General features: G+C 33.5%; 52 protein-coding genes, 1 tRNA gene and 2 pseudogenes (2 of these 55 running past the window's edge). 7 read left to right on the forward strand and 48 right to left on the reverse strand.

Annotation, left to right across the window (positions count from 1 at the left end; translation table 11 throughout):
- The 12 genes from clpX to QNH69_RS00610 form a co-directional block, all read right to left on the reverse strand.
- Window positions 1–945, reverse strand: the 5' portion of a protein-coding gene (gene clpX / locus QNH69_RS00555) for an ATP-dependent Clp protease ATP-binding subunit ClpX (RefSeq protein ID WP_282928702.1). It extends 276 nt beyond the left edge of the window; 945 of the gene's 1,221 nt are visible here — the first part of the coding sequence; it begins with the start codon at window positions 943–945; the stop codon falls past the left edge of the window.
- On the reverse strand, window positions 945–1,544 hold the full coding sequence (clpP, locus tag QNH69_RS00560; RefSeq protein WP_044567399.1) for an ATP-dependent Clp endopeptidase proteolytic subunit ClpP: 600 nt from the start codon (window positions 1,542–1,544) through the stop codon (window positions 945–947). The genes clpX and clpP overlap by 1 nt, the downstream gene beginning before the upstream one ends.
- A 36-nt stretch (window positions 1,545–1,580) precedes the next feature.
- Window positions 1,581–2,951 carry a trigger factor gene (gene tig / locus QNH69_RS00565; protein ID WP_282928703.1) on the reverse strand — a complete coding sequence of 457 codons (1,371 nt, stop codon included), beginning with the start codon at window positions 2,949–2,951 and terminating at the stop codon, window positions 1,581–1,583.
- A 54-nt stretch (window positions 2,952–3,005) separates the two neighbouring features.
- On the reverse strand, window positions 3,006–4,316 hold the full coding sequence (locus QNH69_RS00570; RefSeq protein WP_282928704.1) for an HD domain-containing protein: 1,311 nt from the start codon (window positions 4,314–4,316) through the stop codon (window positions 3,006–3,008).
- Entirely contained in the window at window positions 4,306–5,277 is a 972-nt protein-coding gene (locus QNH69_RS00575; RefSeq protein WP_282928705.1) for a CdaR family protein, read from the reverse strand. Before QNH69_RS00575 ends, QNH69_RS00570 begins: the two co-directional genes overlap by 11 nt.
- On the reverse strand, window positions 5,264–6,082 hold the full coding sequence (gene cdaA, locus QNH69_RS00580) for a diadenylate cyclase CdaA (protein ID WP_282928706.1): 819 nt from the start codon (window positions 6,080–6,082) through the stop codon (window positions 5,264–5,266). Before cdaA ends, QNH69_RS00575 begins: the two co-directional genes overlap by 14 nt.
- A 104-nt stretch (window positions 6,083–6,186) precedes the next feature.
- Window positions 6,187–6,978 carry a ZIP family metal transporter gene (locus QNH69_RS00585; protein WP_282928707.1) on the reverse strand — a complete coding sequence of 264 codons (792 nt, stop codon included), beginning with the start codon at window positions 6,976–6,978 and terminating at the stop codon, window positions 6,187–6,189.
- Window positions 6,979–6,988: 10 nt separating this feature from the next.
- Window positions 6,989–9,376, reverse strand: a complete 2,388-nt coding sequence (locus QNH69_RS00590) for a glycogen/starch/alpha-glucan phosphorylase (protein ID WP_282928708.1) — start codon at window positions 9,374–9,376, stop codon at window positions 6,989–6,991.
- Window positions 9,369–10,877: a 4-alpha-glucanotransferase gene (gene malQ / locus QNH69_RS00595; protein ID WP_282928709.1), complete on the reverse strand. Its 1,509-nt coding sequence runs from the start codon at window positions 10,875–10,877 to the stop codon at window positions 9,369–9,371. Before malQ ends, QNH69_RS00590 begins: the two co-directional genes overlap by 8 nt.
- Window positions 10,878–10,886: 9 nt before the next feature.
- Window positions 10,887–11,198, reverse strand: a complete 312-nt coding sequence (locus QNH69_RS00600; RefSeq protein WP_282928710.1) for a hypothetical protein — start codon at window positions 11,196–11,198, stop codon at window positions 10,887–10,889.
- The gene (locus QNH69_RS00605; protein ID WP_282928711.1) at window positions 11,185–11,808 is read right to left on the reverse strand and encodes a hypothetical protein; all 624 of its coding nucleotides are present in this window, start codon (window positions 11,806–11,808) and stop codon (window positions 11,185–11,187) included. Before QNH69_RS00605 ends, QNH69_RS00600 begins: the two co-directional genes overlap by 14 nt.
- Window positions 11,792–12,997, reverse strand: a complete 1,206-nt coding sequence (locus QNH69_RS00610) for an AI-2E family transporter (protein ID WP_282928712.1) — start codon at window positions 12,995–12,997, stop codon at window positions 11,792–11,794. Before QNH69_RS00610 ends, QNH69_RS00605 begins: the two co-directional genes overlap by 17 nt.
- A 104-nt stretch (window positions 12,998–13,101) precedes the next feature.
- On the opposite strand from QNH69_RS00610, the gene QNH69_RS00615 reads away from it, so the two are divergent.
- On the forward strand, window positions 13,102–13,710 hold the full coding sequence (locus QNH69_RS00615) for a thiamine diphosphokinase (RefSeq protein ID WP_282928713.1): 609 nt from the start codon (window positions 13,102–13,104) through the stop codon (window positions 13,708–13,710).
- Between the two features lie 6 nt (window positions 13,711–13,716).
- Here QNH69_RS00615 and QNH69_RS00620 read toward each other — a convergent pair whose 3' ends face one another.
- From QNH69_RS00620 to QNH69_RS00645, 6 genes are all read right to left on the reverse strand, one after another.
- Complete coding sequence (locus tag QNH69_RS00620) at window positions 13,717–14,967, reverse strand: AI-2E family transporter (protein WP_282928714.1); 1,251 nt, start codon at window positions 14,965–14,967, stop codon at window positions 13,717–13,719.
- Window positions 14,968–14,992: 25 nt separating this feature from the next.
- Window positions 14,993–16,918 carry a ribosomal protection-like ABC-F family protein gene (gene abc-f, locus QNH69_RS00625; RefSeq protein WP_282928715.1) on the reverse strand — a complete coding sequence of 642 codons (1,926 nt, stop codon included), beginning with the start codon at window positions 16,916–16,918 and terminating at the stop codon, window positions 14,993–14,995.
- The gene (locus QNH69_RS00630) at window positions 16,918–17,556 is read right to left on the reverse strand and encodes a redox-sensing transcriptional repressor Rex (protein ID WP_282928716.1); all 639 of its coding nucleotides are present in this window, start codon (window positions 17,554–17,556) and stop codon (window positions 16,918–16,920) included. The genes abc-f and QNH69_RS00630 overlap by 1 nt, the downstream gene beginning before the upstream one ends.
- On the reverse strand, window positions 17,549–18,235 hold the full coding sequence (locus QNH69_RS00635) for a hypothetical protein (protein WP_282928717.1): 687 nt from the start codon (window positions 18,233–18,235) through the stop codon (window positions 17,549–17,551). Before QNH69_RS00635 ends, QNH69_RS00630 begins: the two co-directional genes overlap by 8 nt.
- 8 nt (window positions 18,236–18,243) lie before the next feature.
- Window positions 18,244–20,064 carry a translational GTPase TypA gene (gene typA, locus QNH69_RS00640; RefSeq protein WP_282928718.1) on the reverse strand — a complete coding sequence of 607 codons (1,821 nt, stop codon included), beginning with the start codon at window positions 20,062–20,064 and terminating at the stop codon, window positions 18,244–18,246.
- A gap of 121 nt (window positions 20,065–20,185) precedes the next feature.
- Complete coding sequence (locus QNH69_RS00645; RefSeq protein WP_282928719.1) at window positions 20,186–20,560, reverse strand: ATP-binding protein; 375 nt, start codon at window positions 20,558–20,560, stop codon at window positions 20,186–20,188.
- 153 nt (window positions 20,561–20,713) lie between these two features.
- Here QNH69_RS00645 and rd point away from each other — a divergent pair, with 153 nt between their 5' ends.
- Window positions 20,714–20,872 (forward strand): rubredoxin, encoded by a 159-nt coding sequence (gene rd, locus QNH69_RS00650; protein ID WP_019190929.1) that lies wholly within the window; start codon window positions 20,714–20,716, stop codon window positions 20,870–20,872.
- A gap of 67 nt (window positions 20,873–20,939) precedes the next feature.
- Here the strand turns inward: rd and QNH69_RS00655 are convergent, their stop codons facing one another.
- The 10 genes from QNH69_RS00655 to QNH69_RS00700 all read right to left on the reverse strand — a co-directional run bounded on the left by QNH69_RS00655 (window position 20,940) and on the right by QNH69_RS00700 (window position 28,281).
- A complete protein-coding gene (locus QNH69_RS00655) occupies window positions 20,940–22,004 on the reverse strand; it encodes a hypothetical protein (RefSeq protein ID WP_282928720.1) in 1,065 nt (354 codons plus the stop codon).
- A gap of 67 nt (window positions 22,005–22,071) precedes the next feature.
- Window positions 22,072–22,893 (reverse strand): glycosyltransferase family 8 protein, encoded by an 822-nt coding sequence (locus tag QNH69_RS00660; RefSeq protein WP_282928721.1) that lies wholly within the window; start codon window positions 22,891–22,893, stop codon window positions 22,072–22,074.
- Window positions 22,894–22,904: 11 nt separating this feature from the next.
- Window positions 22,905–23,864 (reverse strand): YitT family protein, encoded by a 960-nt coding sequence (locus QNH69_RS00665; RefSeq protein ID WP_282928722.1) that lies wholly within the window; start codon window positions 23,862–23,864, stop codon window positions 22,905–22,907.
- A 14-nt stretch (window positions 23,865–23,878) separates the two neighbouring features.
- On the reverse strand, window positions 23,879–25,060 hold the full coding sequence (locus QNH69_RS00670; protein WP_282928723.1) for a coenzyme F420-0:L-glutamate ligase: 1,182 nt from the start codon (window positions 25,058–25,060) through the stop codon (window positions 23,879–23,881).
- Between the two features lie 58 nt (window positions 25,061–25,118).
- Complete coding sequence (locus QNH69_RS00675) at window positions 25,119–25,502, reverse strand: hypothetical protein (protein WP_282928724.1); 384 nt, start codon at window positions 25,500–25,502, stop codon at window positions 25,119–25,121.
- Window positions 25,495–26,235: an NAD-dependent protein deacylase gene (locus QNH69_RS00680; protein ID WP_282928725.1), complete on the reverse strand. Its 741-nt coding sequence runs from the start codon at window positions 26,233–26,235 to the stop codon at window positions 25,495–25,497. The genes QNH69_RS00675 and QNH69_RS00680 overlap by 8 nt, the downstream gene beginning before the upstream one ends.
- A 12-nt stretch (window positions 26,236–26,247) precedes the next feature.
- The gene (locus QNH69_RS00685) at window positions 26,248–26,979 is read right to left on the reverse strand and encodes a hypothetical protein (protein WP_282928726.1); all 732 of its coding nucleotides are present in this window, start codon (window positions 26,977–26,979) and stop codon (window positions 26,248–26,250) included.
- 4 nt (window positions 26,980–26,983) lie between these two features.
- Window positions 26,984–27,682, reverse strand: coding sequence for an ABC transporter ATP-binding protein (locus QNH69_RS00690; RefSeq protein WP_282928727.1), 699 nt, complete (start codon window positions 27,680–27,682; stop codon window positions 26,984–26,986).
- Window positions 27,675–28,025, reverse strand: coding sequence for a GntR family transcriptional regulator (locus tag QNH69_RS00695; protein ID WP_282928728.1), 351 nt, complete (start codon window positions 28,023–28,025; stop codon window positions 27,675–27,677). Before QNH69_RS00695 ends, QNH69_RS00690 begins: the two co-directional genes overlap by 8 nt.
- 1 nt (window position 28,026) lies before the next feature.
- Window positions 28,027–28,281 carry a barstar family protein gene (locus QNH69_RS00700; RefSeq protein WP_282928729.1) on the reverse strand — a complete coding sequence of 85 codons (255 nt, stop codon included), beginning with the start codon at window positions 28,279–28,281 and terminating at the stop codon, window positions 28,027–28,029.
- 160 nt (window positions 28,282–28,441) lie between these two features.
- On the opposite strand from QNH69_RS00700, the gene QNH69_RS00705 reads away from it, so the two are divergent.
- A tRNA-Pro gene (locus QNH69_RS00705) sits at window positions 28,442–28,518 on the forward strand.
- 704 nt (window positions 28,519–29,222) lie between these two features.
- On the opposite strand, the gene QNH69_RS00710 is transcribed toward QNH69_RS00705, so the two are convergent.
- The 9 genes and pseudogenes from QNH69_RS00710 to QNH69_RS00750 form a co-directional block, all read right to left on the reverse strand.
- Window positions 29,223–31,631 (reverse strand): zinc ribbon domain-containing protein, encoded by a 2,409-nt coding sequence (locus tag QNH69_RS00710; RefSeq protein WP_282928730.1) that lies wholly within the window; start codon window positions 31,629–31,631, stop codon window positions 29,223–29,225.
- A gap of 88 nt (window positions 31,632–31,719) precedes the next feature.
- Window positions 31,720–32,655 (reverse strand): ABC transporter permease, encoded by a 936-nt coding sequence (locus tag QNH69_RS00715; protein WP_282928731.1) that lies wholly within the window; start codon window positions 32,653–32,655, stop codon window positions 31,720–31,722.
- Window positions 32,656–32,880: 225 nt separating this feature from the next.
- Window positions 32,881–33,990 (reverse strand): annotated as a pseudogene (locus tag QNH69_RS00720) (ABC transporter permease); the annotation flags it as partial.
- The gene (locus tag QNH69_RS00725; protein WP_282928732.1) at window positions 33,987–35,510 is read right to left on the reverse strand and encodes an ABC transporter ATP-binding protein; all 1,524 of its coding nucleotides are present in this window, start codon (window positions 35,508–35,510) and stop codon (window positions 33,987–33,989) included. The pseudogene QNH69_RS00720 and the gene QNH69_RS00725, both read right to left, overlap by 4 nt.
- Window positions 35,511–35,673: 163 nt before the next feature.
- Entirely contained in the window at window positions 35,674–36,858 is a 1,185-nt protein-coding gene (locus QNH69_RS00730) for a BMP family ABC transporter substrate-binding protein (protein WP_282928733.1), read from the reverse strand.
- 98 nt (window positions 36,859–36,956) lie between these two features.
- Window positions 36,957–38,255: a TRAP transporter large permease gene (locus QNH69_RS00735; RefSeq protein WP_282928734.1), complete on the reverse strand. Its 1,299-nt coding sequence runs from the start codon at window positions 38,253–38,255 to the stop codon at window positions 36,957–36,959.
- Window positions 38,256–38,264: 9 nt separating this feature from the next.
- The gene (locus QNH69_RS00740) at window positions 38,265–38,879 is read right to left on the reverse strand and encodes a TRAP transporter small permease (RefSeq protein ID WP_282928735.1); all 615 of its coding nucleotides are present in this window, start codon (window positions 38,877–38,879) and stop codon (window positions 38,265–38,267) included.
- The gene (locus QNH69_RS00745; protein ID WP_282928736.1) at window positions 38,879–39,883 is read right to left on the reverse strand and encodes a TRAP transporter substrate-binding protein; all 1,005 of its coding nucleotides are present in this window, start codon (window positions 39,881–39,883) and stop codon (window positions 38,879–38,881) included. Before QNH69_RS00745 ends, QNH69_RS00740 begins: the two co-directional genes overlap by 1 nt.
- On the reverse strand, window positions 39,884–42,388 hold the full coding sequence (locus QNH69_RS00750) for a TIM-barrel domain-containing protein (protein WP_282928737.1): 2,505 nt from the start codon (window positions 42,386–42,388) through the stop codon (window positions 39,884–39,886).
- 124 nt (window positions 42,389–42,512) lie between these two features.
- On the opposite strand from QNH69_RS00750, the gene QNH69_RS00755 reads away from it, so the two are divergent.
- The 3 genes from QNH69_RS00755 (at window position 42,513) to QNH69_RS00765 (ending at window position 45,785) form a co-directional block, all read left to right on the forward strand.
- Window positions 42,513–43,331 carry an AraC family transcriptional regulator gene (locus QNH69_RS00755; protein ID WP_282928738.1) on the forward strand — a complete coding sequence of 273 codons (819 nt, stop codon included), beginning with the start codon at window positions 42,513–42,515 and terminating at the stop codon, window positions 43,329–43,331.
- Between the two features lie 142 nt (window positions 43,332–43,473).
- Window positions 43,474–44,193, forward strand: coding sequence for an MIP/aquaporin family protein (locus tag QNH69_RS00760; protein WP_282928739.1), 720 nt, complete (start codon window positions 43,474–43,476; stop codon window positions 44,191–44,193).
- 83 nt (window positions 44,194–44,276) lie between these two features.
- A complete protein-coding gene (locus tag QNH69_RS00765; RefSeq protein ID WP_282928740.1) occupies window positions 44,277–45,785 on the forward strand; it encodes an NAD(P)/FAD-dependent oxidoreductase in 1,509 nt (502 codons plus the stop codon).
- A 107-nt stretch (window positions 45,786–45,892) separates the two neighbouring features.
- Here the strand turns inward: QNH69_RS00765 and QNH69_RS00770 are convergent, their stop codons facing one another.
- From QNH69_RS00770 to QNH69_RS00805, 8 genes are read right to left on the reverse strand one after another with little or no spacing between them, the layout of a single operon-like run.
- Entirely contained in the window at window positions 45,893–46,999 is a 1,107-nt protein-coding gene (locus QNH69_RS00770) for an ROK family protein (protein ID WP_282928741.1), read from the reverse strand.
- Window positions 47,000–47,027: 28 nt separating this feature from the next.
- Entirely contained in the window at window positions 47,028–47,723 is a 696-nt protein-coding gene (locus tag QNH69_RS00775; RefSeq protein WP_282928742.1) for a TSUP family transporter, read from the reverse strand.
- A gap of 1 nt (window position 47,724) precedes the next feature.
- Window positions 47,725–49,725, reverse strand: a complete 2,001-nt coding sequence (locus tag QNH69_RS00780; RefSeq protein ID WP_282928743.1) for an alpha-glucosidase — start codon at window positions 49,723–49,725, stop codon at window positions 47,725–47,727.
- Window positions 49,703–51,463: a solute:sodium symporter family transporter gene (locus QNH69_RS00785; RefSeq protein ID WP_282928744.1), complete on the reverse strand. Its 1,761-nt coding sequence runs from the start codon at window positions 51,461–51,463 to the stop codon at window positions 49,703–49,705. Before QNH69_RS00785 ends, QNH69_RS00780 begins: the two co-directional genes overlap by 23 nt.
- Before the next feature lie 2 nt (window positions 51,464–51,465).
- Window positions 51,466–52,101, reverse strand: a complete 636-nt coding sequence (locus QNH69_RS00790; RefSeq protein ID WP_282928745.1) for a DUF4867 family protein — start codon at window positions 52,099–52,101, stop codon at window positions 51,466–51,468.
- A complete protein-coding gene (locus tag QNH69_RS00795) occupies window positions 52,101–52,958 on the reverse strand; it encodes an NAD(P)-dependent oxidoreductase (RefSeq protein ID WP_282928746.1) in 858 nt (285 codons plus the stop codon). Before QNH69_RS00795 ends, QNH69_RS00790 begins: the two co-directional genes overlap by 1 nt.
- Window positions 52,955–53,656: a transaldolase family protein gene (locus QNH69_RS00800; RefSeq protein WP_282928747.1), complete on the reverse strand. Its 702-nt coding sequence runs from the start codon at window positions 53,654–53,656 to the stop codon at window positions 52,955–52,957. The genes QNH69_RS00795 and QNH69_RS00800 overlap by 4 nt, the downstream gene beginning before the upstream one ends.
- 9 nt (window positions 53,657–53,665) lie before the next feature.
- A complete protein-coding gene (locus tag QNH69_RS00805) occupies window positions 53,666–54,994 on the reverse strand; it encodes a hypothetical protein (protein ID WP_282928748.1) in 1,329 nt (442 codons plus the stop codon).
- A gap of 274 nt (window positions 54,995–55,268) precedes the next feature.
- Here QNH69_RS00805 and QNH69_RS00810 point away from each other — a divergent pair.
- A pseudogene (locus QNH69_RS00810) lies at window positions 55,269–55,585 on the forward strand ((2Fe-2S)-binding protein); the annotation flags it as partial.
- Between the two features lie 77 nt (window positions 55,586–55,662).
- Here QNH69_RS00810 and QNH69_RS00815 read toward each other — a convergent pair.
- The 3 genes in view from QNH69_RS00815 to QNH69_RS00825 are tightly spaced (at most 4 nt apart) and all read right to left on the reverse strand, a layout consistent with a single transcriptional unit that may run on beyond the window.
- Window positions 55,663–56,400, reverse strand: a complete 738-nt coding sequence (locus tag QNH69_RS00815; RefSeq protein WP_282928749.1) for an ABC transporter ATP-binding protein — start codon at window positions 56,398–56,400, stop codon at window positions 55,663–55,665.
- Complete coding sequence (locus tag QNH69_RS00820; RefSeq protein ID WP_282928750.1) at window positions 56,397–57,473, reverse strand: ABC transporter substrate-binding protein; 1,077 nt, start codon at window positions 57,471–57,473, stop codon at window positions 56,397–56,399. Before QNH69_RS00820 ends, QNH69_RS00815 begins: the two co-directional genes overlap by 4 nt.
- 4 nt (window positions 57,474–57,477) lie before the next feature.
- Window positions 57,478–57,671, reverse strand: the end of a protein-coding gene (locus QNH69_RS00825) for an ABC transporter permease (protein WP_282928751.1). 580 nt of this gene lie beyond the right edge of the window; only the last 194 of its 774 coding nucleotides appear in the window; the start codon falls outside the window, past its right edge; the stop codon is at window positions 57,478–57,480.

Here is a 57,671-nt window from a genome sequence, read left to right on the forward strand (position 1 = left end):
AACTAGGGCATCACAATCTAGGTTATCAAGTGTTACTATTATTGGAACCCTACCAATGAATTCAGGTATCAAACCAAATTTTAATAAGTCTTCGGTATTAACATCAGCTAAATTTGCTTTGTGGTCTACTGATTTGATCTCCGCACCAAAACCTATAGTCTTTTGAGCTTGTCTGCGATTGATGATATCTTCTATACCGTCAAAGGCACCACCAAGGATAAACAAAATATTCGATGTATCTACTTGGATATACTCTTGGCTTGGGTGCTTTCTTCCACCTTGTGGTGGAACGTTGGCAACAGTGCCCTCTATTAGTTTTAGCAAGGCTTGTTGGACTCCCTCACCTGATACATCACGTGTTATGGATGGATTTTCGCTCTTACGAGTGATTTTATCTATCTCATCTACATAAATTATCCCGTGCTCAGCTCTTTCTATGTCATAGTCTGCTGCTTGAATTAGCTTTAATATTATGTTTTCTACATCCTCACCAACATAACCTGCTTCTGTAAGACTTGTCGCATCTGCTATAGCAAATGGAACATTGAGCTTACGAGCAAGTGTTTGGGCTAGGAGTGTCTTACCAGAACCTGTGGGTCCTAGCATCAAAATATTTGACTTAGTAAGCTCGACCTCATCGTCTATGTTATTGGAACTAATGCGTTTGTAGTGGTTATATACAGCTACTGCCAAGGTCTTTTTTGCCTTATCTTGGCCTATAACATAGTCATTTAAAAAATCATTGATTTCTGCAGGTGTTGATAGTTCAAGTTCATAGTCTTCGCCTTCCTCAGTAAATCCAACTTCATTGTTAATGATTTCGGAACAAAGATCTATACATTCATTACAAATGTATGCATTTGGTCCAGCGATTATTCTTTTTACTTGGCTAGAATCCTTGCCACAAAATGAGCATCTTATATCATCGTTTTCAATATTTGCCATTAATCTAACTTACTTTCAATTACTTGGTCAATTAGTCCATATTCTAGGGCTTCTTGAGCTGTCATAGCAAAGTCCCTGTCGGTGTCTTTTACGATTTTTTCTAGTTTTTGACCAGTATTATCAGCCAAAATCTTGTTTAATCTTTCTTTGATTTTGATTATTTGTTCAGCTTGGATTACTATGTCTGAGGCTTGACCTTGGGCACCACCAGATGGTTGGTGGATCATTATATTTGAATTTGGTAGAGAGTATCTCTTGCCCTTTGCTCCAGATGATAGTAATACTGCACCCATTGAAGCAGCCTGACCTATACAGATAGTTGAAACATCAGGTTTGATGTAATTCATTGTATCGTAAATTGCAAGTCCACTTGTTACAACTCCACCTGGGGAGTTGATATAAAATTGGATGTCCTTATCTGGGTCTTCGCTTTCCAAAAATAAGAGTTGGGCGATGATTATATCGCTCATTTGATCGTTGACTTCTCCAGATAGGAAAATAATCCTATCTTTTAGAAGTCTTGAGTATATATCATAAGCTCTTTCGCCCTTGTTCGTTTGTTCTACTACCGTTGGAACTAGGTAATTTTTAGTATTCATTACAAATCTCCTTATATATTAAGGGTTTGTGATATCTTATTTATCTTCGCTTTCTTTAGAATCTTCTTCGTGGCTGTGGTCGTGGTCTTCACCTACTGCTTTGTGATATTCTTCGTGAGGTAGAGCTTTAGCTTTTTCTACTAAGAATTCAACAGCCTTACGTCTTCTTATATTTTCTTTTACTGTATCGTCAGATACATTTTTGCTAAAGATTTCTTTGAATTTTTCGATATCATCAACCCCATACATCTTAGCTGATTCGTTGATTTCAGCTTCGATTTCTTCATCACTAACTTCAAAGCCTTCTTTTAGAGCAACTTCGTCGATTACAAGGTTAGCTTTTACTCTAGCTTCAGCTTGTTCTTTGTATTGGTTTCTGATTTCATTGATATCCATTTGTGTCATTTCAACATATTGAGCTAAAGAAATACCCATTTGTTGTAATCTTTGGTCAAGATTTTGCATCTCGATATCAATCTCACTATTTACCATAGATTCTGGTGCACTTACTTCGCTTGCCTTTACTAGGGCATCGATAGCTTGGTTTTGCATCATATTTGTTCTATAGTTTTCTTTTTCTTCTTTTAGTTTTTCTTTAAGGTCCGCTTTTAATTCATCTAGAGTTTCAAACTCTGAGATATCCATAGCAAATTCATCGTCAATTTCTGGTAGTTCTTTTTCTGTAATAGAGTTGATTTCTACCTCAAATTTAGCATCTTTGCCTTGGAATTCTTTTGCTTGGTAATCTTTAGGGAATGTTACATTTACATCAAATTTGTCGCCAACTTTGTGACCTGCAACTTGGTCTTCAAAACCTTCGATAAATGTCTTTGAACCTAATACTAGATCGTAGTCTTCAGCTTTGCCGCCTTCAAATCTTTCCCCATCTAGGTAACCATCAAAGTCGATATTTACTGTATCACCTTCTTTAGCTTCTCTATCTTCAACTGGGATTAATCTAGCATTTTCTTCTTGTTGTTTCTTTAATTCGTTTTCGATATCAGCATCAGTAACTTCAGCTTCAACTTCTTCTATGATTATATTGTCATAGTCGCCTAATACTGGATGTGGTTTTGTTTCAACATCAACTTTGAAAGTAATGTCTTTACCTTTTTCGATATCGTCAAGGTCAACATTTGGTTGATCAATTGGTTCAAGTTCAAGTTCTTCGATTGCTTTTTCATAAGGTTCTGGGAATACTAGTTGGATAGCTTCATCGTAGAAGATTTCTGGGCCGTACATTTTTTCTAGAACTCTTCTAGGTACGTGACCAGCTCTAAAGCCATCTAGTGTATATCTTTTTTTATTTCTGTTATAAACCTTGTTTATAGCTTTTTCAAAGTCGTCATATTTTACATCAAATTCAAATTTTGCAATATTATTTTCATGAGATTTTAATTCTGTCATTTATTCCTCCTGCTTGATAGCTACTCATTTTGTTAATATACTTCAATTTAGCTATCAATCAACAATATCAAGGCTTTCTTTAAGGTAATTTATAATATCTTTTTTATTGTTGATTAGTTTCTCTTCGTAAATTAAGTTTTCTATTTCTCTTAGGGTATCCCCTAGTACTTTGCCTTCTTTAAAACCCAAGTCTTTTAGATCATTGCCACCTATTTTAATTTCATTGCGATTCTTGGGTATATCATCATCTTTTACCTCAGCTAGTAGGCTAATGCCCAAGTCAATATTAGAATCATCAGCATGCTTAGTTGATAAGACATCCGCCCTTTGGAGGGCAAATAAATTTATTAAGTTTTCTTCGCCAATGTTTCTAAGAAGTTTTCTAATAGATTTTTTGCTGTAGGTATTGGTATTATCCATGTGTCGTTTTACTAAAATAGATGTGTTTTCTATAAATTTTTTGGAATACTTAAGTTCCTTAAGACGTTTTATTAAAAGTTCTTCTGAAAGATTCTGGTGACCAAAAAATCTTCCTTCACCATTTTCATCTATAAAAAATGTGTCGATTTTGCCCACATCATGATATAAGGCTGCAATCCTTACTTCCAAGATTGGTGGGGTCTTATCAAGGACACTTAGAGTGTGGTTAAATACGTCATCGGCATGATGGCTTGAATGTTGGTCAAAGCCTACAGTTTTTTTGACTTCTGGAAATATAGATTCCAACAAATTCAATTCATCCAAAAGCCTTATGCCCCTTGATGGCCTTGCTGCCAACAAGATCTTGTTTACCTCATCTTGGATGCGCTCTTTTGATATGTCATCTATGGATTGGCTTTTTATAGCTACTTTTAAATCATGGTCAATATCAAAATCAAGGACCGTAGCAAATCGACAAGCTCTCAAAGACCTTAGCCTATCCTCACTTATCCTAGCATAAGGATTGCCAACAGCCCTAATAATCTTCTTTTTTAGGTCATCTTTACCATTAAAGGGATCTATGATACATCCCTTTCTCTTTGCCATGGCATTTATGGTAAAATCACGTCTTTTCAAATCTTCATAGATATCGTCAGTATAATAAACCAGGCTAGGATGTCTCTTGTCATCGTAGGCATTTTCTGTTCTCATGGTCGTTATTTCGTACTCACTTGACTTTAGAATAACTTTTATTGTTCCAAATTTTTTCCCTATATCGATAGTCTTATAGTCTTTGAATACCTCAAGAATTTCATCAGGCCTAGCTTGGCTTGTGATGTCTATGTCAAAATTATCTCGAGACAGAAGTTCATCTCTTACACAGCCACCAACAAGATAAGTTTCAAATCCAGCATCTTCAAGTTTATCTACGATTTCATTGGTCATCTTCGTCTTCAGTCTTTATATCTACGCCAGCTCTTACTTTTCTTTGAACTTCTATTTTGTAAGTTACTACATCATCTCCATCGTATACTTCAACAGATTCTGGTAGTTTTAGTTTTACTTCTCCACTTTTTCCTGTCTTTAGGTTAAATAGATTGATAGGTTCTGTTAAAACTTCATCAATTTCTTTGATGATTGATTCTGGTCCTTTGATTACTATAGAATCTGGAGCAGTGTATGCCTCTGTCATCTCATAAGATGGGTTTATAGAGCCATTGGCATCAATCTTTATTGGCACTCTTTTTGTTTCAAAAACCCTAAAGGATATGTTGGCATCCTCGTCAGAGGTATCAAGATTGGCAATTTTTTTGCCAGAACGATCTAGGATGTTTATATTGACATTGTGGACTTGCCCATCTATAAGGCTTGGATCGTCAATCTTTACTTCTGCTCTGTCAACCTTGTTTATAAGGCTGGCAGGTCCTTTTACAGTTATCTCTTTTGGATTTATTTCGTTAAGTTCTACTATTTTACCATCTTTTATTTGATCAGATATGACATAGTTTACAGGTAGTTTTTTCTCTATTACTTTTTGTATATTTAAGGTAATCTGGCTAGGATCGGCGTCTTCCACATTTATGCCAGATGGTATGTCCACCTTTATATTTAAGGATTGGACTCCTTCTTTTAGGTCAGATATGTCTACTGATGCATAAATATTTTCAGGCCTTAAGTCTATAAGCTTTTCTCTGCTTCCCTTTAGTTTTAATGTGGTTGTGATGTTATCATTATTTCCTATTATGGTGTAGCCATTTCTTTCAAGGTCATCTTGATTTTTTATGACAACAGGAACTCCCCTGTAAACTTTATTTACATTGGGATTTGTTGAATTAGTAACATAAGTCCACATAAAAATAGCTAGTAGAACTGAAAGGATTTTTAATTTGTTATCAGTCGTTTTCATCATTATCATCCTTTTTTTCTTGGTCAGTTGGTTGGTAAAATAAGTCTTTTTTTAGTCTGATGCTAAGCGAATCGTCATCAAAATACCTATCTATCCTACCACCTTCTACAACAGAAATATTTCCAGTCTCCTCAGATACTACAAGGACTATGCAATCAGATCTTTCCGATATACCAATGGCCGCCCTATGCCTGGTACCTAGTTCCTTGGAAATTGTATTTGAATTGGACAAAGGCAAATAACAAGCTGCTGCTATTATTTCATTCTCATTTATTATTACTGCACCATCGTGTAGGGGAGTATTGGGAATAAATATATTTATTAGTAGTTCACTTGATACATCGGCATGAAGCTCTGTTCCGCTTTCTACTATATCATTTAGGCCAACCTCTCTTTGGATCACAACTAGAGCCCCAATCTTTTGGCGGGATAGGGAGCTTGCTGCCCTGACTAGCTCATCTATTGTGTTTTCGTTTCTTTTTACCCTATCGCGGGTTAAAATTGTTCTACCACGGCCTATCCTCTCAAGGGCTGATCTTAGCTCTGGTTGGAAGACCACTATTATGAATACTAAAGCCACAGTCAAAAATTGGTTCATAACCCAACTTACTGTGTTTAAGTTTAATATGTCTGCTAAAGAAGCAATAATCAGCACAATAACAAGTCCATTTAAAACTTGCTCTGCCCTGGTATTTCTTAGTAGTGAAAAAAGCTTATAGACAGCAAAGGCTATGATTGCAATGTCTATAATATCTGTAATTCTAATTAACAGTATAGAATTAATAAAATTTGTAAGATAGTTCATAATTCCCCTCTTTGTTCTTCTATTAATATGTTACTATTATTTGCTTATAAAGGGTAGTAATTGGCCAATAAAAAAGACCCCAAAATCCTCTAGGGACTAAGGGGTTAGCCAAGCATGACATCTAGTATCATCATTATTGCAAAACCTGCAGAAAAACCAAGAGTTCCTATGTTAGTATGAGTCTCTCCTTCGCCTGTGGCTTCAGGGATTAGCTCTTCTACTACTACATAGAACATAGCTCCTGCAGCAAATGACAATAGATATGGCAGTATTGGAATCATTATTTGTGATAACAAGATGGTAACTATAGCTGCAATAGGTTCAACAACGCCTGATCCTACTCCAGCCAAGAAAGATTTTTTCTTATCAAAGCCAGCTGACCTCAGTGGCATAGATATAATCGCTCCCTCTGGGAAGTTTTGTATGGCTATACCAAGTGATAAGGCCAAGGCTTGGGCTAGGCTTACAGAACCCTTGCCATATATTGCACCAGCATAGGCAACACCAACTGCCATTCCTTCAGGAATGTTGTGGATTACTACAGCTAGTACCATCATTGTCGTTGATCTTAAATTGTTTTTTGGTCCTTCAGGTTGGTCTGAATCAATGTGTTGGTGGGGAATGGAATTATCCAAAAATAACAAGAAGAATATTCCTATCAAAAAACCAACGGTTGCTGGTATCCAGCTAAATTTGTCCATTTTGACTTCAACCATATCCATGGCTGGTATCAAAAGTGACCAGATACTTGCAGCAACCATAACTCCTGCTGCAAAACCTGATAGACCTTTTTGAACTTTTGGGTTTATCTGATCTCTCATAACAAATACTAGGGCCGAACCCAAGGATGTACCGATTAAGGGAATCATTACCCCCCAAAAAACTTGTGAATTCATAAGCTACTACCTAATAATTTGGAGAATCTATCTTCCAAATGTCATCTGCATAGTCAATAATAGTTCTATCCGATGAGAAATATCCAGCATTAGCAATATTTATCAGACATTTTCTTGACCAAGCTAATTTGTCTCTGTAGTCAATATTTATTTGCTCATGGGCTTTTTTGTAAGACTCAAAGTCTTCTAAGATGAAGTACCTATCTCCACGAGATCCATCCTGCGGATTGATCAATTCATTGTAAATATCAAGGAACATGTAGGAGTTATTGTCATCAAGCTCACCATTTACTAGGGCATCAACCGCATCTTTAATATCCATATCTGTTTGGTAAAGCTTTCTAGGATTGTAGGTTTTCTCAATTTCCATTAGTTCTTCTACGCTTGCACCAAATCTGTAGTTGTTTTCTTCTCCAGCTGCTTCAAATATTTCAATATTTGCCCCGTCAAAAGTTCCAAGAGTTGGAGCCCCGTTTAGCATAAATTTCATATTTCCAGTACCAGATGCTTCCTTACCAGCTGTTGATATTTGTTCACTGACATCTGCTGCTGGATATATCTTTTCTCCATAAGAAACTCTAAAGTTTTCTACAAAGACAACCTTCATCTTGTCATTTACTTCTGGGTCATTATTTACAACCCTTGCTACTTCATTGGCAAGCTTTATTATCCCCTTGGCTCTGAAATATCCTGGAGCTGCCTTTCCACCAAAGATAAAGGTTGTTGGGTAAAAGTCCTTGTCAGGATTTTTCTTAAGCTGGTGATATAAATATATTATGTGAAGTATATTTAAGTGTTGGCGTTTGTATTCGTGGATTCTCTTTACTTGAATATCAAAAATTGATTCTGGGTCAATTTTGATTCCTTCGTGTTCAAGAATATAAGAAGCCAGACGTTTTTTATTTTTTTGTTTTATATCCCATAGCTCTTTTAACGTTGCTTCATCATCAGCAAATTTTTCTAAGCCTTTTAGTTCTTCTAGGTTGTAGATCCAATTATCATTGCCAAGTTTTTCTGTAATAAAGCTTGATAATAGACGGTTGGAATACACTAACCATCTTCTTGGTGTTATACCATTTGTCTTATTATTAAATTTATCTGGGAATATCTTATACCAATGCTTGAATGTATCAGCCTTTAGTATTTCTGTGTGAAGTGCTGCAACACCATTAACAGAAAATCCTACATATATGGCTAGATTTGCCATATGAACTTGGTCATTTATAACAATCCTATATGGGTCAATGTCAAAATCAGATAGCCCCTCTTCTTTGAAATGTTTTACCAAGGCATCGTTGATTTGATAGATGATTTCTAGACATCTTGGGGATACTTCCTCTACTATGTCTATTGGCCATTTTTCAATAGCTTCTTGAAGAACTGTATGGTTAGTAAAGGCAAAGACTTTCTTTGAAATTTCAAGTGCTTGGTCAAAGCTAAGGCCATTTTCGTCCACCAAAACTCTGATCAACTCGGCTATTGCTATATTTGGGTGGGTATCGTTTAGTTGGATGACATGATATTTGTGGAAGTTCTTAAAACGCATATCATCTGAGAAATATCTCTTGTATTTTTCTACTAAGTCTTGGATGGAAGCAGATACAAAGAAATATTGTTGTTTAAGTCTTAGGACTTTACCCGCTCTTTGCATGTCGTTTGGATATAAAACTCTTGTTATATCTTCTGCCCTGTTCTTTTTGGCAACTGCCGCATCGTACTCAAAATTGTTGAATTTATCGAATTCAAATTCTTCAAATGGTTCTGCCTGCCATAGTCTTAGAGTATTTACTTTACCATTTTTGTATCCTACAACTGGCATATCAAATGGAACAGCCTTTACCTGTTGGTCCTTGAAATTGACAATTCTTGAGTCTGAATCAACTCTAATGGACCAGCCATCTCCATCTTTTATCCAGCTGTCACCGTGTTCTTTTTGAAATCCATTTTCAAATGTTTGTTTGAAAATCCCCTCACGGTAGCGAACTCCATAGCCGTACATATTAATATCTTGGGTTGCTGCAGAATCCATAAAACAAGCCGCAAGTCTGCCTAGGCCACCATTACCCAAAGCGGCATCATCTTCATAATCCTCTATGGCTTCAAAGTCTATGTCTATTTCATCTAATAATTCTTTTACTTCATCATAAATACCTAGGTTAATAAGGTTATTTCCTAAAGACTTACCCACCAAAAATTCTGCTGAAAAATAATAGGCACTTTTCTCATAGCGAGAATTTGCCTTACTTTGCCTCCAACTTTGGTTTATACGTTCCATTATTGTATCGCAAAGGGCATCGTATTTATCTTTTTCACTTGTTTCATCAAAACTTTTAAGAGTAATCCTCTGTAAGTTTTCTACATAATTTTCTATAAATTTATTTTTTTCTATTTTATCCATTGTATCTCCCATATAATCTGGACATTTCTTTGATTTTTAGTGCCAGACTGTCAGTAAAATCTTCTTTTTTTGCTCTCCACTTCCAATTATCACCCAAAGTTCCTGGACTATTGATTTGTGAAGTGTTATCCAATTCCAAGAAATCTTGGATTTCAAACATGGCCAAATCAGAAACTGAGGCCATAAGATTTCTGATGATCCTCCATTGATAATCATCTCCATCCTTAAGACCAAAGTATCTTTCTACTAATTCTAAGTCTTCCTCATCCATAGTTTCAAGCCAACCCTTTAGGGTTGATGAATCGTGGGTTGATGAGTAAACTACTGAGTTTCTCAAGTAATTGTGAGGCAAGTAATTGCTATCAAAGTTCTCTCCAAAGGCAAATTGAATCACATTCATACCTGGAAAACCGTAAGTATCCTTTAGGTCATCGACCTCTTTAGTTATATAACCTAAATCTTCTGCTATAAATTGCTTGTCTGGGAACTTCTTTCTAATATGATCAAAAAAGTCATAGCCGCCACCTTCTATCCAATCACCAAATTTAGCATTTTCATCGCTTGCAGGTATAGCATAGAACTTTTCAAAGCCCCTAAAATGATCAAGCCTTAGCAGGTCATAAGTCCTAAAGGCCATCTCAATTCTTTTTTCCCAAAAGCTATAAGAATCTTTTTTCATCTTGTCCCAATCATACACAGGATTGCCCCATAGCTGGCCATCTTCAGAATAGGCATCTGGTGGAGCTCCTCCAACTGTGATAGCTTCTTTGCTTTCTGGATCTAACTTCAATATATCAGAATTTACCCAAGCATCGCAAGAATCATAAGCCACATATATTGGCAAGTCTCCAATGATTTGGATATTTCTCCTGTTGGCGTATTGTTTTAGTTCATTCCATTGTTTAAAAAATTCATACTGGATGAAAATATAAAAATCTATATCTTCTTGGTGTTTTTCTTTAAATTCTTTTAGAGCGATTTTGTCCCTATCACGTAATTTCTCGTCCCATTCAATCCAACTAATGTCAAGAGAGTCACGTTTTATAGCCATAAATAAAGCATAATCTTCAATCCAAAACGCTTCTTCTTTCCTAAACTTTTTGATTTCCTTATCAAGTTTGCCCTTGGAATTTTCATAGGCTTTTTCTAATATCCTATATCTTAGATTGTACTGGATAGCATAGTCAACATACCTATCGTTGTCTCCAAAGTTTAAAGACTCTAAGTATTCTTTTTCCAAAAGCCCATCTTCTATTAGCATATCCAAGTCTACAAAGTATGGATTTCCAGCAAAAGATGAGAATGATTGGTAGGGACTATCACCATATGAAGTTTGTCCCAATGGCAAAATTTGCCAATACCTAATAGAAGCATCAGATATAAAATCCACTACATTATAGGCTTCTTTGCCAAATGTTCCTATTCCATAAGATGATGGTATAGAAAATATAGGCATTATAAGGCCATTTCCTCTTTGTAATCTGTCTTGTACTTTCTTCATCAAATCTCCTTAGACTAGTTTCATAAAATTAATTACAGGAACTTCATAAGGATGGTTTTCTTTTATAATCATAAAAACTCTGTCCTTATCAACTTCTTTTATCCTAAATTCTAACTTTGCTTCATTTACAGTAGTGTGCTCTCCTATATTGCCTATGTCGGGATTTGAACCTTCTAGAGGTGTAAAATGACCTATCACAGGACTTTCTGCAAAGACTGAATCATACCCATCATCATATAAAAATCCTTCTTTGTTTAGTGCCTCTATTAGATTCCACTTATCTTCATCAGGTATATAAAGCTCACATTTAAGATATTCCATAATCTTTCCTTTCAAAATATATAAGTCCACTATAAGTTCTACTTTGTCTTTCAAACTGGTCAAAATCGACCCTGTATGGCCTGCCCCAGCTTGATATAAGAAGCTCGTGGTGATCTCCCATATCGTTACATTCGGTAATCGTCACCCCATGATGGCTCATAACTTTGACCTCAGGGCTTAGCCAATTGATAAAGATTACAGGCAAGTCCCTATACAAAGCTTCATTGATAAAGTCAATCTTTTGGGTCTTGCTTTTCTTCTTAAACATAAAGTCTTCAATAAGATGACTATTAAGTTTAAGATTCCTATCAGCAATTATTCTCTTGCTCCTTCGATCAAGGGCAAGGACTGTTGGCACTCCATTGGCATGGGGCCTGAGCTTTTTAAAAAATTCATAATGATAGGCATTATATTCTTCAAGGGTAAAGATTTCGTCTCTATGGTAGAGATAAAGATAGGTGTTGGTAAATGCTGTCACCACACAAGACCTGTCTCTATAAAATTTGTTTACCCCCATGTGCATGAGAGAATTTTGAAAACCACCATAGTAAATACCCTGAGGGACTCTTATTGGCACAAACTTACCTACTTGGCTATTTTTTAGTTTCATCTTTGTATCCTTCAATAAAATTCTTCTTCTGCTTATCCATAATATCTTTTTGATTGAAACCTTTCTTCATAAGTCTTTGTTCAACCTTCTCATGGGCTAGAGTGTATAAAACAGAAGCAACCGGGATACTAACAAGCATACCCACAATACCAAAAAGCGAACCACCTATAGTTACTGAAGCCAAGACCCAAACGGCAGGTAGACCCACTTGGGCATCGGCAATGGCAGGATAGATTACATTTTCTTGAACTTGTTGCATAATCACATCGTATATCAAAAATATAAGGGCCTTGATCGGAGATTCAATAAATATAATTACTGCAGATATTCCAGCTCCAGCTATAGGTCCAAAGATTGGAATCAAATCTGATAGGCCCACCAATATTGAAATCATTGGAGCATTTGGTATAGAAAAAATCACCATACCTATATAAGTTAGGACAATGAGCAAGGCCACTGATATCATCCTAGAATAAATGTAGTCTTTAAAGGTGTGGTAGGATAAAGAAAAAACTTTATTTACATAGTCCGCATCTTTTTCATCTAAAAAAGCATACAAAAGCTTATTTCCATTTAATTTTAGCATATCCTTATAAATAAGTACAAAGATTGAAAAAACAACCACAGTAAATATAGTAATGGCACTTGAACCAATTGAATTTATTATACTTGAAGTCATAGTAAGCAATGATTTGCTGTTGGTGTTTATATATTTAAAAATAGGTCCATTCATACTTAGCCAATTTACATCCTCGGTTATTTCCCTAAAATCATTAGCATAGTTTTCTGTTAGGGAATTATTCTTCAAAATTTTATAGGTTTCATCTACAAAAACTGGCCATTTGCGGCTTAAGGTTAAGGCAGATTTGATAATTTGTGGAATAAAGATATTTAATAGCAAGGTTAAAAATAGCAATACGCATATCCAGGATAAAACTAAAGATACGCCACGAATTGCCTTCTCTTGCTTTGGGTCCTTGTAATTTTCTCTAATCAACCTATAGAAAAAGTTCATAGGTATATTTATGATGTAGGCTAACATAAATCCTATGATGAAGGGTTGGATTATCCTTATAAATTTGCCTAGAAAATCCAAAATTTCCCTAAGGTACCAGAAGGTAAAAAATACCCCAAGTCCTATCAATATTATTTTGAGTATGTTTTTTGATCTTTCATCTAAATTGTGCATTTATTTTCTCCTAGTAATTTACAATAATTTTACCCCTAATGATATTTTTTCTCTAAAATAAATTTTGGGATATAATCTATATAAGAAATCCAAAGGAGGATATTTTGAGTAAATGTTATATTATAGCAGGTGGAGAATTTGATGGTTTTTATGACCAAATCAAAGAAGATGACCTGGTAATTGCTGCTGATAAGGGCTACGAATATGTAAAAGAGGAGGGCCTTAAAGCAGATTTTATTGTAGGAGACTTTGATTCAACTAGCCTACCTGATGATGAAAATGTCATTAAATTAAGCCCAATTAAAGATGATACCGACACAAAGTCAGCCATGAAAATCGCCCAAGATAAGGGCTATAAGGAAATAATAATTTATGGAGGCTTGGGAGGACGTGAGTCCCATACCATATCAAATATAAGAAATGCTCTCGAATTTAAGAAGATGGGCATAGATGTAAGACTTAAGGCAAAGGATAAGGAATTAATAATAATAGAAGACGAATTATTCCAAAAATATGAAGATGATTATTATGTTTCAATATTTGCCCTATCTGAAGTTGCAAAAGGCCTTACAATAAAAGGACTTTACTATGAACTCGATAATTATGATATGGAGATTTCCGATAGTCTTGGAGTTTCAAATGAAACTTGTGGCAGAGGTTTTACTATTAATATCAAGGATGGTTATATTTTAATTATATTTGAAAAAAAGTAGGGCAAATTACATTATTTGCTCTACTTCTTCTTTAGTAAAATCTTCTTCTAATCTTTCTTTGCGCATTTGCTCAAAGCTTTTATTGGCTTTTTCTCCTAGACTTTTTTCATCGATTTCTTTTTCTTTTAGTTTTTTTATAGTTCTATCTTCTTTTAAGGTATAAAAGACTGTTGCAAGAGGCATAAATAAAATCATGCCCATGATGCCAAATAATCTACCACCCAAAAATACAGAAACAAATATCCATATAGCAGGAAGTCCAGAATGTTTGCCAATAACTAAGGGGTAGAAAATATTTTCTTGGACTTGTTGGAGGACTACCAAAAATATTATAAATACTAAGGATTGGAATGGTGATTGGATAAAAATCATAAGCATTCCAAAGGCAGCCGCAATAATTGGCCCAAAATATGGAATAATATCAAGAGCTCCAACCAAGATTGAAATCATTCCTGCATATGGCAATTGCAAGATTTTCATGCCAATGTAGTTTAAAGTTCCTAGAACAAAACAAGACAAAAACCTTGTATCCAAAAATTTGGCAAAGGCATCATAAGTTAGTTTTGAAATATAATTTATAGTATCTGCCCTATCCTCAGCAAAGTTAGCATACAAGAACTTATTGGCGTTTATTTTTAAGTTCTTCTTATTGATGCTGACATAAATTGAAAATATGAAACCCATTGCAATAGCAATCAGAGTCGAACTTACTGATGATAAAATGCTTTGAGCACGGTTAAGGACGTTTGATCCCTCACCACTTAGGTAGCTAGTTATTTTGTCGGATATGTTGTTTAGATCAAAACTTTCAAATTGGTTTCTAATATCAACCATAGCTTTATTCAAAGCTGGTATTTTTTCTGTATATTTTATAAGTGCATCAGCAAAGGCTGGAATGTTTTTTATAGCAGTCTGAGATGCATTGATGGTCTCTGGTATTATTACTAATAAAATCAAGGTGACTGCCCCAAAGAATATGAGCCAGCTAAATATCAAAGATAAGATTAGTATAAGTTTTCTATGCTTTTTGGGGTCAAATAGCCTGCCAAAAACTTTATCTTGAAAAAAGTTCATAGGTAAGTTTATGACAAAAGCTATAGCAAAGCCCAACAAAATTGGTCTTATGACAGCATAAATGCTTACCAAAAAAGAGCTAACTGGCTCTACATACCATAAGGTAAAAAAAGCCAGTAACAAGATAAGACCAACTCTCAAATTATTTTTGGATTTTCTATCCAAGTTGTTGGTAATCTTCATTATTTTCCTTCCTATTATTTAAAGTCTATCCTTCCAAGGATAAGTTAAGTTCAAACCACGTTTCGTCCAAGTTTTCTTTTTCTTCTTCCAAAGATTTAATCTGGGCAAAGATATCTTTTACCAAGTCTTGGTCTTGATAGAAATCAGCTGATAAAGTGAGCTCATTTAGTTCTCCTAATCTTTCTTCAACTTCATCCATCCTCTGTTCGATTTTTTTAATATCATTTTTTATTTTTTTTATCTCGTTGCGTTTAAGATTTTGCTTCTTTTTTTCTTTGTTTAGCTGAGTTTTTGAAATAGTCTGACTTTCTTCATCCTTAGCCATCATTTCTTTTTGCTTTTCAACATAATAATCATAGTTACCAAGGTATTCGCTCATGCCATCATCTTGCATTTCGAGGATTTTGACGGCGATTTTGTTTAAGAAATACCTGTCGTGGCTTATGATTAGAACCGTTCCCTCATAGTCAAGGATAGCATCTTCTAGGATTTCCTTTGAATCAATGTCTAAGTGGTTGGTTGGCTCATCCATTAGGATAAAGTTGGTGTCAGATATCATTAGTTTTAAAAGCGATATTCTGGCACGCTCACCACCTGATAGTTTAGATATTTCTCTATCCACATCATCATTATAGAACATAAACTTGGCTAGATATGATCTGATTTCAAAGTTAGTTAGCATTGGATAAGTTGCTGATATTTCTTCAAAAATTGTGTTGGACAAATTCAAAGATTTTTGTTCCTGATCAAAGTAGCCAATATTTACACTTTGACCAATTTTTATTTTGCCTGAGGATGGGATTTCTTCAGCCAAAATGATTTTAAAGAGAGTTGTTTTTCCAACTCCATTTTCACCAATAATAGCTGTCCTCTCGTTTCTGAAAATATCAAAGCTAATATTTTTAAAAATTTCTTTGTCATCATAAGATTTAGAAAGTTTATTTACCTTTAGAACATCTTCCCCACTTTGGATTCTCGGGGTGAATTTTAATTTCATTGCATTGGCTATTTGATCTGGAGCCTCGATTCTTTCCATCTTGTCAAGAAGTTTTTGCCTAGACCTTGATTGGGAAATGCCTCTTTTTCTTTTGGAACCGCCTAGGTTTTTTAGCCTATCAATAATTTCTTCTTGTCTGGCGATTTCCTTCTGCTGGCTCTTGTACTGGTGTAGCCTTACTTCTAAATCTTTCTTTCTTTTTTGCATAAAGCTAGTGTAGTTGCCCGCATAGATATTTAAAGACCCATTTTCCATAAGAAAAACCTTATTTACAGTCGCATCCAAAAAATACCTATCGTGGGAAATCACCACAACAGATCCTTCATAATTTTTGATGAAATTCTCCAAAAATCTGATGGCGTTGATATCCAAGTGGTTGGTAGGTTCATCTAGTAAAATCAAGTCTGGCTTTTCTAACAAGAGATAAGCAAGCTCAACTCTTGCCTTTTGTCCACCTGATAGAGTCCTTATACTCTTATCAAAGTCCTCGCTCTCAAAGCCCATAGCCTTTAAGGTTCCCTCAAGTTCAGACTTTATAGAGTAGCCGTTGTTTTTTTCAAATTTTTCAAATAATCTATTATGTTCCTCCAAAAGTTTTTGCATCCCTTCTTCAGAAAGGTCAGTTCTTGTAAGTTCTTTTTCAATTGACCTCAGTTCTTTTTCTATGCCGATAAGATTTGAAAAAACTCCCATACAATGATCATAGATACTTTGGTCGGTGTCAGTAGATAGTTGTTGTTTTAAATAGCCGATTTTTAGGCCGTTTGGTATATAGATTTCTCCACTATCCTTAGATAGTTCTCCTACTATAATTTTAAAAAGGGTGGATTTGCCAGCCCCATTGTTACCAATAAGACCAACCTTATCACCCTTTTCTATTATAAAGCTAATATCAGTAAATATATCCCTAGTAGGATAAGATTTACTTAAATTGCTTGCCGATAATATATTCATTAAAAATTATAGTCCTGTGGAGAATTGATGAAATATGTAAGTGTAAACAATGATTCATCTAAGTGTACGTTTTCTAACACTACTCCATTTTTAGTTTTTAAATCTACTGGAGAAAAATTCCATATACCCTTTACATCTCCATCGCAAAGTATATCGCAAATTTCTTGGCTTGCTTCTTTTGGAGTTGCAATTATTCCTATATCTACCTTGTTGTTTTCAAGATACGTAGCAAGATTGTCAATATCTTCTATTTTTAAGTCAGAAGGTGCATTTTTATTAGGCTCTTTATCAAAAACTGCACTAAATTTGTAGCCTAAGGTTTTAAAAGATTCGTATTGATAAAGGGCATGGCCAATATTACCATAACCGATTAGTACCATTTTGTATTCTTTATCAACGCCGATTATCTTTGATAATTCATCCATAAGATCTCTTACATTGTAGCCATAGCCTTGTTGACCAAAGCAACCATAGTGGTTTAGGTCTTGTCTGATTTGGCTGGCTGTAAGGCCAGTGATCTCAGAAAGTTCTTTTGATGATACTCTTACAATCCCCTTGTCATTGATACTTTCTAAATATCTGTAGTACTTTGGTAATCTTTTAATTACTGATAGAGATACTCCGTTGTCTTTAACCATTATTTCCCTCGCCTTCTTTATTGATTAAATCTTCATCTGTTAAATCTTCTACAAAAATCACTTTTTCAGTATTATACTCTATTTTTTCATCATTGTTAGATTCAAAGACAATTTTTTCACCAATTTTTAGGTCTTCACTAGAAATATTAGTATTTTCTAGGGTAATTTCTTCATTTTCAGCCTTAAGATTATCATCAAATAAATTATTATCTGATGTATCTTCATAGTCATAAGCTAGACTTTCTTCTGATAAATCTTTATTTTTGCTCATAAATCTTTTAAGTTTTAGCGAGTTTATTAGGTGAAAAACATACAAAACTATAAGGCTTGTGTATAAAATCATTTGACTATTTTGGTTTAGTAACTGATTAGCAAAACTTATCGTTGATGGCATCTGTGGTACAAACCTTGATAGGACAAGTATAGCTGGTATGCTAAGTAGTCCAAAGGCTAGGGCAGTAAGTATGGCCGTTAGTATAGAAAAACCAAAGGCATCTTTTTGTAAAAGTATGTGGAGGGCAAAAACTAGCATCAAAATCCAGGCAAGTAAAAAAGCAAAGGCCCAGATATATGTGACAAGCCAAATTGGAGATTTCATAGAGATTATTGTAGTCACAAATATTATTAGGATTATAATGCTTATTGTTTGACTTAGGACTTTTTCAAATCTTTTGTTCATATTTCCACCTACTTATTTTTCTTTGATTTGTATCTTAGGTTTGAATCTAGTATTCTCTTTCTAATTCTTAGGTTATTTGGTGTTATTTCAATTAATTCGTCATCTTCAACGAATTCCATCATTTCTTCTACACTCATTTTTTTGGCTGGTGTTAGCATGATGGCATCGTCAGAACCGCTCGCACGAGTATTTGTTAGTTTCTTTTGCTTACATACGTTGACATCTATATCTAGGCCCTTTGGGTTCATGCCAACTACAAGACCTTCGTAAACCTCATCTCCAGCTTCTACGAACAATAATCCCCTAGATTGGGCAGCGTTTAGGCCGTAGGCACGAGCTATACCTTGTTCGCTAGCTATAAGAGATCCGTCTTGGCGAGTTTCAATCTCTCCCTTATAAGGAGCATATCCTTCAAATTCTGAGTTTAGGATACCTGTACCCTTAGTATCAGTTAGAAATTCTGTTCTATAGCCTATTAGACCCCTTGCAGGTATTCTAAAAATCATTCTGGTATAGCCAGAAGATGTTGGAGTCATATCAATTAGTTCGCCTTTTCTGCGTCCCAATTTTTCTATGACAGAACCTGTGTGTTCTTGATCTACATCTATTGTGGCGATTTCTATAGGTTCATTTTTCTTACCATCTATTTCTTTATACATTACTTCTGGTTTAGAAACTTGGAATTCATAACTTTCACGTCTTAAATTCTCGATTAGAACTGAAAGGTGAAGCTCTCCACGACCTGAAACCTTAAAGCTTTCTGTAGAATCTGTGTTTTCTACTTTTAGTGAAACATCTGTTTCTTTTTCTTTAAATAACCTATCCCTTATATGTCTACTTGTAACATATTTTCCATCGCGACCAGCAAATGGTGAATCATTTACTGAGAAAGTCATAGAAAGTGTTGGTTCTGATATTTTGGTAAACTCAATTGGTTCGTGGTCTGCTTCTGTTCCAATAGTATCCCCAATTGAGATATCTTCCATACCAGAAAGGGCTACTATTGATCCAAATTTAGCTTCCCCGACTTCCACTCTATTTAGGCCATCAAATTCATAGATAGTTACGATTTTTGACTTTATTTTCCTATCTTCTTCGTTGTAGTTTGTGATTATTGCATCTGCATTTTTCTTGATAACACCTTGCTCAACCTTGCCTATGGCAATTGAACCAAGGTAGTCATTGTAGTCTGTAGTTGATACAAGAACTTTAAATGGTGCATCTTCCTCTGCTTCAAAGGCAGGAGTGTAGTCTATTATTGTATCCAAAAGGTCAGACATATCGTCCTTTATTTGACCCTTTTCTAGGCTTGCCCAGCCATTTTTTGCTGAAGCATATACAAATGGACTTTCTAAGTATGATTCATCTGCATCTAGTGATATAAATAAGTCTAGGATTTCATCCTCTACTTCATCAATTCTTTGGTCAGGCCTATCAACCTTATTTATACAGATAATTGCTGGAAGTCCCAATTCTATAGCTTTTCTAAGGACAAACTTAGTTTGTGGCATAGGTCCTTCGTGGCTGTCTACAACTAGGACTACTGACTCAGCCATATTTAGTACACGCTCTACCTCACCACCAAAGTCAGCGTGTCCTGGGGTATCGATTATGTTTATTTTCTTGTCTTTATAATGGATTGCAGTATTCTTAGAAAGGATAGTAATCCCTCTTTCTTTTTCTATAGAATTTGAATCCATTACTCTTTCATTTACCGCTTGATTTTCACGAAATGTTCCTGCAGTTCTTAAAAGTCCATCAACAAGGGTAGTTTTACCGTGGTCAACGTGGGCTATGATTGCAACATTTCTTACATCTTCTCTTCTCATAATTCCTTCTTTCAAACTTATAAATTCTATCAATATATTATATCTTAGACTATATCATTATCAATTAAACACATAAAAAATCACCTAGAATTAAAAATGCTAGGTGTATTTATAGCATGCTTTAGAGGTGGACAAAGGCTGCTACCATGTTATCTTTGACTATCAAATTATCAGATAAAGTATTTACTATCTGTATTCCCCTGCCGTGATGAGATAGTAAGTTTCTATCCTTGCCATAATTTATACCTTCACCTTCATCTTTAACCTTTATCATACAATAATCTTTATCAATTAGGATTATGACTTCTATAATCTTATCAAAATCTTTTGCATTGCCATGTTTATAAGAATTTACTATAAGCTCATCTAGAATAAGCCTAAGTTTAAAAATCATATCTTCATTAAGATTTAGATTTTCGAGAAATTCAGTTGTATCATCTCTAAATTCTTTGATAAGTAAAAGATCGGAGTGAAGCAAATTTCTAATAATTTCCATAATAAGCTCCTCTTAACTTATTAACTTTATACCCAAAGAATTCTAAATAACATTGACAAAATCAATAATTTAATAATTTTCTGTCAAAATATGATAGAAAAACAAAATGTGTGGTATAATATATATGTAATAACAATGAAAGGAGACATTGGTATGAAATACGTATGTACAGCATGTGGATACATCTATGATCCAGCTGAAGGCGATGTTGATAACGGAATCGAAGCTGGAACAGAATTTGACCAACTTCCAGAAGATTGGGTTTGCCCAGTTTGTGGAGTAGGCAAAGATATGTTTGAACCACAAGAATAATTAAACAATTAGAAGAGGCCGTTGGCCTCTTTTTCTTTTAAAAAAATCCAAAATCTAAGCAAGTTACCTAGTTTTTGGATCTAATCTTTTTATTTTCTCTAACCTTTAGGGCTAGGCTTAAGGCAACTGATATGCCTATCACTAGTATTATCCCTAGGATAATAGGTAGAGTGGACTTTTTACTATCTTTCTTATTGCTTAATTTGGGCGACCTAGATAAAGATGAGGATTCACTTCTTATCAAATCTTTTTCATCTAAATCTTTAGCTTCATCATTTGAATTCTTATCATCTTCATCAGAGCCTGGTGCATCAATTTCTAAAACTAGAGTTTCATTTTTTTGATCAAACAAGGTCACTTCATCATCTTCTTTATTGATATAATCATAAGCTTCTTTTGATGCCATTTTCACATTTTTATTAATCTTATCTATGGCTTCTTGGGCAAGCTCTTGTTTTCTTGCATCAGATTTGGCCGCTTCAATTTTTTTGTTATATTCTTTGACTATATCTTTTGTAGTCTTGGCAATTTTTTCTGATTCTTCCTTGCTTATCTTCTTAGAAACTACTACATCGCTTACTTTTTCAACAGTTTTTGTTATGTCGTCATTTTTTTTAGAACTGTCAGCACTATTTTTTCTACTTTGCTCCCTTTCTTTATTTTTTTTCAAAAACGTTTTAATCTCTGCCATCAGCTGATCTACATCCTTGTTTGATGATGTTTGCTTGCTAATGTTATTGGGATTTGGGCTAATATCAAGAGTAGATGATGTACTATTTTCTTTCGATTCCTTGGAGTTTTCAGTAGAACTTGGATTTTTTAAAGGCTTTGATGTCGTTACGCTATTTGTAGAACTTTTATCTACTTTTTTCCCAGGGTCATCCTTACTCTCACCTGAAGGTTTTTCTCCTGCTTCTACTTTATCTTGATTTCCTTCTGTACTTTCGTTTAGATCTTTGATCACATTGTCTACGTCAGTATCGGGCTCTGTTAAAATTATATTTTCTCCCGTTTTAAGATCTGAACTAGTCGTCTTGCCATTAACCTCTTCTGCTTGGTTTGCATAAGATTTAGGAGAAAAACACAAAGCCATGGAAAGGAAAATTAGACTTAATTTACTAATTGACTTCATATATCCTCCTTAACTTGGTCTCTACTTATATTTTACACTTATTTCCTACACAATTCAAAGCAAATCTTTATTTTTCTATAGCTTGATGCCAGAAAAATTTGTACAAGCTATCAAATTTTCCTATATAATTTTTAAGCCATGGTTTTCTCTTGCCACAAAAATGGAGGATAGCTGTATTTTCCATGACATCGTCTAGATTGTAATCATACATGACCTTGTATGTTGTAAATCTTCTAGCGTCGTAATTGTATTTTAATTCTGGAATTTCCATAATTTCATTTCTAAAAACTACATTGAGCAAATCCTGGTCGGGCATCATAAGCCCTGCTTTTCTAGTGTTATTGGCATAGTCCAGGATTTTTTGCTGATAGATATCGCCTCTGGCCTTTTTTAAATTTATCATAAGTATGCCAGAATTGTAGTATCTAGAAATATCAGTTTTTTCGCTAGTTATCTTAAGTCTAGCCTTATTTGCAGATTGAACTGTAGGCATGGTATGTATAGCAGCCATAAATAGATTGTCTGCAAAATCTTCATTGTATAAATCTTCTAGTGAATTTAAAATTAAAATATCTGGATCTAGATATAAAATCCTATCCATATCTTCTGGAAGGTACTTGTAGGCAACTAACCTATAGTACATTTCACTTGTGTAATAAAAAGTAGTTAGGGCAGACGAAAATTCATCATCTACCCTAACATTGTTCAAACTTGCTTTATTATTTGATTTTTCTTTTATAAAGTCTCTTAAATCCTCAATACTTCTATCGTCAATAGACTTGTGCATGAGGTAGATGTTAATGTCACTCTCATTAGTTAAAAAAAGTGAATATAACATCGTCTTTAGTGGCTTAAGATAGTTTTGATCACAACTTACTAATATATTCAATTAAATCTCCCCTATTCCGAATCGCTAGTTAGGTAAAATCCCTTACCAATGATTTTTGATGTATTTAATATTGTTATGAAGGCATATGGATCTATATTTTTTAGAAATGCTCTTGTCCTAGGTGCTTCCTTTGGTGATAAGACCAAGAAGAATATAGATCTTTTGACCCCCTTGTATAAACCCATCCCATCAAGGACAGTGGCTGAACGGTTCAAATCATCTCTGATGAAGCTACCAATTTCCTTAGGCTTTGTAGTAATTATTATGAAAAATTTATCTGTATTAAAGGACTGGATGATTACATCTACGAAAATCCCTTTTAACAAAAGACCTAAAACAGAGAGTAGACCAATCTCAACGTCAAAAATCCAAATAGAAGCAATAGTAAAGATACCATCTACCGCTAGAAGGGCCTTGCCTACTTCAAGTGATGAGAATTTCTTCAAAATCATAGCAATTATATCAGTTCCCCCAGAACTTGCTGCAAGGTTAAAAAGTATTGCAGAGCCAAAGGCTGATATGATTAGTGTGTACACTAGCTCTAGCATTTTGTTGCCTGTAAGCGATCCTTCGATTGGACAAATGTAGTCAAGGGCAAGAGCTGTTAGTGAGTTTAGTATAGCAACATAACCTGTCCTTAGGGTGAAATGCTTGCCAAGGATAAAGAAAGCTATGACTAACAAAGCTATGTTTATAATTAGGGTTAATTGAGGACGTGTAAGAGGAATGAAGGTTGAAGCGATGATACTCATTCCCTCAACCCCACCAATTACAAATGAATTTGGATATTTAAAAAAGTGTGTGCCACAAGCCATTAGTATTGCGGCAAAAGCCATGAGCAAATACCTAGTCAACTCATCCATAGGGTCGTGATTGTATTTGGCCATAGCCCTTCTTTCCAAGTAATTATTTATAAAATGTCTTCCAAAAATCTCATTATTCCTTTTCTCATCGGAACATTCTTTATCCACCATTATCTCCTTAATTAGTTGTCTGAATAATTATCAAAATAGCCTTGGACTAAAACAATTGGTGTTCCCTTATCTCCAGAACCTGATGTTAGGTCAGCTAGAGATCCTAGCAAATCAGTGATTTGTCTAGGTGTAGTACCTAGGGTTTCGTTTTTGCCTACTAGTTCTTTTTCTTTTTTTGAAATCCTATCAACCATAGCATTTGTCCTATCTTCTATAGACAAATCAGCAAATTCATTATCTGCTATATATTTGATTTTGATCTCGCTTGGAGTACCCATTAGCCCCTTTGTAAAGGCAGGAGATACAACAGGGTCTGCTAGCTCCCAAATTTTGCCTACTGGATCTTTGAATGCTCCATCACCATAGATCATAACTTCGATTTTTTTGCCAAATTCTTTTATTAATTTTTCTTGAAGCTTACTTACAAATACTTCTCCATCCCTTGGGAAGAGTTTTACCATATTTTCTGTAGATAGGTTTGAACCCAATAGACCATATTGGCTGTTGTAACCTGAACCATCTATAGATTCTGTCATAATATCGTCTAAGGATAGAATGCTTTCTCCGCCAGCTTCTTTTAGTTGTCTTTTTACAATATTTCTTGTGTGTATTGAGCAAACTAGTACATTCTTTGAAAACTTAAGTGAATCAACTGGATTGTTCAAAAAGTGAATCTCAGAATTTGCTGCCATTTCAGTGTAAAGTGATGGATAGTCAATACCAGTAAATGTGTGTTTGTACTCACCAGCGACTTTTCTAAATTCATCTAGGTCAAGTACGTCTTTGTAAGGATTGATGTCACTATTAAATAGGTCCATTTCATCCATAAGGTAATTTCCTACCTCATCTTGTGGATAAGATAGACAAATATGTAGTTTCTTGCCTGATTTTGCTATAGCCTTTAGTAGAATTGAAAATCTATTTCTTGAAAGAATCGGAAATAAAACTACCAATTCATCACCGTCAAATTTATTGTTGATGTCCTTTGCTATTTGATCTATAGAAGCGTAGTTACCTTGAGCTCTTGCTACTAGAGATTCTGTGACGCATACAACGTCCTTGTCGTTAATTTCTATATTGTGGGTCTCGCTTGCATCTTTTACGCTTTTAGAGACGATTTCTACTAAATCATCACCTTTTTCTATAATTGGTGCACGAAGTCCAAATGTTCTTGTTCCTATATATCTTTTCATTATAATCCCCTTTCTAAAAAATTATACTTTCATATTTCCAATATAAAAGATGCTAAAATTAACTTCTAGCATCAAATTTTGATCCACATTTTGGACATTTTACTTTTATCTTTCCTTTTTTCTTTGGAATTCTAAGTTTTTGCCCACAAATTGGACAAGTAATGTACTTGTGATCTTTGTCATTTCTTTTTGATTTTATATCACCTTTAAACCCACCCAAGGATTTTTTAATCGGATTTAGGAACTTATCCTTAAAATAATTATTTTCAAGCCTTCTCTTTTCAATATTTTTAGAAAAGGCTCTAAAAATAGCATAGGCAAAAAACACAAATCCCAAAGTATACAAAAAAGATGATTTGGCAAAATATGAGATTAGGGATGTGATTATCCCAGCCCATAGTAAAAATATTCCAAATTCGTCTGTATTTATTTTATTATTCATCAATTCCCTCAACTAATTCTTCTAAAATTTTGCTGATATCTCCTTGGATGAGATAATCAGCCCTAGAATCCCTGCCAGTAGGGTCCATATTTATTAATACTAATTTATTTCCCCTATAAAAATCTATAAGACCTGCTGCAGGATATACGGCAAGAGATGTCCCTCCGATTATTAGTACGTCAGCATTGCTTATAAGATTTATAGCATAGGAAATATTATTCTGGTCAAGACCTTCGCCATATAAAACTATGTCTGGCCTTACAATACCACCACAGGCGTCGCATTTCACTAAGCCATTAAATTTTTTTGTATAGGAAAGATCAAAATTCTTCCCACACTTGGTACAATAAAAATCAACTAAGTTGCCGTGAAGCTCTATGACGTTTTTGCTTCCTGCATCCTGGTGAAGACCGTCAATATTTTGGGTAATGATTCCCTTAAGCTTGCCCATTTTCTCAAGCTTGGTCAAAGCATAGTGGCAGGCATTTGGTTTTATACCCTCTATCATTAGATTTTCTCTGCAATAGGTCATAAATTCATCTGGATGATTTATAAAAAACTCATGGCTTAGCATATATTCTGGAGAGTAATTTGAATTGTTTTCTTTGTTATAAAGGCCTGTAGCAGACCTAAAATCAGGCAGACCTGATGCAGTAGAAACTCCTGCTCCTCCAAAAAACACAATATTATTAGAATCTCTGATTATCTGTTTTACCTTATCAAAATTTTCCATAATAACTCCATTCTATAAATCTAAGTTCTCCTCTAGATTACCAGTATTTAAAGTCCACATTCCTATCAAAACTATTATATAGTATATCAGTGTTGTTAGATTCTTATATATGCCCAATTTTCCTATAGCAAAAGGATATATGAAGGCATAATTCATAGGCAAGGCGTGCTGGATACCAGATCCTACTAAAACTAAGGAATAATTCTTACATATGAAAAATCCTAGTATTAGGATGAGTCCTATCATAAGTATTATTATTGCATTGCCATGATTTTTCTTAGTAAATCTATTTCTTGCTTGGCCATAAAAACTTATGGCAAAAAATATCAAAAACCATATAAGTCCTAGGAAAAAGTAATAAAGCAAATCACTTGTGATCTGATAGTTTAATAATTTCAACAAAATTAATGTGAAAATCAAATTGTAAATATATACTAAGACTAGCAATAATAATTTGCTTGTAAAATACTTAGATCTTCCCATAGGCAAAGAAAAAATAATAGTTGATGAACTTGTAAACAAGTCTTTTCTTATAAGGCCAATCGCAAAGCTTACTATAGCAAAGGCAAATATTATTAATATCACATTGAAGACCATCTTGTAGGATAAGATGCTATCAAGGGATAGAAAATTAATTGGTGCAAATTCTAAGGCCAGGCCAAAGACTATAAGTAAGGCAAAGAGAATACTTACATTCCTAAAATATCTTTTATTTCTAATTAAATCAAATTTCAAAAAATTCATAATCTCAACCTAAATAAATATTGTCATAAAATTCACTTATACCAACTTCTTCTTTTTTGCCAATATTTATAGGAGTATCTCTATAGTGAGTCTTTCCATTTTCAAGGAAAATCACTTCGTTGATGAGATTTTCCACTAATTCTAGTTGCTGAGAGGCAATAAGGAAAGTTTTATTTCCATCAATTCTATCAATCAAAAGATCCATAGCTTTACTAGTAGATATTGGGTCTAGGCCATCAAAAACTTCATCCAAAAGGAAAATCTCAGCATTGCTAGCCAGGGCCAGGGCAAGATTTAACTTTTGTCTTTGGCCCTTGGATAAACCCATAGCCATTCTTTTTTCATCAAGACCAAGGAATTCTAGGATTTCTTTTGACTCATCTGATGAAAAATCAGGATAAAAATGTTCATATAAACTGATTAAATCGATTATCCTAAGCTTTTCCTCAATAATTAAGTCATCAGCCTTATAAATAATATTTTTCTTTATATCAGGGCTAAGCTTTTCACCCAAGATATTAAAAGATCCAGAATCCGCCTTAACAAGACCAGTCAAAATCTTAATAAGTGTAGATTTGCCCGATCCACTTGGTCCAAGCAGGCCAACCACCTTTCCTTTTTCAACGTCAAAAGATATGTCATCAAGGGCTGGGTTATTATTATATTTTTTACTTATATTATTAACTTCAATAGCCTTATCCATTTGCCAGACTCCTAAGTTTCAAAATCTCTATAACATCATCGAGGCTCAAACCGATTTTATTGAGATTGGCTGAGAAATCATTGATATATCGGTTTAGATATTGATTTTTTAACAAGCCAATCTTTTGATTATCAAAAATATAATAATATCCATCAGATCTTTCTTCGATAATATTTTCTCTCTTTAGAACTTCCACCAATTCCAAATAATAATGCGGATTTATTTTAAACTTACTGGTGAAAAACTTTCTATCCTTTAATTTATCGCCACTTTTTATCTTTCCGCTTAATATATCAATAATGATATAATCTTTGATTTCGTCTAATTTGCTAGTATATGTCATATCAATTAATCAAACTTACCTTACTATCATAATCTTTTACAGAATCAACAAAAACTTGGATGACCCTTTGGCCATATTCGCCCAAATTTTCAAATATCATATGAAAATTTATTATCTCAATCTCATTGTCCTTGACAACTAATTCATCGTAAAGGGCATCGAGATTTTCTACGTAATAATCAAAAATACATTTTTCATTTAATAATTTGTAAAAAGTTTCTCTATCTTTAAAATCATTGGCATCAAATCTAATCATAATATTCCTTTATTTTACTTTTTACTTACTTATGGTATTATTATAACAGACTTTGGAAAAAAGCTCTAAATTTCATAGCTTTAAAATTTTTTAAAAAATTATAATAAAGGCTTGACAAGATAATTTATTTATCGTATACTAAATAAGTAATCGTTAATAGCGGGGTGTGGCGCAGCTTGGTAGCGCGCGTGTTTTGGGAACATGAGGTCGAAGGTTCGAATCCTTTCACCCCGACCATATTTATTAGTCAGTAGATTTTATCTACTGATATTTTTGTTTATAAATTTTTTACTACTATCTTTTGATAACTCTAGGTTTTGAGAAGGTGAGGCTCGAAGGTTCGAATCCTTTCACCCCGACCACATATTTATTAGTCAGTAGAATTTTCTACTGATTTTTTTGTTTATAATTTTATTTTCTAATATCTTTTGATAACTCTTGGCTTTGAGAAGGTGAGGCTCGAAGGTTCGAATCCTTTCACCCCGACCATATATTTATTAGTCAGTAGAATTTTCTACTGATTTTTTTGTACCTATTTTTAAAATTACCACTGTCATATTGAGCTATAGCGAAATATCTCCTAGCTAATGGTGCTTTAGGGGATCCTTCGCTCCCTTTGGTCGCTCAAGGATGACAGTACTGCTTGATTTCCATGATCAATATAACAAACTCACCCGTCATATTGAGCGAATGCGAAACATCTCCTAGTTAATTGTACTTTGGGAGATCCTTTGCTCCCTTTGGTCGCTCCAAGATGACAGGACTGCTTGATTTCCATGATCAATATAACAAACTCACCCGTCATATTGAGCGGATGCGAAATATCTCCTTCATAGTGATTCTTTTAGGAGATTTTTTAATCATTTTCTCCAAAACAAGAGTTGTGTCGATCCTTTATTACACTAAAAAACCTGCAATCTCTCATGATTGCAGGTTTCTTTCTAAAATGCTTGCATTTTATTAAATGTTTGGCCGCTCATTTCGCCTTGTTCACTTACCTTTAATGTTCCATTTTCAAATGTCGCATTTATTGGAGTATCTACGTTTACTCCTTGTATTGTTAGGCTTATTTCGTTTCCGTTTTCTTGCCATGTTCCTTGGTGAACTCTGTTATCTTTTTGATATTTCAAAGTACCATCTTCTCTTAGGCTTAGTCTTGTTCCATTGCCTTGGTATTCGTTTGCTACTCCATCTGTCTTAGTGAAGTAGTTTGATTGGTCAACAGCTATGGAATCATCTATTGTTAGTCCTGACAATGAGTTATTTATTCTAGCTATGACTTCTTCTAGGAATCCAAATCCATAGTATGGGATTTCATAGTAGGTATAATCGTCCGCAACAAAGAATTTGTGGAAGATTTCATTATCTGTTGTTAGTGGACCTTGGCTATAGAATTTGCCATCTTGGTCCTTTTCACCTTTTACATTTTGATATTCTACAAATGAATAATAGGTGTATTGATTTTTGTAGAGTCCCTCATAGTCTTCATTTGCCTTGATTTCATAAACTAGCATCACCCTGTTTTTGAGATCTTCACTATTTGAATCTGTTCCTGTGATTGCACCAAGATAGTTCATTGATTCAATTTGTGTGAATGTTCTTTCGTTAAATGTTTCTTTTATCAAGGTTCCAGCGTTTGTTTTTAGTATATTTAGTAAGTCTTCACTTAGATTGTCCACTGAGCTTATATATCCATCGCTGGATTCGCTAGCTTCCTTGTCATCTTCTTCATCGCTTTGGTCGCTAGGCTCTCCTGGAACAGTGATGGTTTTATCAAGTGGGCTTAGCCTTACTTGGTAGTTGTTAAATATTTCTTCTTCATTTAAGTTGATTGTAATATTTACTTCTTCTCCAGCTTTTAATTCGCTAGTCTTACTTGGCATTATCTCAATCTGACTCATGTATTCTGGTGCATCTTCTGTTAGACTTGTTGTTAGACTTATGTTTGGATCTTCTCCTTGGAAGTTTATATCAATATAGTTAAATGGATCGATAGACTCTTCTACATTTAGTCCATCCACTATTACAGACTTCATAGTGCTTGCAAATAATACGTTGTAATCATCTGCAAGGCTTGGGTCTGACACATTAGCCACAACCGTTATCTCTTCACCATTTGAAAGATTAGAATCTTTTGAGAATTGGAAGGTCGTTGCACTAGCTAATTCTTCTACAAATTGGTTGGCAGCTGATCCGTATTGGTCATTCTTCCTATCTTTGTTTATATATTGAATTTGGCTAGCAAAATCATTTAGAAGTTTTGTAGTGTCAAGAGATGCGCTTGGACTTGCACTTGCATTGTCACCAGTATAGGTCACATTGATATAATCGCTTAAATCTACTTCTACATCTTTTGGTTTTCTATTCATAAATAAATAACCAATAACAATGGCAAGAGCTAATAATAAGATTGGCAATAGATAAATAGGCTTGAATTTAAATCCTTGCTTATCGTCAGTTTCTTCTTTATCGCTTTTGACTTCTTGGCTTTCATTTAAGCTAGACTGATAAACTTCTTGGTTTTCTGGAATACTTTGAACGTTATTTTGATTATAAGTCTCTTGATAAGTATTATTTTGAGAATAAGTCTTTTGATAAGCATCGTTAGAACTTTGATGACTTCTAATCAAGGCTGCAAGGTTACCAGAGCTAGCCGCTTTCTTGTCAGAATCTTCAGAGCTTTTCTTTAGAAGATTTGCAATCCTGGCTTCTACATATTCACTTGGTATGTTGTCAACTTCTGGTGAATTTCCTATAGTAGGATTTTCATGAATATTATCAAAACTTGCTAAGCTTTCCTTATTTGAAGCAACCGGTTCCTTTGAACTTTCAAAACTTCTTTGGCTTAGGACTTTTCCAGAATCCCAGCTATTTGCTTCCCCTGTAGATTTTCTTCTCTTGTCCTTGCTTTTCCTATCATCAGTTGGATTGTATCCATAGTAAGCTGGAGGGATTTCTTCTTCGAATTCCACTCTTTGCTCCAAGGATTCTTCCGGACTATTATTTCTAAATTCTGCTTGGCCAGATTCAAGATTTATAGGAGCTTCTTCAAGAGATTTTTCATCTTGAACGGATTTTTCCTCTGATACCTTGTTTTTGCCTTTAAAAGCAGAGAATATTTCCTTAAACTTGTTTGACTTAACTTCGCTATTATCTTCTTGATTTTTTATTAAATTTTCATTAGTATTTAGGGATTCGTAGGTTGATTTGCCTATTAGATTGTCTTCTTTAGATTGTTCGATCTCTTTTTCTTTAGGATTATCTATAGGGATTTTGTCAAGTTTATTGCCGCAAACAGGACAAAATCTAGCACTGTCATCAACCTTTGCCCCACAATTAGAACAAAACATTGATTCTCCTCAATAAATGTATATATATTATAATATACATCATAAACAAAAAAATATAAACCCTTGAGAGAGTTTATATTTTGAAATTCTAAATATTATCAAGATTTAGATATGGTTTACCAGAAGCTTTTGGAGCTTTTGACTTCCTTTGGAAGATAATTAGTATCAATAAAGTTGCAATATATGGAATCATAGAAATAAATTCTATTGGAACGCTTAGATTTGATCCACCAAGATATGTTGCTATTGATTCTGCAAGTCCAAAAAATAGTGAACCAACTAGTACACCTTGTGGCTTCCAGTTACCAAATATAACTGTTACAAGAGCTATATATCCTTGACCTGCTATTAGGGTTGGTGAGAAAGAACTTACTACTGCAAGTGACATACTTGCACCACCCAAGCCTGCCATAAATCCAGAAAATATTACTGCTAAGTATCTAGTTTTCTTTACAGGAATATTTAAAGTTTCTGCTGCTTTTGGATGTTCACCAACAGCTATAAGTCTAATACCCCATTTTGTCTTGTACAAAAATAGGTAAAGAACTACAACCATCAATATAGCTATATAAACAGTTGCATATTGGCCGAATATATTTATGAAAATTTGATTTTTACTTAGTGATCTAAATAATCTAGGAATCTTATTTTCTAGTGGAATTGAAGGTGTTTGTGTAGCACCATCAAAAAACAATCTTGCCAAAAATAGGGACAAACCAGGACCTAGGGTATTGATAGCTATACCTGATATAGTTTGATCTCCTGCAAAACTAACTGAAACAATAGCATGGATTAGTCCAAATACTGCCCCAGCAAGTCCGCCAGCTATAAAGGCAATCCAAGGATTTCCCACGTTATAGCCGACAGTTGCTCCGACAAGAGCTCCTATTGTCATCATTCCTTCAAGACCGATGTTTACAACACCAGATTTTTCACTCATCATGCCACCAAGGCCAGTCAAAAGCACAGGAGCAGCATTTGAAAATGTATTTCCCAATATGAGTGCTAACATTACTAAATTCATTTACTCCTCCTCACTTTCTACTTTTCTAACCTTAATCTCTTCCCCAGTTTCGTTTATAATATTTGGATTATAATTACTTTCATTATTATCAAAATCCTCATTAGGATCTTTTACAGGAATTTTGTCCGTCTCATCTTCCTTTACTAGATTTTTTTCTTCTATTTGACTTGCTTTTTTAGTTTCATTATTTGTTTTTTCTTCAACAAATTTATCACTTTCAAGCTTAGCATTTTTTTCTGCTTTTTTCATTTTTCTTCTAGCTTTTATAATTCTAAAGATAAGTGGAACAGCTGTAAATAGGATAATAGTACCTATGATAATGTTGATTAATTCTGTTGGAACTCCAAGAACTCTTTGCAAATTGCTACCTGCATATTTTAAAGATCCAAAGAATAAACCTGAAAATATTACAGCAATTGGATTGTTGCTTGCAAGAAGTGCTACAGCAAGTCCATCAAAACCGTAGTTATCCATAGCAGATAAAACTGATAAGCAGTAAGTGTATCCAAGAACTTGGCAAACACCTGCAAGAGCACATATTGCCCCAGATATAGCCATGGATTGGATAATTTTATTGCCAGAGTTTATTCCACCGTATTCACTTGCTTCCCTATTTAGACCTACAGCCTTTAGCTCATAGCCTAATACAGTCTTGTTTAGGATATACCAAACAAGGATTACTGCAAGAATGCCAAGTATTATTCCAAGGTGTACTGGTGCTTTGAAAAATTTGCTGAAAAATGGTCCAAAGTTTTTGTATGAATCCTTAAACAATGTAACTTTCGCACTATCTTGGATATCAAAGGTAGAAAATGCATTTGGTTTTTGGTATTTGTAGGCTATGAAATTTTGAAAATAAAATGCTATCCAGTTTAACATGATTGTAGAAATTACTTCATGGATGCCAAATTTCGCCTTTATAAAACCTGCTATAGCTCCATACAAAGCGCCTGCAGCCATTGCCAAAATAATAGCTACTATTGGATGGATGATTGGAGGAAGTGGCAAAGCATAAGCAACCATAAATCCTACAATAGTTCCTACAATGTATTGACCCTCAGCCCCCATATTGAAAAGGCCTGTCTTAAAGGCAAAGCATACACCAAGACCTGTAAGTATTATTGGAGTAGAATATACTACCGCCCAGCCAATATTTCTAGGTGTCTTTATAACACCAGAAACAAGGGCGCCATAGGCTTCAAGTGGGTTATAACCAGATATGCCTATTACTATTGCTCCTATCAAAAGTCCCATAAATATGGAAACTAGAGTAAACAAAATTTTTGAATTATTTAAGGCAAGTTTTCTTTTTGCTTTTATTTGTGTATCTGTCATTTTCCACCTGCCATTAATCTTCCTATTTCAAACTCATCAGTCTCGCTAGGGATTTTTTCCCCTACGATCTTACCATCATAGATTACCAGAATCCTATCTGATAAGTCCATTACTTCATCTAGCTCAAAACTAATGAGTAATACTGCCTTGTTATTATTTCTCAAGTCCACAAGATATTTGTGAATAAATTCTATAGCACCAACGTCTAGTCCACGAGTTGGTTGAGATGCTATTAGTACATCCGGGTTATTTGCAATCTCTCTGGCAATTATTACCTTTTGTTGGTTACCACCAGATAAACTCATAACTTTTTCGTTGATGTTATTTGGTCTTACATCAAATTTCTCTACCAATTCTTTGGCATTTTTGTCTATGTTTTTGAAATTAAGCTTGCCCTTTGTTGAGAAAGGTTCCTTGCTAACATTTTCCAAAATCATATTATCCTTTATAGGATATTCCAAGATAAGACCTCTTTTTTGCCTATCTTCTGGGATTGAATTCATACCAGAATCTATAATAGTCCTAGGATCTTTATTTGTGACATCAACGCCATTTAGGGTTATTGTGCCACGATTTGATTTTGCCATACCAGTCAAGCAGTCAATAAGCTCACTTTGGCCGTTGCCGTCAACACCAGCTATACCAAGGATTTCTCCTGCTCTAATCTCTAGATCAAGACCCTTTAGTATATCTATGCCTCTCTTGTCCTTGGCCCATAAGTCTTCTACCTTAAGGACTACTCCACCTGGCTCTTGAATTGCCTTATCTACTTTGAAGCTTACATTTCTGCCGACCATTTTTTCGGCCAAAATATTTTCATCAATATCAGCAACCTTTAGCTTATCTATATACTTACCACGTCTGATAATTGTACAATAGTCAGCCATAGCCTTTATCTCTGCTAGCTTGTGGGTAATGATTATAATCGATTTTCCAAGCTTAGTTAGTTTGTTAATAATTTCTATAAATTCGTTAATTTCTTGTGGAGTTAATACAGCTGTAGGCTCGTCAAATATCAATATATCAGCTCCTCTATATAGGGCCTTCAATATTTCTACTCTTTGTTGTTGGCCAACAGATATATCTTCAATTTTTGCATCTGGGTTTATTTTTAGACCATAATCATCAGAAAGTTTTTGTATCCTTTCCTTGGCTTTTTTTCTATCCAGAAATAGACCATCGTCGTCTTCATGACCTAAGATAATATTTTCCGTAACACTTAGGGGTTCTATTAGCATAAAGTGCTGGTGAACCATACCAATTCCTGCATCTATGGCTTTTTTAGGAGTCATATTTGGAATACTTACTCCATTTATAGAGATTGTCCCACTAGTTGGAGGGAACATTCCATACAAAATATTCATCAGGGTTGTCTTACCAGCCCCATTTTCTCCCAAAAGAGCGTGAACCTCAGATTTGTGAAGATCAAAGTTAATATCAGTTAAAACTTCATTGTCTCCAAAACGTTTGGTAATATTTCTCATAGATACTACAGGATTATCATTGTATTGTTTATCCATAATATCCTCGCTAATTTTATACTCTTATTTATTTTAACACATTATCGATAATTATTGTAGATAAAAACTTATAAAATACTCTATTATGCATAACTTTTTTGCAAATTAATCTTTAATGTGAAAAAAAAAGACCTCAAAAGAGGCCTTTAAAATCTTTATTTAATTATTCTGCTTCAATGTATCCCATTTCGATAGCTTCTTCTTCGTTTTGTGGAACTTCGATTTTGCCATCTATGATATCTTGTTTAATTTGTTCAACTTTTTCTTTGATATCATCTGGAACTAAGCCATTGTCAGCATATTTGATGCTTACTGCGTCTCCATCAGCAAGAGTAAATCTTACAGTTTCTCCACCCTTGAATTCACCTTTTTGATAGTCGTCAATGATAAGTTTAACTGCATCGCCTACACCTTTGATTGTTGAAACTAACATATTATCTGGTGCTTCTTCTTGTTGGTCACGGTCAACACCGATTACCCATTTATCATTTTCTTTTGCAGCTTCGATAACACCAATTCCTACACCGCCTGCAGCGTGGAATACTACGTCAGCTCCGTTTTGATACATTCTGTCAGCAATGTTTTTGCCTGCAGCTTGGTCATCGTAGCTGTTTGCGTATTGAACTTGAACTTCGATATCTTCGCCTTTTTCACGAGCAGCATGTTCTACACCAGCTCTGAAACCATAGTCAAATCTGCTGATTACAACGCCTTCCATACCACCGATGAATCCAACGTTATTAGTTTCACTCATCATACCAGCAATGTAACCTACTAAGAATGAGTTTTGGTGATCAGCAAAGCCAACACCTACAAGGTTTGGTAGGTTTTCTTGGTTATCACTATCGATAATTACATAGTTTTGATCTTCGTTATTTTTAGCAGCTTCTACTGTTGGTTCGTATAGAGCATATCCTACTGTTAGGATGATGTCTGATTCAGAATCTAAAGCTGATTCAAGGTTCGCTTGATAATCAGCGTCCTTGTGGCTTTCTATATAGTCAAATGTTGCTGTTCCATCAGATTCAGCCCCTTGTAATCCTTCATAAGCAGATTGGTTGAATGATTTATCATTGATACCACCAAAGTCTGTTACCATTGTTACAGAAACAGTTTCACCTGTTGGAGTTTCACTTGCTTCGCCTTTGTCGTCTTCTTTTTCTTCAGTATCTGCATCTTCAGTTTCTGTTGTTTCTTCAGTCTCTTCTGGTGCAGTTTCTTCTGTTGTAGCTTCTTCTGTTGTTTCAGCTGGCTTTTCTTCAGCCTTGTTAGTATCTCCCCCACAAGATGCTAATACAGCTGTAAGAGATAGTGCTAGAACACCTGTCATGAATTTCTTAATTTTCATTACTTCCTCCAAAAATTAGTAATTGTATTCATATTTACAAGACTTATTTTATCCCATATGCAAGCATTTGTCCACAAATAACAAATTTTTAACAAATTTTATACTAATCCCATAGCCTCCGGTAAGAACATTATTATTTGAGGTATAAATGTGAGCAATAATAAAACTACCATATTAGCTATTAAGAAAGGCAATAATACTTTTGCCAAATTTTCTAACTTCACTTTTGTTATTCCACTTGCAACAAATAATATAGAACCAACTGGTGGAGTCATTGTTCCAATACACATATTATAAATAAGAAGAATACCGAATTGTATAGCACTCATTCCTAAAGATTCTGCTATAGGTAAAAATATTGGTGTAAATATTAATATAGCTGGAGTAATATCCATAAACATCCCAACTAGTAGTAAAATAACATTCATTAGTAGCAAGATTATATATTTATTATCAGTTAATCCCAAAATACCATCAGATATCGCTTGAGGGATACCTGTATATGCCATAACCCAACTCATTACTGTTGAAGCAGATATTAAAAATAATACAACTCCTGCAGTTTCCGCCGTTTTTAATAAAATCTGTTGTAAAGTCTTTAAATTAATTGACTTATATATAATTGATAGTATCAGAGAATAAAGCACTGATATTCCAGCTCCTTCTGTAGCTGTGAATACACCCCCTACTATTCCTCCTATTACAATAATTATCATTAATAAAGAAGGCAGAGCGTCCATCACTACTTTGCCAGCATTCTCAGGTTTACCTGCTACTGGATAGTTGTTCTTTTTTGCATATCTATAACCAAAATAAATGGCTATTAAACCCATCAATATTCCTGGTATATAACCACCCATAAACATAGCAGAAATTGAAACACCGCCAGCAACTGTAGAATAAACTATCGGTGCTGAAGTTGGTGGTATTAGAAGGCCTGCTGGCGCGGATGCAATATTTACTGCTGTTGCTATTTCCTTATCATAGCCTTGCTCTTTTTGTACTGGATAAATAGTGCCTCCCATAGCTGATGCTGCAGCAACTCCTGATCCAGATAGCGCTCCAAAGAATATATTTCCAAGTGCATTTGCGTGAGAAAGTGAACCTCTTATATTGCCAACAAATAGTTGAGAGAATTTAATAAGCCTGCGAGCTATACCACCATTATTCATGATATTACCAGCTAAAATAAACAAAGGAACAGCCAAAAGTGAAAATGATTCAATACCTGAATTCATCTTTTGCATAGCTATAAATTGGATATGATACCAGGTTAGACCTGCTAACAAAGCAGTTGCTATAGATGATAATATAATTGATACAGAAATTGGCACTCCCATAAATAAAAATATAAAAAATATTAAAAACAGTGCTAAAGTTGTCATTCCTACTGACATAATAACCTCCTAATCTAAATCACTTTCAAAAGTCTTGCTTTTTATATAAGAGGAATCGTTATTTTTAGCATCCATGCCAAAATCAATTCCATCATATCTATTTTTTTCTTCTTTTAAATCATCACTATCTGTAGTGATTTCAACCACATTTCCTGTCCAGGATTCCCAAAGATTTATTATCTGAGCTAATATTATGAAAATTCCACTTATAGGTGCCACTACATAAACCAAAGATCTAGGAATACCTAGTAAGGCTGATCTTTGAGCTTGAGCAGAATGAACGAGCTTAAATCCTCCAATGACAATGACAAAAAGCGCTACAAGAAGAATTATTAAGTCTATAATCACCCTTAAAACTTTTTGAGCCTTAGGATTAACCCTATCTGGAATTAGTGTTAGAGCCATATGTTCTCGAGTTAAAAAACCATAAGCAGCACCAATGAATCCTGTCCAGATTAACATATATCGAATTATCTCTTCAGTAAAATCAGCTGGATTATTCAATATATATCTTGTAAAAACTTGATATATAATTAGGATAGTCATCACTGAAAGAAGTATAGCTGCTATTCTTGAGAGTAGCCAAATAAGAAATTTCTTAAGTTTATAAAAATTTTTATCCATTACTTGCTCCTTACTTTCTCTATAGTCTTTAGTAATTCATCAACTTCTTTATATTCATTTCTATATTGCTCAACTAAAGGTTTGGTTTTTTCTATAAATGGTTCTTTATCAATATCATCTACAAACTCTACCCCCAAATCTTTTTCTGCTATTTCTCTAGCCTCTTTTATAGATTCAGCCCAGAGCTTTTTATGAAGTTCAGTCGAATTTCTAGCTGCTTCCATAATTATTTGTTGATCTGTCGGGTCCATTTTTTCCCAAACTTCAGAAGAAATTACGAGAGCATCTGGAATCATAGCGTGCTCATCTTTTGAATAAACTTTGGCTATTTCTCCGTGTCCACCTATAGTAAGCGCAGTTTCATTATTTTCTGTACCATCTATTATTCCAGTTTGAAGAGATGTGTATACGTCACCATAGCCCATAGCTACAGGTGTACCACCCAAAAGATTGACCATTTCCGTTTGACTTTTCATATCTTGCACTCTTATTTTTAAGCCTTTTAAGTCTTCTGGAGTCCTAATAGCTTTATTTTTTGTATAAAAACTACGAGATCCAGAATCATAATAAGTCAAAGTTAGAAAACCTTTATCTTCACTAGACATAAAAAATTCCCTAATTTCGTCTGAATCCATAATGTGATAATAGTCTTCAGTACTTTCGAAAATGTACGGAAGTCCAAAAGTATCATATCCTCTTTCATAAGTTGCCAATCCAGGCGAAGCAATCCTCGCCATCGATAAAACTCCGGCAAGTATTTGTTCCATTGATTCATTCTCTGAACCTAGTTGTCCATTAGGGAAAATTTTAACTTTGTATCTACCATCTGTTTTTTCTTCTACTTCTTTTGCAAATTCCTCAAGTGCAATGTGTACAGGGTGATCTTGACTTAAAGAATGAGCTAGTGTTAGGGTTGTCGTATTGTTTTCTGGATCTTTTTGATTACAGGAGCTTAAAGTCGATATAAGCAATAAGCTACAGATTAAATATAAAATTTTTTTCATTTACATACCTACCAAATCAAAGTCTTCAAAAGAAACTAAAATATCATAATCATGTTCAATATTAGCATATTTTATAATTACAGAACGTGATGAATTATCATAATACCAACCTTCTTTAGCATTATTATATAATCTCCTGTTTAAAAATTGTTCTAATGTCCTATCTCCAATTTTTACATAGTAAGGAGATTTTTCTTTATTAATCATTTCAATTTCTATATTTTCTATAGTAGACTTAAATTCGCCTTCCTTTATAAATTTGATTAGCGTTTTTTTATCACTTATTAGTTTTATATTAGTTTTTAAGTATTCGCCTTTTTTATAGTTATAAGTTTTTCCATCATCTTCATACATAGTAAAAGTATTGTCTCTGCCATTGGCGATTAGGATATACAGTTCCTTAATTTCATCTTTGCCTAGATTCATTAATTTTGTTTTTGAAATAGGTACAATAGAACCGTCTTTTACAAACATTGGGATTGAAGTAATATCCACATCTATACTATAGGTCTTGCCTGATTCATATAACTTTTTGTTATAAAAATCATAATAATTTTCATCTTTTCCAGGGAAATATATCTCATGTTTTTCTTCTCCTTTTTCAAGAATATTTGAAACAAAGAGGTTATCACCAATGAAAAAATCTCTTCCATTATTATAAGTATTTTCATCGTCTTGATATAAAGCAAATGTTGCTTGCATAATTGGTATACCAGATTCACTTGCCCTATACATTAGAGAATATAGGTAAGGCGATAGGGCATATCTTAAATTTATTGCATCTCTAATGATATCTTTTACATTATCAAACATCCATGGTTCTGTTACTGTATTATCAGTACTTGCAGAGTGGATCGAAAATCTTGGTTGAAAGATTCCGTTTTGTACCCACCTAACAAATAATTCTTCACTTGGTGCTCCTCCAGCAAAGCCACCTATATCACATCCTTGATTTGATACACCAGATAATCCCATACCAAGAATTGTGGAAACATTGTATTTTAAGGAATCCCAACTAGTATAATTATCTCCTGCCCACGTTTGAGCATATCTTTGTATTCCTGAGTGACCGGATCTGCAAACTACAAAAGGTCGAGTATTTTCATATAGCTCTTTTATGGCATCGTTGGTAATCTTGCACATAATATTGCTCATAATTACTCTATTTCTGGCAATGGTAGTTTTTTCACCTTCATAATCACTAGTCACATTATCATCAAATACAGAATCATACTCACAATTGTCGTTCCAAACAGAAGCTGTGCCCATTTCTAGTAAATTGGTTTTTAGCATGTCTTTCCAAGTATCGCGTGTATGTGGATCTGTAAAATCTATGAAAGCTCCATATCCTCCCCACCAGTTTCCTATATATTCTTTTTCGCTAAAAGGATCAAATAGGAACATATTATTCTCTTTGAAATAATCGTACTTAGGATGGATTTTTAAAATGCCTGGCTTTACGTTAGGACTAACAACTATTCCCTTTTCAGTCATATTTTGAAAAAAATCACTAGGGTTAGAAAACCTTTTTTTATCCCAAGTTAAAACACATCTTTTAGGCCCGTCAACTGAATTGTAGTTGGTGTATCCACTAGATAATTGGAAACCATCTATAGGAAAATCCTCTTGCCTAGCTATATCAACAAATTTTTCTATGGCTTTATCACATTGTTCAGGCAACTCTGCATAATACATAGAGCTTGCTAAATATCCTAAAGATTTCTTTGGAAGCAAAGCGCTCCTGCCAGTTAAAAAGGTATACCTTTCAATAACATCGTTAATTTTAGGACCGTTGATAATAAATAAATCGATATCTCCGCCATCTGCCTTAAAAGTAGCGTACCTATGCCAATAATTACTTTTCTCTTTTCCCATATCAAATGAATTTATAAAAGTATTATGGTAAAAGAATCCACTAGCTCTTTTGGTATCTCCATCTAGTTTTATAAAAAATGGTATATGTTTATATAAAGAGTCAGTATGTTTAGGATCATATCCCATTGAATCCTTGGGATTGTTAACCATCATTGTCATTTTTTTGTTAATTAATCCACTTTTTTCACCAAATCCATAGAAATTATCATTATCTTTTATTTCAAATTTATTAATTATTCTATTGTTTCCATCTTCATAAAATCCTATGTCATTCAAAGATTTGTATATTTGTTTACCATCTAAATCTATAACTTTTAAAGTAAAAGGATCTTTGGTCAATTCAACTATTAGATTACCGCCACTTATAATAGCTTTATCATCATCTTCAGAAAATTTATAACTAATTGGATTAAGCCTAGTTCTTTCTTCACCAAAAAAATCATCTAAGTCATCTTCATAAAAAGTAGAGACAAGTGAATAACTTTTTTCTTTGAAGTTATCATTAAAACTTGCCCTAACCCTAAGGATATCGTTTGTTAAAAAATAAATCCTTATTTCATTAGATTCAGATATAAGAGATACATAGCTTTTATAATCTATTATCTGATCAAGCTTTCTTGTTAATTTCATTTACACCTCCTAATAAAATGATATATATAATTATTAGTTTATTCTAGTATTGTTTTGTACGAAAACGATTGTTTCTTTACATATATTGTCTTTTCTCATATAATTACAATAAAGGAGATTGATTATGTTTGACAAAGCAGCCATTTTTATGAATACAGGTGACTCTTTTTCTTTAGAAAGAATGAAAGATGTTAATACAAATATGTCACAAGCTCACAGCCATCCATATTACGAACTCTACTATTTGCTTGATGGCGAAAGAATACAAGTCATAGATGGTAAAATTACGAGGATAACTAAAAATGAATTTGTTGTTATAGGTCCCAATGTTAAACATTTTTCTTATGGTGAAAAAGATATTGCTTTTGATCGAGTATTGATTTATTTTACCAAGGATATTTTTTCCTCTAGTGAATTAGAAAAATCTTTTAACCCTTTATTAAACAACGGTTTCAGTGCTAAAGAATCTTCTTTAACAAGATCCTACATTCTAGAACTAATGAATTTAGCTCTGTTAAATCAAAATAAACTAGAAAAAGAAAAATTTAAATTGATATTTAACTTGCTACTAATAAGTATAATAGATCTAAAAGATAATATCTTAGTAAAAAACACAGATATGACAGCTCTAAATATTATGGCCTATATAGACAAAAACTATAACAAGCAAATCACATTAGACGATATAGCTAACCAAGTCTATCTTAATAAGTATTATATGTGTAAAAAATTTAAGAAACTTACAACTTATACTATTTTTGAATATCTGAATACAACAAGACTAACCGTTGCAGAAAAACAGCTTATGGAAACCGATAAAAGTATTACTCAAATAAGCGAAGAGGTTGGTTTTAATAATTTAGTTAGCTTTAATAGAGCTTTTAAAAGTAAAAATAAGGTATCGCCTTCAGAGTTTAGAAAAATCAATAACAATTCTTTATAGAACTTTTCTTGCCTATTGTATTAATTTTTGAAAGGTGTTATAATTAATACAGAAAAGGTTTCCACAATAAAATATTTGAAAGAACGAGAGCGGGTTGTATTTTTTGTACACTCGCTCTTTGTCTTTAACTAAGGAGGTTATTATGAGAGATATTTTTGTGGCAGAATTCGTAGGGACTTTTTTACTTATTTTATTAGGTGATGGAGTTGTTGCAAACGTACTTACACGTAAGTCAGGAATGGCTGGTGCAGGTCCAGTTCAAATCACTTTGGCATGGGGTCTTGCAGTAATGATTCCAGCTACTATATTTGGAGCAATGAGTGGTGCACATTTTAACCCAGCTTTAACTATTGCTCTTGCTTTTAAAGGTGATATAGCTTGGGATACAGTACTAACTTACATACTTGGCCAAATGCTAGGTGCTATGCTCGGTGCATTGTTAGTTTATTTACTATTCAAAGATCACTTTGATGATACTTGTGAAGTCGACCCAGCAATAGTACGCGGTTGCTTCTGTACAGCTCCTTCAATCAAAAATACAGGTAGAAATTTCCTATCTGAAATGGTTGGAACATTTGTATTAGTTTTTGCTATCCTTGGTTTTGGTAATGTAGCAGGCGCTGGCGATGTTGGAATGAATTATCTTTATGTAAACGGTCTTATAGTATCAGTTGGTATGTCTTTAGGTGGACTTACTGGTTATGCAATTAACCCTGCTCGTGACCTTGGTCCAAGAATTATGTATCAAATACTTCCTTTTGACAAAAAAGTTGACGCTATGTGGGATTATTCATGGATTCCAGTTGTTGCTCCAATAGTTGGTGGTATCATAGCTGTACTTTGTTTCAATTGGGTATTCTAATTAATAAAAGTATAAGATCAAAAAAATTAAGAACTGGGTAAGTATCCTAACTTACCCTTTCTTTAATTAGAAAGAGGAAAAATATGTATGATGTTTTAATAATAGGCGCTGGCGTTTCCGGAGCCTCTATAGCGCGCCGTTTATCAAGATATAAACTTGATATAGCCATAGTTGAAAAAGCCAATGACGTAAGCATGGGCGCATCAAAGGCCAATTCCGCTATAGTTCATGGTGGTTATGCAGAACCTCATGATGAACTTCGTGGTAGAATTTGTTATCCTGGACGTAAACAATTTGAAGAGCTTAACAAAGAATTAAACTTTGGCTTTCTTGCAAATGGTTCTTTAGTCCTAGCCTTTGAAGAAGAGGAAAAAGAAACTTTGCAAAAACTTTATGACATGGGTATAGAAAATGGTCTAGATGACATGGAGATAATTGATCAAGAAAAGCTCCGCCAAATAGAACCAAATGTTTCTGATAATGCAATTGCAGCCCTTTGGTGTAAGGGTGCTGGAGTTTGCTCACCATATGAATATGTCATAGCCCTAGTTGAAAATGCCATTACAAACGGAGCTGAGCTTTTCCTAAACTCACGTGTTTGTGAGATTGAAAAAACTGATGATCATTTCCTAGTAAAAACTGAAGATGGCAAAGAATTAGAGGCAAAATATGTTATAAATGCATCAGGACTTGAGGGTGCAATAGTTTCAAAAATGATAGCCGAAACTGATTTTGATATCCACCCAAGAAGTGGTGAATATCTAATATTTCAAAAGGGAACTGGCAAGAAAATCAACAATGTCTTATTCCAAGTTCCTACAGAAAAATCCAAGGGAATACTTGCAACAAGAACATTCCACAACAACCTTCTATTGGGTCCAGATGCCATAGACGAAGAAGAAATCGACCTATCAACTCATGAAGATAGGCTCATGTATATATACAAAGAAGCCCAAAAATCTGTAAAAGATGACGTAATCAATTTACTTGAATTTATCAGATCCTTTACAGGACTTCGCCCAGCAAGCTCAACCCACGACTTCATCATAGAAGAATCTAATGTCCCAGGCTTTATAAATGTAGTTGGCATCCAATCCCCAGGCATAACTTCATCTCCAGAAATTGCAAAAATTGTAGAAGGTATTTTAAAAGATGGTGGATTAAAACTCGAAGATGACCCAGACTACAATCCTCACAGAGATCCTATCATAGAATACAAAGAACTTGAAGATATGAACAAGATTAAAGATAGAATTGACTTGCCACTTGGTAATCCAGATAGGATTGTCTGTCGTTGTGAACAAGTAAGTGAAGCTACCATTCGTGATGCTATGAATCGTGGTATTCCTGTCGAAACTCTCGATGCTGTAAAACGTAGAACTCGTGCAGGAATGGGTTTTTGCCAAGGACAATTCTGCAAGCCAAGAGTCCTAGAGGTAATGGAAGATGAAGCTGGTAAAAAAGCTATTGATGATCTTTTCGACAGCGAAAGAAATGGCCTTTCAAGATTAAATAAGAAAAGAGTAAATGAATTAATAAAAGAAATGCAAGAAACTTCCAAGAAGGAAATCGAAGAAGAGGAAGAAAAATAAAAATATAATAAAGGGTGATGAGACGTAGCAAATAATTGCACAAAACTCATCACCTTTTGTTAATTTAATATTTATAAGATTAATGTTGATTTTTTAATATTTTTCAGTTAATTTGTATTCAAATAATTAGAAATAACTAATAAGGCAGGGGCTAGTTTAACTTTTTCACTATAATTTTCAATTTTCTTTATTCTATCTAAATAGTTTATTTCTTTAGTTCTATTAATTTCATCTACGAAGTTTTTAAAAATTTGTTCATTATCAAATATTTTCCCAGCCACTAATAAATAATCGGGATCTATAATGTCTATAGCCTGTGATAATGCTCTTGCTAAAATACTTGTATACTCTAAAAGTTTATTGTAATTTTCTTTTATGAAGGTTTCATTAATTTGATCATGTGAGGTTATATGTGAGTTATACTTTTCTTTGTAGATTCTATTAAGGTTGATTTCGCTTTCAAGACAGCCATACTGATTACAAATAGGACATTTATTTTTTGATTCATGGTTATATCTTACATGGCCTATTTCTCCAGCCCTATTTCTTAAACCATTTTGGACTTCCCCATTTATAGATAACACCCCACCTATTCCTGGTCCATATCTTACAAAAAGATAGTTTACATCATTAGGTTTAGAAAAATTTTCAGCAATAGCAAGGCCTTTAATATTATTCTCAACAAATGTGATTACACCAACTTTATCTCTAATTTGCTTGTTTATATCCTTAATAGGCAAACTAATGGACTCGCCATTTTTGATAATCCCTTGTAATAGTAACCCCCAACCAAGAATTTTTGTTTCATTATATCTTACTTTAATATCTTTTAAATTGTCAATTAAAATATCTATATGCTCTTGTTCGAGTTTTTCAAACTGAATTGATTTTGATTCTAGTATATTTTTGTTAAGGTCCACAACAATAAAGGTTATATAATTAGAATGAACTTCAATTCCTATTGATAAAAATTGATTACTTTTTATTTGTAATTTTATTTGTTTTCTTCCTATTTTCCCTTGATCAATAGAACCAACTTCTTCGATTAGATCGTTATTAATAAGAGCTTCTGATATTTTTGATATTGAAGCTGTACTTACATTAAGTTCTTTTGCTATTTCAACACGACTCTCTGCGCTTTCATTTATTAGAATTTTAATTAATTTTTTTTTATTTTCCGTATTAATCAATTCACTAAACTTTTTGTTATTCATACACTCTCCTGGAAATACTTTACTACATCTATAGTAAAATTGATAATCCAGTTATGAGTAATAAAACATTTGTGACTTTTTTAAATAATTTTAAATCTATCTTAGGCAGTATCCAATTTCCCACAACAAATGCAGCAATCATAGCTACAATTGATTTCAATGTTAATCCATAATCTATTCTGATATTTTCTTTAATCATACTTGCCAAAAGAATAGTATTTAAAAATACCCAAACTAAAGATAAATTAGATCTAAATTCATCTTTAGTTTTAAAAATATTACTAGCATATATAACTAGTAAAGCTCCTCCAGATACAAATAAACCATGTATAACTCCTGAAAGAAATAAGATTAGAATACCTTGCAAATTACTAATGCTAATATCCTTGCCAACAAATTGATTTATTGCAACTCCGATTATTAGTAATCCATATAATTTCATTAGTATATTGAATTGTAGATTGTTATTAAAGAAACGTGAGGCGATTATACCTAGAATCATAATGATAATTATTTTGATTGTTTTCTTAAAATCTACTAATCTTATATTATTAATAACAATATATATTGAAGCTAATAGGCCTAATAGATTTAAAATAAATCTAGATTGTTCATATCCTATTATTCTTACAGAGAATGGCATTGCGAGCATAGTGCCCGCAAATCCCGATACTACTTGGACTATATTAGTTAGAAAAATTATCAGAAGATATATTATTATCATCTCAATTATTTATATCCTTTATTTTTTCGAAAATATAGGAATAATTACTATCTTTTTTATAAAATACAGGAGGATATCCAATTTCAGCATGTATTTCGTAATTTCCTTGCTTATATTCTTTTCCAGACCAAATATGAATCCAATTCTCATCAGGTAAATAAACTTCTCTACTATCACTATTTTCTTGGTATATAGGAGCTACTAATATATCATCTCCAAATAAATACTCTGTATCAACTAACTCAGCAATTTCATCATCTTCATAGTTTAAAACTAATGGTTTTTGAACTGGAATACCATAATTAGATGCTAGCTCTACATTATATTTTATATAATTTTTCAAAGATTTATATATTTTTGTAAATCTAGCTAGGAATTTCATTGTATCTAAATCATCATAAAATTGAAAATTTTCTTCAGGTCTATTTCCTTCATGAGTTCTCATCACAGGTGAAAATGCAGCCATTTCTGTCCATCTTAAGAAAAGTTCTTTGGTCCTTACATTTCCAAATAATGATGTATATCCACCAATATCAGAATGAGTAATAGCCATTCCTGTCATAGCAGAAGATATAGCTCCTCTTACTACTGAAATCAACCCATCATGTATCGAAAAATCTACTGATTGATCGCCTGCCCATAGTAACGCACAATATTTTTGACTACCAGCTCCACCGGCCCTCATAAAATATACTATTTTTTCTAAATTTCCTGACTCTTTTACTGCTTCATAATTACATTTAGCCCATAAAACAGGCCAATTATTGTGTTCAATTTTTGCTTGATTATTATTGTATAGCTTCACATCTATTGGTAAATACTCACCGAAGTCCGCCATCCAACCTTTCATACCAAAATCAATAAGATTAGTTTTTATAATATTCTTATACCATTCAAAAGCTTCTGGATTAGTAAAATCTACTACTCCACAATAAAATTCGCCAAAATCAACTAAATATTTCCCACCATCGATGTTCGTTGCAAAATAGCCATTATTTTCTCCTTCTTCATATAGAGGAGTTCCTTCAAGAATGTATGGATTTATATAACCTAAGTATTCTATACCTTGTCCATTTATATTCTTTATAAACTCTTTTAAATCGGGATCATATGTTGAGTCGTACTCCCAAGACCATTTAACTCTTTTGCCAAATGAAGTTACTTTTCTCCCACACCAATCTTGACTCCATACAGCAGAAACTTCTATTCCATTTTGTAATGAATCTTTGAGAATTTTCCCTACTCTTTTGCTTCCTCCCTGGGCTCCAATAATTAAGCCGTTGTATATCCATTCTGGTAGTTTAGGCGGTCTACCCAATAAATTAGTTAATTTTCTATGAGTTTCTTTTAAACTTGATGCGGTTCCCAAAGTAATTGAATCTATAAGATCCCATACTTCAACTTCTATATAGTCATCTGCTCTAAAATCAAATATTGAATAGGCTGTTGAATTCAAGTGAAAATAATATCCACTTTTTGAAATATAAGTTGCTTGTGGAAAATTAGACCAATAATAATCTCCGCCAGCTTTATTCTCTACATCTGATCTCCAAGTAACGTATGTAGATTTATCTCTACCTACTCCTGGTTCAGACGTCCAAATAGGAAATTTTTTCCCTTTAAGGTTAAAATAACTCATCTGTTCGCCCAAACCATATATTTTTTCTTCTTTAAATGAGTTTAATCTAATCCAAAACCTATTAAATGATTTGTCTTTAAATTCAAATTTGATATGAATTTTGTCATCAATTTCTTCTATAGTCATTTTAATTAGATTATCAAATAGTATTTCAATTTGCGATTCATCATCGCTTATTATATTGTAATCTCTAAGTGGTAATCTAGAGTATAGGTTGTCTTCTATGTCAAAGTTTCCTCTATACATATCCATTTTTTCAAAACCGGAACCGATGAATATCATCGGCTCCATAGTTTTATGGGTAAACAGAATCAAATTATCAAATTTTATATCAAACCCATCATTTCTTTGTATTAATTTCATTCTTTGCGCCCTTCTTAATTTTGTTACAAGCTATTAGAACTCCAATTCCTATAATTATTAAAATAAATGTTATTGTTCTTACAAATGATAAATTATTACCAGGAGCAGCTAGGCCCATTGGAGATAGCAATAGATAATTATATACTAACATTGACACTAAAAAGATTGCAACTGGCTTTCTCAATTCCCAAGGAGTCATATCATAGCTATCATGTCTACCGTCATTTAAATTAAATGTAGATCTGTCTTTGTCTATGAATGAACATAAATATATTATTAATACCATAACAACAAAACTTATTGCATAGGTATGAATGAATTGGATTTCTAAAATTTTATTAAGGAAAGTACTATTCAAAGCTTTAAACCAAAATTTATATCCAGAATAGAATAATATATGCCATATTATAGCTATCTTAGCGCCTAGTGGATTTGACCATTTTGTAAACATTCCTAATAGTACCAAGGTAATTATAGGGATATTATAAAAGCCTGTGAAACTTCTTCCAAAATCATACAGTCCTGAATCCATATTTTGAAGCATAGGACTGAATACAATTGCAAATACAGCAAATATCGTTCCAAAAATTTTCGATTTTCTTACCAACTCTCTATCTTCTATATCAGGATTTATAAATGGCTTATAAAAATCTAACATAAATATTGTTGAAGCAGAGTTTAAAAATGAATTGTATGTAGATACAATGGCTCCAAACAAAGCTGCGCAGAAAATTCCAAGTAATGGCCAAGGAAGAACCATACCAACTAAAGTAGGATAAGCAAAGTCGGAGTTTTCCAATCCCGGAGCTAGTCTAAAAGCAATTATTCCTGGTAATACCATAAATAAAGGTACTATCATTTTTAGAAATCCAGATAGTAAAACACCTTTTTGTCCTTCTTTAAGGTTTTTTGCACCAAGAGTTCTTTGAATTAATACTTGATTAGTCCCCCAGTAGAAAAGGTTCGCAAGTATCATTCCAGTAAATAAAGTTGAAAATGGTACAGGATCTCCTTTTTTACCTACTGCATTTAATTTTTCTGGAGCATTTACTAGAATATCATTAATTCCTTCTGCAATTCCTCCATTATATTGTCCACCTAGATAACTCAATCCAAAAAATAGTACTAATACTGCCCCTATTAATAACAAAACTCCATTTATTGTGTCAGACACAGCTACAGCTTTTAAACCGCCAAATACTGCCAATATAGCACCAACTACACCTACTAGTACTATAATTATAGTTATAGCTGTTTGTTGACTAACTCCCAACATAGCTGACAAGTCAAAAATCTGTGTAAAACCTATAGCACCTGCATACAAACATACAGGAATTCCAATTACAAGATATCCTATGAGAAACAATAATGAAATTACTCTTTTTATTGTTAAATCATATCTTTCTTCCATAAACTCTGGTAATGTAGTATACCCTTTTTTTAAATATATAGGTAAAAATATCATAGCCATTACTATAGTTGCAATTACAGCCGTTGACTCCCATGCCATACCGGACATATTAGCACTATATGATTGACCAGATAAACCAACTAAGTTCTCTGCCGACAAATTAGTAAGCATCATAGAACCAGCTATTACAATTCCAGAAAGACCACTGCCCGCTAAAAAATATCCTTTTGAAGTTGTACTATCATCATCTGTGACTTTCTTTGATGCATATATAGTTACAAAGGCCGTAACTATTATAAATGTTATCAGTGTAAACCAAAAATTCATATTCATTCCTCTTTATATTCAATATTTTCCCCAATTAATCGCCCTTTTACTCCTATATTCATTAGTTTCTCGTTCTCAGGGTGGGTTAGTATCCATTTATTATTTTTAAATAGTAAATCGTTTCCACTAAAGTTAATATCATTATTTGTAAATCTAGGCAAAAAGACTGCACATTTAAACCCTTCTTCATTTGTTCTTATAGGAGAAAAATGTAAAGTCGTTGTAAATATCTCTATCCCTTGACCTCTTTTAAGTAAAAATGCTTCAACTTTATTAGTTTTATAGGTATTTGATTCAATGTCTCTAACATCACCTAATAACAAGATTAAATCTGTGGCCGCTACATTAATTTCATTACTAGAATGGTACTCTAAAGCATTCAATCGATTGTTTTTTCCATTACAGTATCCGAATTGTATATCTTGACAACCATAATACTTTTCAGATATCTCTTTATAACAATTAAGATTTTCAAAACCATTGTCACTAGCTACATATTGATTTCCTTCATCCGGAATAGTTGTGTGATTATCTAGGTAATCTATGATTTCATGAAAATTACAATCTATAACTCTTCCATATTTATTAAATGAAGAATCAGTTACTAGTTTTATTTCATTTTTACTAATGTATCTCATTAGTGTTTCCTTACTATTTCATAGGTTTTTGAGAAATCATCTTTCTCAAATCCATTATCCATAGCATTTTTATATACTTCATGAGCTACTTTTACGCCTGGCATATTAAACTCATATTTATCAGCCAAATCCAAACAAATATTAACATCTTTATTCATATTTTCTATAGAAAATGCTGTATTATAAGATTCATTTTTTATATTATCTGCTTTAGATGATAGATAGAAATTGTCGCCCCCACCATATGAAATTGCAGTGACAAAATCATCTACGGATATGTTCATAAGGCTAGCTAATGACAATGTTTCATTTACTCCGTTTTGTATTTGAGCAACTAAAGCGTTATGACATATTTTCATAACAAGTCCATTTCCATGCTCTCCCATTCTTATGATATTGGAACCCATGTATGATAATATTGGTTTAATTTTGTTAAATGTTTCTTCAGATGATCCCACATATATACCTAGTTGTCCATCAATAGCTGCTTGTTTAGATTTTACTACAGGGGCATCTGCAAATTTTGCACCTTTTAACTCAACTTCTTTTGCAATCTCTCTTGATTCAATAGGTGATATAGTTGACATATCAATCCAAATTTTACTGTCTTCTAATTCATCAATAATTTCCGAACAAATCTCCTTACTATGTTTAGCAGTTGGAACCATAGTTATAATAATGTCCGATTTATTAGCTAACTCTTTGGAGCTAGTACAAGCTTTGCCTCCTTCTTTTTCTAATTGTTTTATTTTATCCTCATTTATATCGAATATAAAAACTTCATCATCATGTAAATCAATGATTCTTTTACTCATTGATTCTCCCATTATTCCTAGTCCAATAAATCCAATTTTCATTTCAATATCTCCTTTTCAGTATCTGTATTATTCCACGCATCTATAAACTTTTTAAGCCCTGAATCTGTATAGGAATGTTCAAATGAATCTTTAAATACACCTAATCCAGCAGTAACAATATCTGCACCTGCTAACGCACAGTCTACTATTTGCTTTGGATTTCTCACTGCAGCACATATAATTTGAGTGTTTTTATAGTATTCATAATTTTTATAAATATTTACTATATCTTCAATGTATTTCTTGCAATCTTCTCCATTTTGTTCCTTCCAACCAATAAAAGGAGATACAAATAAAGCTTTGCACCTTGCCGCATTAAGTGCTTGTGATGGTGAAAATACTAAAGTTACATTAGTTCTTATGCCTTCTTCCTCAAGCTTTCTACTAGCAATGAGACCTTGCTCATTACAAGGAATCTTTATAACGAAATTTTCACATATATTACTAACTTCTCTTGCCATTTCAATCATATCTTTTGAATCTATTAATGATGGATCTATCTCTACTGAAATAGGAAATTTTTTATAACCATTTAGATTCTCTTCCTTTACCCAATTAGATAATCCTTCTAAAACTTTATAAAAAGATAAACCTGAATTCATAATGTGTCTAGGGTTTGTAGTAACTCCATCAATTCCATAATTTTCATAAGCATATTTTATTTCATCTAATTTTGCACTGTCTAAAAAATATTTCATTATATTCTCCTAATATTCGTAATAATTAATTCCTAGTAATTTTGATAAAATCTTTAATTCTTCAACTACATCTTTATAAATTACAGTAAAATGTGGTTCCCGTCCATCATTTACTGACTCCTCTATCCAACTCTTTATTGGGCTTTCCAATTTTACTATAGAACTTGTACCTAAAAATGGTTTTTCTTTTTCTATAACAGAGCCCTTAGATATGAAAAATCTAAATTCACCATCAGATGTTCTTCCAACTCTGAAAATGGTTGCCTCAGGACTTGGTTTTGATACAAATTCCATCGTAGGTCCCATTTTTCTATTTGGATGTACACCAACATTATTATCATTAGCAGCTAATGAACAAGCTCCCATTCCACAATGCCAGAAATATATAAGATTTTCTTCATTGTCTATGTGTACCGGATCTCCAAAGAAAAGCTGCTTATCAGATAACTTATTACCAATAAACATTGACAAAGCTCCGTATACATCACCCTCACATGCTGCTGCTATAAGTTGGTCATTTAGAACACTCAATATTCCACAAACAGGCGCCTCATATCTAACAAAATAATCTGGCCAGCACCTTGATGCCAATGCTCCAATATTGTTTTCAGTAATATAATCTTTATAAGCTTTATAAAGTCTAGCTGATTTATCAATTTGTTTGCTTTCTAAAAATTTATATTTTTTTAAATCGACATTTGCAGCATCAAATATATCTCTATATTCATCATCTTTATATGATTCTGCTCGCTCCATTAGCTCACGCACTTCCACTTGTTTAAGGTTTGCACCAAAAGTCTTTAATAAGTCGACTGAAAGAGCTTGTCCAAATCCAAAACCATCTGGATTAAATCCTACAGTGGCAATATTTAGCTTATTTAATTCCTTGACCGTAGTAATTGCCTTATCTATCTTCTCAACTAATTCTGATACTTTTTTATCTGAACTTTCAGCATATATATAAAATTTTTCTTTTTTATCCAACATATATAGTAGATTTGAAGCAGAATAAGCTCCTGTTAATGAGTTAAGTCTAAGTCTTCCGCCATCAACATATCTCTCTTTCAAAGTCCATATCAAAATTGGACAACTAGTTTTTTTTACCACTTCTTGCATATAATCAGAATTAGCAAATGTTAAATTTTGGAATATAACTAAATCTGGTGATTTTCCTTCCAAAAATTTAGCTAAATCTGTTATAGAAAGTAGTGGTGAATCAGGAACAATAACATTACAACAGGTGGATAAGTTATTAACTGACCTTTTAAAATCCTCGTCTGCCACTTTCATATCAAATGTACCAACACCTACAGGCAGATAAATTATTTCGTTATTCATTTCTATACCTTTCTTTAATAAATTAAGTTAATTAACTAATTTAAACTTATTGTATCCTAAAAGAAAAACGTTGTCAACATAAAATTGATTTTTTTATAAAAATTTATAACCTAATTACAATTTTATAAAATTATGTTGTTGTAAGATGGCATTTATGTAATAATATCTTCTCAACTAATTTATAATGTAAATCGAATTTTTTAGTTTTTTTTTAAAATCTATAATTAAATTATGAATAAACGTTTTACATTATAGAAATATAATATTAACCATTCCAGATAGGATTGTCTGTCGTTGTGAACAAGTAAGTGAAGCTACCATTCGCGATGCTATGAATCGTGGTATTCCTGTTGAAACTCTCGATGCTGTAAAACGTAGAACTCGTGCAGGAATGGGTTTTTGCCAAGGGCAATTCTGCAAGCCAAGAGTACTGAAGTAATGGAAGATGAAGCTGGTAAGAAGGCTATTGACGATCTGTTCGACAGCGAAAGAAATGGCCTTTCAAGATTAAATAAGAAAAGAGTAAATGAATTAATAAAGGAAATGCAAGAAACTTCCAAGAAAGAAATTGAAGATAAGGAAGAGAAATAAAAACCAGAGCTATTGAATTTAACCCCAAAATCCGAAATACGGACTTTGGGGTTTCTTATATATGCCCTGATTTTCGTTTATGAATTTTCTAGTTTTTTTGCAATTTCTCTTTTGTAGTTTAAAAACTCATCTGAAAGCTTGAAACTCTCGTCTCTATTTTTTTCTTTGATTACAACTTGGTCATGAAGTTTGCCATCAGTTTTTAATATTAATATCCTGTCAGAAAGATAAATTGCTTCGTCTATGTCATGACTTATGAATATGCCAGTCATTTGGTATTTTTTTATTATATCCAAAAACCAATTGTGCAGCTTATCTTTGGTGAGTTTATCAAGGGCTGAGAAAGGCTCGTCTAGCAAGATGATTGGCTCTTTGTTTAGGTAGGTCCTAAGCAAGGCCACTCTTTGCCTCATACCACCAGAAAGCTCTCTAGGATATTTATCTTCTTGATTTTCTAGGCCAAATTCTTTAAAATAAGAACTTGCAGTCTCTCTTGCTTTCTTTTTGTCCATGCCTTTAATCCTAAGGGCAAGGGCAGCATTGTCCACTACCTTCATATGATCAAAGAGCAAATCTTTTTGTAGCATATAGGAAACATGTCCAGTTTCTCCTGTTGTTTCCTTGCCATCTATAAAAACCTTGCCTTTATTTGGCTTAATATTTCCAGATATTATATTGAAAACTGTAGATTTGCCGCTGCCACTTACTCCTAGCAGGCCAAGGATTTCTCCCTTTTCGACAGAAAAAGATATGCCATTTAGCACATCTTTTTCGCCAAAACTTTTATAAATATCTTCTAATTTTAGTACATTCATTCTACAAATTCGTTAGTAAATCCAGCATTTACATCAAGTTTTTCTTCTACTAGGTCATTGTCGTTTAACCAAGTGTAGTATTTTGCCCATCTATCCTTATCAAAGATGCCCCATTTGTCAGTATCTTTTTTGTATTCCTTGCTCAAAAATTCTTGGGAAGCATAGATTATATCTTTTCCTAGAGAATCATCATTGGCAAGCAAGATGTCTGCTGCTTCTTTAGGATTGTCGATAGCAAATTCATAGCCTTTTTTAGTCGCTTCTACAAAGTCTTTTACATAGTCTTTTTCATTTGCTATTAAATCATTGTTTGCAATTAAAACTGGTGTATAGAAGTCAAAAGTATCATCTATGTCTTTGAAGTTCCAATAATCTACTGGATAATCTTGGACGTCAGCATTTACCTTGCCCCAGCCTTCAAAAATCCAAATAGCATCTGTTTGATCTTCACGAAGGGCTGCAACTTCATCAAGTTGGCTTGCTGGTATCATTTGTAATTTGTCAAAGTCTCCGCCGTCTACTTCCATTACTTTTTTGATTGTATTTTGTTCTACTGGAGAGTTCCAAGTTGAGTATCTCTTGCCCTCAAGTCCTTTTGGTCTATCTATTCCCTCACCTTTTCTTGACATAATACCTGATGTATTGTGTTGGATGATTGCCGCAATTGCTGTTATTGGCATCTTTGCATCTCCTGCCAATACATTTGCCAAGGAATCTTGGTAGGATACACCAAAGTCAGCCTTGCCTGATGCTACTAGTGCTTCTGCCCCATCTTCTGGTGGTTGAACGATTTCTACATCAAAGCCTTTTTCTTCATAAAAGCCTTTGTCTTTTGCAACATAAAGACCTGTGTGGTTGGTATTTGGTGTGTAGTCTAGGACTACTGTAACTTTTTTAAGTTCCTTTGATTCAGGGTCTTTTTCTTCTTCTACAACTTCTTCTGTCTTATTTTCTGTGCTAGCTTCTTGATTTTTTTCTTCTGTTTCTGTACTTTTTGCTGCTTCTTGGTTATTTCCACAAGCAGTAAGAGTCATTAGTAGTGCGAGCACTCCTGATATAATCTTTTTTTGCATAATTTTATTCCTTTTCATTTACATAATTCCATTTCAAAATGGATCTTTCAATTATTGTGACAATTCCAACTAAAACCATACTTAATAGTGATGTAATTATTATTACCGCAAACATCTTGTCCAGGGCATAGGCCTTTCTTACCCTGGTCATATAAACTCCTAGTCCCATAAAGCCTCCCAGCCACTCTGAAACAACAG

It is taken from the genome of Anaerococcus sp. Marseille-Q7828, from assembly GCF_949769285.1.
Lineage (GTDB): Bacteria > Bacillota > Clostridia > Tissierellales > Peptoniphilaceae > Anaerococcus.

Excerpts from the sequence above, each read along its gene's own strand:
- QNH69_RS00760 (WP_282928739.1), top strand. The coding sequence starts at position 43,474 with ATGAGAGATATTTTTGTGGCAGAATTCGTAGGGACTTTTTTACTTATT.
- QNH69_RS00730 (WP_282928733.1), bottom strand. The coding sequence starts at position 36,858 with ATGAAAATTAAGAAATTCATGACAGGTGTTCTAGCACTATCTCTTACA.
- QNH69_RS00775 (WP_282928742.1), bottom strand. The coding sequence starts at position 47,723 with ATGATAATAATATATCTTCTGATAATTTTTCTAACTAATATAGTCCAA.
- QNH69_RS00620 (WP_282928714.1), bottom strand. The coding sequence starts at position 14,967 with ATGAAGATTACCAACAACTTGGATAGAAAATCCAAAAATAATTTGAGA.
- QNH69_RS00585 (WP_282928707.1), bottom strand. The coding sequence starts at position 6,978 with ATGAATTCACAAGTTTTTTGGGGGGTAATGATTCCCTTAATCGGTACA.
- clpP (WP_044567399.1), bottom strand. The coding sequence starts at position 1,544 with ATGAATACTAAAAATTACCTAGTTCCAACGGTAGTAGAACAAACGAAC.
- malQ (WP_282928709.1), bottom strand. The coding sequence starts at position 10,877 with ATGAAGAAAGTACAAGACAGATTACAAAGAGGAAATGGCCTTATAATG.
- QNH69_RS00735 (WP_282928734.1), bottom strand. The coding sequence starts at position 38,255 with ATGTCAGTAGGAATGACAACTTTAGCACTGTTTTTAATATTTTTTATA.
- tig (WP_282928703.1), bottom strand. The coding sequence starts at position 2,951 with ATGACAGAATTAAAATCTCATGAAAATAATATTGCAAAATTTGAATTT.
- QNH69_RS00635 (WP_282928717.1), bottom strand. The coding sequence starts at position 18,235 with ATGAACAAAAGATTTGAAAAAGTCCTAAGTCAAACAATAAGCATTATA.
- QNH69_RS00675 (WP_282928724.1), bottom strand. The coding sequence starts at position 25,502 with ATGAATAATAAAATAAATACAGACGAATTTGGAATATTTTTACTATGG.
- QNH69_RS00740 (WP_282928735.1), bottom strand. The coding sequence starts at position 38,879 with ATGGATAAAAATTTTTATAAACTTAAGAAATTTCTTATTTGGCTACTC.
- QNH69_RS00670 (WP_282928723.1), bottom strand. The coding sequence starts at position 25,060 with ATGAAAAGATATATAGGAACAAGAACATTTGGACTTCGTGCACCAATT.
- cdaA (WP_282928706.1), bottom strand. The coding sequence starts at position 6,082 with ATGAACTATCTTACAAATTTTATTAATTCTATACTGTTAATTAGAATT.
- QNH69_RS00630 (WP_282928716.1), bottom strand. The coding sequence starts at position 17,556 with ATGGTTAAAGACAACGGAGTATCTCTATCAGTAATTAAAAGATTACCA.
- QNH69_RS00710 (WP_282928730.1), bottom strand. The coding sequence starts at position 31,631 with ATGTTTTGTTCTAATTGTGGGGCAAAGGTTGATGACAGTGCTAGATTT.
- QNH69_RS00570 (WP_282928704.1), bottom strand. The coding sequence starts at position 4,316 with ATGACCAATGAAATCGTAGATAAACTTGAAGATGCTGGATTTGAAACT.
- QNH69_RS00690 (WP_282928727.1), bottom strand. The coding sequence starts at position 27,682 with ATGGATAAGGCTATTGAAGTTAATAATATAAGTAAAAAATATAATAAT.
- QNH69_RS00800 (WP_282928747.1), bottom strand. The coding sequence starts at position 53,656 with ATGAAATATTTTTTAGACAGTGCAAAATTAGATGAAATAAAATATGCT.
- QNH69_RS00815 (WP_282928749.1), bottom strand. The coding sequence starts at position 56,400 with ATGAATGTACTAAAATTAGAAGATATTTATAAAAGTTTTGGCGAAAAA.
- QNH69_RS00795 (WP_282928746.1), bottom strand. The coding sequence starts at position 52,958 with ATGAAAATTGGATTTATTGGACTAGGAATAATGGGAGAATCAATGAGT.
- QNH69_RS00725 (WP_282928732.1), bottom strand. The coding sequence starts at position 35,510 with ATGGATAAACAATACAATGATAATCCTGTAGTATCTATGAGAAATATT.
- typA (WP_282928718.1), bottom strand. The coding sequence starts at position 20,064 with ATGAGAAGAGAAGATGTAAGAAATGTTGCAATCATAGCCCACGTTGAC.
- QNH69_RS00600 (WP_282928710.1), bottom strand. The coding sequence starts at position 11,198 with ATGGAATATCTTAAATGTGAGCTTTATATACCTGATGAAGATAAGTGG.
- QNH69_RS00755 (WP_282928738.1), top strand. The coding sequence starts at position 42,513 with ATGTTTGACAAAGCAGCCATTTTTATGAATACAGGTGACTCTTTTTCT.
- QNH69_RS00780 (WP_282928743.1), bottom strand. The coding sequence starts at position 49,725 with ATGAAATTAATACAAAGAAATGATGGGTTTGATATAAAATTTGATAAT.
- QNH69_RS00770 (WP_282928741.1), bottom strand. The coding sequence starts at position 46,999 with ATGAATAACAAAAAGTTTAGTGAATTGATTAATACGGAAAATAAAAAA.
- QNH69_RS00700 (WP_282928729.1), bottom strand. The coding sequence starts at position 28,281 with ATGATTAGATTTGATGCCAATGATTTTAAAGATAGAGAAACTTTTTAC.
- QNH69_RS00750 (WP_282928737.1), bottom strand. The coding sequence starts at position 42,388 with ATGAAATTAACAAGAAAGCTTGATCAGATAATAGATTATAAAAGCTAT.
- abc-f (WP_282928715.1), bottom strand. The coding sequence starts at position 16,918 with ATGAATATATTATCGGCAAGCAATTTAAGTAAATCTTATCCTACTAGG.
- QNH69_RS00790 (WP_282928745.1), bottom strand. The coding sequence starts at position 52,101 with ATGAGATACATTAGTAAAAATGAAATAAAACTAGTAACTGATTCTTCA.
- QNH69_RS00715 (WP_282928731.1), bottom strand. The coding sequence starts at position 32,655 with ATGAATTTAGTAATGTTAGCACTCATATTGGGAAATACATTTTCAAAT.
- QNH69_RS00575 (WP_282928705.1), bottom strand. The coding sequence starts at position 5,277 with ATGAAAACGACTGATAACAAATTAAAAATCCTTTCAGTTCTACTAGCT.
- QNH69_RS00590 (WP_282928708.1), bottom strand. The coding sequence starts at position 9,376 with ATGGATAAAATAGAAAAAAATAAATTTATAGAAAATTATGTAGAAAAC.
- QNH69_RS00680 (WP_282928725.1), bottom strand. The coding sequence starts at position 26,235 with ATGGAAAATTTTGATAAGGTAAAACAGATAATCAGAGATTCTAATAAT.
- QNH69_RS00610 (WP_282928712.1), bottom strand. The coding sequence starts at position 12,997 with ATGCACAATTTAGATGAAAGATCAAAAAACATACTCAAAATAATATTG.
- QNH69_RS00745 (WP_282928736.1), bottom strand. The coding sequence starts at position 39,883 with ATGAAAAAAATTTTATATTTAATCTGTAGCTTATTGCTTATATCGACT.
- QNH69_RS00695 (WP_282928728.1), bottom strand. The coding sequence starts at position 28,025 with ATGACATATACTAGCAAATTAGACGAAATCAAAGATTATATCATTATT.
- QNH69_RS00645 (WP_282928719.1), bottom strand. The coding sequence starts at position 20,560 with ATGGAAATTATTAGAAATTTGCTTCACTCCGATCTTTTACTTATCAAA.
- QNH69_RS00655 (WP_282928720.1), bottom strand. The coding sequence starts at position 22,004 with ATGAAGTCAATTAGTAAATTAAGTCTAATTTTCCTTTCCATGGCTTTG.
- QNH69_RS00605 (WP_282928711.1), bottom strand. The coding sequence starts at position 11,808 with ATGAAACTAAAAAATAGCCAAGTAGGTAAGTTTGTGCCAATAAGAGTC.
- QNH69_RS00765 (WP_282928740.1), top strand. The coding sequence starts at position 44,277 with ATGTATGATGTTTTAATAATAGGCGCTGGCGTTTCCGGAGCCTCTATA.
- QNH69_RS00820 (WP_282928750.1), bottom strand. The coding sequence starts at position 57,473 with ATGCAAAAAAAGATTATATCAGGAGTGCTCGCACTACTAATGACTCTT.
- QNH69_RS00805 (WP_282928748.1), bottom strand. The coding sequence starts at position 54,994 with ATGAATAACGAAATAATTTATCTGCCTGTAGGTGTTGGTACATTTGAT.
- QNH69_RS00785 (WP_282928744.1), bottom strand. The coding sequence starts at position 51,463 with ATGAATTTTTGGTTTACACTGATAACATTTATAATAGTTACGGCCTTT.
- rd (WP_019190929.1), top strand. The coding sequence starts at position 20,714 with ATGAAATACGTATGTACAGCATGTGGATACATCTATGATCCAGCTGAA.
- QNH69_RS00685 (WP_282928726.1), bottom strand. The coding sequence starts at position 26,979 with ATGAATTTTTTGAAATTTGATTTAATTAGAAATAAAAGATATTTTAGG.